Annotated in this window: 41 protein-coding genes; 17 read left to right on the forward strand and 24 right to left on the reverse strand. The window is 58.6% G+C overall.

Annotation, left to right across the window (positions count from 1 at the left end):
• Positions 1-49: 49 nt before the first annotated feature.
• The gene (locus P0652_RS18390; RefSeq protein ID WP_284180358.1) at positions 50-340 is read right to left on the reverse strand and encodes a recombinase family protein; all 291 of its coding nucleotides are present in this window, start codon (positions 338-340) and stop codon (positions 50-52) included.
• A gap of 777 nt (positions 341-1,117) precedes the next feature.
• Here P0652_RS18390 and P0652_RS18395 point away from each other — a divergent pair.
• Positions 1,118-3,472 (forward strand): coiled-coil domain-containing protein, encoded by a 2,355-nt coding sequence (locus P0652_RS18395; RefSeq protein WP_284180359.1) that lies wholly within the window; start codon positions 1,118-1,120, stop codon positions 3,470-3,472.
• 3 nt (positions 3,473-3,475) lie between these two features.
• Here the strand turns inward: P0652_RS18395 and P0652_RS18400 are convergent, their stop codons facing one another.
• The 4 genes from P0652_RS18400 to P0652_RS18415 all read right to left on the reverse strand — a co-directional run bounded on the left by P0652_RS18400 (position 3,476) and on the right by P0652_RS18415 (position 7,443).
• Positions 3,476-4,939 carry a hypothetical protein gene (locus P0652_RS18400; RefSeq protein ID WP_284180360.1) on the reverse strand — a complete coding sequence of 488 codons (1,464 nt, stop codon included), beginning with the start codon at positions 4,937-4,939 and terminating at the stop codon, positions 3,476-3,478.
• An 80-nt stretch (positions 4,940-5,019) separates the two neighbouring features.
• On the reverse strand, positions 5,020-6,204 hold the full coding sequence (locus P0652_RS18405; RefSeq protein ID WP_284180361.1) for an AAA family ATPase: 1,185 nt from the start codon (positions 6,202-6,204) through the stop codon (positions 5,020-5,022).
• Positions 6,204-6,914 carry a hypothetical protein gene (locus P0652_RS18410; protein ID WP_284180362.1) on the reverse strand — a complete coding sequence of 237 codons (711 nt, stop codon included), beginning with the start codon at positions 6,912-6,914 and terminating at the stop codon, positions 6,204-6,206. The genes P0652_RS18405 and P0652_RS18410 overlap by 1 nt, the downstream gene beginning before the upstream one ends.
• A 97-nt stretch (positions 6,915-7,011) precedes the next feature.
• Positions 7,012-7,443, reverse strand: a complete 432-nt coding sequence (locus P0652_RS18415; RefSeq protein ID WP_284180363.1) for a hypothetical protein — start codon at positions 7,441-7,443, stop codon at positions 7,012-7,014.
• Positions 7,444-7,756: 313 nt separating this feature from the next.
• Here P0652_RS18415 and P0652_RS18420 point away from each other — a divergent pair, with 313 nt between their 5' ends.
• From P0652_RS18420 to P0652_RS18435, 4 genes are read left to right on the forward strand one after another with little or no spacing between them, the layout of a single operon-like run.
• Positions 7,757-10,792 carry a type I restriction endonuclease subunit R gene (locus P0652_RS18420; RefSeq protein ID WP_284180364.1) on the forward strand — a complete coding sequence of 1,012 codons (3,036 nt, stop codon included), beginning with the start codon at positions 7,757-7,759 and terminating at the stop codon, positions 10,790-10,792.
• The gene (locus P0652_RS18425) at positions 10,782-12,074 is read left to right on the forward strand and encodes a restriction endonuclease subunit S (RefSeq protein ID WP_284180365.1); all 1,293 of its coding nucleotides are present in this window, start codon (positions 10,782-10,784) and stop codon (positions 12,072-12,074) included. The genes P0652_RS18420 and P0652_RS18425 overlap by 11 nt, the downstream gene beginning before the upstream one ends.
• On the forward strand, positions 12,071-13,300 hold the full coding sequence (locus tag P0652_RS18430; RefSeq protein ID WP_284180366.1) for an AAA family ATPase: 1,230 nt from the start codon (positions 12,071-12,073) through the stop codon (positions 13,298-13,300). Before P0652_RS18425 ends, P0652_RS18430 begins: the two co-directional genes overlap by 4 nt.
• A complete protein-coding gene (locus P0652_RS18435; RefSeq protein WP_284180367.1) occupies positions 13,297-14,910 on the forward strand; it encodes a type I restriction-modification system subunit M in 1,614 nt (537 codons plus the stop codon). The genes P0652_RS18430 and P0652_RS18435 overlap by 4 nt, the downstream gene beginning before the upstream one ends.
• Positions 14,911-14,933: 23 nt before the next feature.
• Here the strand turns inward: P0652_RS18435 and P0652_RS18440 are convergent, their stop codons facing one another.
• Positions 14,934-15,560, reverse strand: coding sequence for a hypothetical protein (locus P0652_RS18440; protein WP_284180368.1), 627 nt, complete (start codon positions 15,558-15,560; stop codon positions 14,934-14,936).
• A 133-nt stretch (positions 15,561-15,693) separates the two neighbouring features.
• Positions 15,694-16,260, reverse strand: coding sequence for a hypothetical protein (locus tag P0652_RS18445; RefSeq protein ID WP_284180369.1), 567 nt, complete (start codon positions 16,258-16,260; stop codon positions 15,694-15,696).
• Positions 16,261-16,848: 588 nt separating this feature from the next.
• Here P0652_RS18445 and P0652_RS18450 point away from each other — a divergent pair.
• The 8 genes from P0652_RS18450 (at position 16,849) to P0652_RS18485 (ending at position 26,287) form a co-directional block, all read left to right on the forward strand.
• Positions 16,849-18,039, forward strand: coding sequence for a tyrosine-type recombinase/integrase (locus tag P0652_RS18450; protein ID WP_284180370.1), 1,191 nt, complete (start codon positions 16,849-16,851; stop codon positions 18,037-18,039).
• 42 nt (positions 18,040-18,081) lie between these two features.
• Positions 18,082-18,840, forward strand: a complete 759-nt coding sequence (locus P0652_RS18455; RefSeq protein WP_284180372.1) for a hypothetical protein — start codon at positions 18,082-18,084, stop codon at positions 18,838-18,840.
• Positions 18,841-18,951: 111 nt separating this feature from the next.
• Entirely contained in the window at positions 18,952-19,182 is a 231-nt protein-coding gene (locus P0652_RS18460) for a helix-turn-helix transcriptional regulator (RefSeq protein ID WP_284180373.1), read from the forward strand.
• A gap of 325 nt (positions 19,183-19,507) precedes the next feature.
• Positions 19,508-19,798: a helix-turn-helix transcriptional regulator gene (locus P0652_RS18465; protein ID WP_284180374.1), complete on the forward strand. Its 291-nt coding sequence runs from the start codon at positions 19,508-19,510 to the stop codon at positions 19,796-19,798.
• Complete coding sequence (locus P0652_RS18470) at positions 19,798-20,442, forward strand: MerR family transcriptional regulator (RefSeq protein WP_284180375.1); 645 nt, start codon at positions 19,798-19,800, stop codon at positions 20,440-20,442. The genes P0652_RS18465 and P0652_RS18470 overlap by 1 nt, the downstream gene beginning before the upstream one ends.
• 21 nt (positions 20,443-20,463) lie before the next feature.
• On the forward strand, positions 20,464-21,579 hold the full coding sequence (locus tag P0652_RS18475) for a tyrosine-type recombinase/integrase (RefSeq protein WP_284180376.1): 1,116 nt from the start codon (positions 20,464-20,466) through the stop codon (positions 21,577-21,579).
• Positions 21,580-22,116: 537 nt separating this feature from the next.
• Positions 22,117-22,893, forward strand: coding sequence for a Hachiman antiphage defense system protein HamA (locus P0652_RS18480; RefSeq protein WP_284180377.1), 777 nt, complete (start codon positions 22,117-22,119; stop codon positions 22,891-22,893).
• On the forward strand, positions 22,880-26,287 hold the full coding sequence (locus P0652_RS18485) for a DEAD/DEAH box helicase (RefSeq protein WP_284180378.1): 3,408 nt from the start codon (positions 22,880-22,882) through the stop codon (positions 26,285-26,287). Before P0652_RS18480 ends, P0652_RS18485 begins: the two co-directional genes overlap by 14 nt.
• Before the next feature lie 226 nt (positions 26,288-26,513).
• Here P0652_RS18485 and P0652_RS18490 read toward each other — a convergent pair whose 3' ends face one another.
• From P0652_RS18490 to P0652_RS18500, 3 genes are read right to left on the reverse strand one after another with little or no spacing between them, the layout of a single operon-like run.
• The gene (locus P0652_RS18490; RefSeq protein WP_284180379.1) at positions 26,514-27,545 is read right to left on the reverse strand and encodes an alpha/beta fold hydrolase; all 1,032 of its coding nucleotides are present in this window, start codon (positions 27,543-27,545) and stop codon (positions 26,514-26,516) included.
• Complete coding sequence (locus tag P0652_RS18495; RefSeq protein ID WP_284180380.1) at positions 27,463-28,434, reverse strand: alpha/beta fold hydrolase; 972 nt, start codon at positions 28,432-28,434, stop codon at positions 27,463-27,465. Before P0652_RS18495 ends, P0652_RS18490 begins: the two co-directional genes overlap by 83 nt.
• Positions 28,431-29,315: a pirin family protein gene (locus tag P0652_RS18500; protein ID WP_284180381.1), complete on the reverse strand. Its 885-nt coding sequence runs from the start codon at positions 29,313-29,315 to the stop codon at positions 28,431-28,433. Before P0652_RS18500 ends, P0652_RS18495 begins: the two co-directional genes overlap by 4 nt.
• A 92-nt stretch (positions 29,316-29,407) precedes the next feature.
• On the opposite strand from P0652_RS18500, the gene P0652_RS18505 reads away from it, so the two are divergent.
• A complete protein-coding gene (locus P0652_RS18505; RefSeq protein WP_284180382.1) occupies positions 29,408-30,310 on the forward strand; it encodes a LysR family transcriptional regulator in 903 nt (300 codons plus the stop codon).
• Between the two features lie 148 nt (positions 30,311-30,458).
• Here P0652_RS18505 and P0652_RS18510 read toward each other — a convergent pair whose 3' ends face one another.
• Positions 30,459-31,361: an AraC family transcriptional regulator gene (locus tag P0652_RS18510; protein ID WP_284180383.1), complete on the reverse strand. Its 903-nt coding sequence runs from the start codon at positions 31,359-31,361 to the stop codon at positions 30,459-30,461.
• On the opposite strand from P0652_RS18510, the gene P0652_RS18515 reads away from it, so the two are divergent.
• Together P0652_RS18515 and P0652_RS18520 are read left to right on the forward strand one after the other, a co-directional pair.
• The gene (locus P0652_RS18515) at positions 31,360-31,788 is read left to right on the forward strand and encodes a DUF2000 family protein (RefSeq protein ID WP_284180384.1); all 429 of its coding nucleotides are present in this window, start codon (positions 31,360-31,362) and stop codon (positions 31,786-31,788) included. The two genes, P0652_RS18510 and P0652_RS18515, sit on opposite strands and share 2 nt — an antisense overlap.
• Positions 31,789-31,795: 7 nt before the next feature.
• On the forward strand, positions 31,796-32,182 hold the full coding sequence (locus P0652_RS18520; protein ID WP_284180385.1) for a cupin domain-containing protein: 387 nt from the start codon (positions 31,796-31,798) through the stop codon (positions 32,180-32,182).
• A 267-nt stretch (positions 32,183-32,449) separates the two neighbouring features.
• Here the strand turns inward: P0652_RS18520 and P0652_RS18525 are convergent, their stop codons facing one another.
• From P0652_RS18525 to P0652_RS18550, 6 genes are all read right to left on the reverse strand, one after another.
• Entirely contained in the window at positions 32,450-32,704 is a 255-nt protein-coding gene (locus P0652_RS18525; protein WP_284180386.1) for a hypothetical protein, read from the reverse strand.
• A 150-nt stretch (positions 32,705-32,854) separates the two neighbouring features.
• Entirely contained in the window at positions 32,855-33,256 is a 402-nt protein-coding gene (locus P0652_RS18530) for a hypothetical protein (protein ID WP_284180387.1), read from the reverse strand.
• Positions 33,257-33,624: 368 nt separating this feature from the next.
• Positions 33,625-35,388: a patatin-like phospholipase family protein gene (locus P0652_RS18535; RefSeq protein WP_284180388.1), complete on the reverse strand. Its 1,764-nt coding sequence runs from the start codon at positions 35,386-35,388 to the stop codon at positions 33,625-33,627.
• A gap of 13 nt (positions 35,389-35,401) precedes the next feature.
• Positions 35,402-36,382: an HNH endonuclease family protein gene (locus P0652_RS18540; RefSeq protein ID WP_284180389.1), complete on the reverse strand. Its 981-nt coding sequence runs from the start codon at positions 36,380-36,382 to the stop codon at positions 35,402-35,404.
• On the reverse strand, positions 36,375-38,627 hold the full coding sequence (locus P0652_RS18545; protein WP_284180390.1) for an AAA family ATPase: 2,253 nt from the start codon (positions 38,625-38,627) through the stop codon (positions 36,375-36,377). The genes P0652_RS18540 and P0652_RS18545 overlap by 8 nt, the downstream gene beginning before the upstream one ends.
• 275 nt (positions 38,628-38,902) lie before the next feature.
• A complete protein-coding gene (locus P0652_RS18550; protein WP_284180394.1) occupies positions 38,903-39,718 on the reverse strand; it encodes a thermonuclease family protein in 816 nt (271 codons plus the stop codon).
• 143 nt (positions 39,719-39,861) lie between these two features.
• Between P0652_RS18550 and P0652_RS18555 the strand changes: the two genes are divergently transcribed.
• Positions 39,862-40,737, forward strand: a complete 876-nt coding sequence (locus P0652_RS18555; protein WP_284180395.1) for an HNH endonuclease — start codon at positions 39,862-39,864, stop codon at positions 40,735-40,737.
• 60 nt (positions 40,738-40,797) lie between these two features.
• Here the strand turns inward: P0652_RS18555 and P0652_RS18560 are convergent, their stop codons facing one another.
• The 7 genes from P0652_RS18560 to P0652_RS18590 form a co-directional block, all read right to left on the reverse strand.
• Positions 40,798-41,352, reverse strand: a complete 555-nt coding sequence (locus P0652_RS18560; RefSeq protein ID WP_284180396.1) for an HD domain-containing protein — start codon at positions 41,350-41,352, stop codon at positions 40,798-40,800.
• Between the two features lie 97 nt (positions 41,353-41,449).
• The gene (locus P0652_RS18565) at positions 41,450-43,549 is read right to left on the reverse strand and encodes a 3'-5' exonuclease (RefSeq protein WP_284180397.1); all 2,100 of its coding nucleotides are present in this window, start codon (positions 43,547-43,549) and stop codon (positions 41,450-41,452) included.
• A complete protein-coding gene (locus P0652_RS18570) occupies positions 43,546-44,211 on the reverse strand; it encodes a hypothetical protein (RefSeq protein WP_284180398.1) in 666 nt (221 codons plus the stop codon). The genes P0652_RS18565 and P0652_RS18570 overlap by 4 nt, the downstream gene beginning before the upstream one ends.
• The gene (locus P0652_RS18575) at positions 44,208-44,621 is read right to left on the reverse strand and encodes a hypothetical protein (RefSeq protein WP_284180399.1); all 414 of its coding nucleotides are present in this window, start codon (positions 44,619-44,621) and stop codon (positions 44,208-44,210) included. Before P0652_RS18575 ends, P0652_RS18570 begins: the two co-directional genes overlap by 4 nt.
• On the reverse strand, positions 44,621-47,542 hold the full coding sequence (locus P0652_RS18580) for a site-specific DNA-methyltransferase (protein WP_284180400.1): 2,922 nt from the start codon (positions 47,540-47,542) through the stop codon (positions 44,621-44,623). The genes P0652_RS18575 and P0652_RS18580 overlap by 1 nt, the downstream gene beginning before the upstream one ends.
• On the reverse strand, positions 47,539-48,459 hold the full coding sequence (locus P0652_RS18585; protein WP_284180401.1) for a hypothetical protein: 921 nt from the start codon (positions 48,457-48,459) through the stop codon (positions 47,539-47,541). The genes P0652_RS18580 and P0652_RS18585 overlap by 4 nt, the downstream gene beginning before the upstream one ends.
• Complete coding sequence (locus P0652_RS18590) at positions 48,459-51,503, reverse strand: BPTD_3080 family restriction endonuclease (protein ID WP_502947553.1); 3,045 nt, start codon at positions 51,501-51,503, stop codon at positions 48,459-48,461. Before P0652_RS18590 ends, P0652_RS18585 begins: the two co-directional genes overlap by 1 nt.
• Positions 51,504-51,620 lie beyond the last annotated feature (117 nt).

The raw sequence follows: 51,620 nt of genomic DNA on the forward strand, positions 1-51,620 counted from the left end.
CCACAAGGCGTAAAACCCGCCGAGGCTCTAATCGCCGCTGGATGACAACTCAGTGGCAGGTCACCATCATCATGGTTATCCGGTTGACTGGATCAAAGATGTATTGAACCATCAACTCAAAGTTGGGCCGCTTGGTCGAACTCCCGCTAAAGCCAGCATCGACGAATACCTCAGCGAGTTCCCAGCCTTCGGCCTGACAGCGACATTCGATGTCACGAATTTGCTGATCGATGGAAAGCCGGTTCTCGGCCTGCTCTTCGGTCGAAACCCGGGCATAGCCGACAACGCGAATGCTCGCGTGGCTCTGCAAGACAGGGGGGTGGGATTTCCGGCGGGGCATGGGACCTCCTGGCGACTAGCGAGTGGAATCACGAAGGCGTCGTGCAGGCAAGGCCTTCGAATGCGAGGGGGCCTTTTGCGTTGCCATGCTTCGTGCTAGAATTTTTTCGATTTCGTCGTGCATTAGACGCTCGATTGCATCGATCTCAGCTGCGGAGAACACTCCGGCGTCGATGTTTTCGACCGAGACAGATAGGTGGTCCGGGATCGCTCGATCCTTTCGGGATGATCGTTTCGGATTGGTCGGTGCAGTTCGAACGCGTGACATGAGATGCGCCTCGTTTGTGAGGCTTCCCAATCTTCACATTTCGAAGCGCCGCTCACCGAATCGAATTGGCAAGGCTGGTCCGTCGGGGATTGAGACCCAGTAATTCAGTGTCCTCCCAACTCTGGAGGACACGCGCATGCCTTGCACGGCACCCGAGACGAGTGGCTTCGGCCGCGACTGCAAATGCACCCCTTATCGGTCCCATCGCGGATGCGATCGCCGCGCTAATCGGATCGGGCGCATGCCCGGGTCGGGGGTACTTATCTTGCCAGACGGCCTGTCTGGCCCCGCCGGCTGGCGGGCATTCTGCCGTGCCCATGGCCCGGCCAGCGTCGCAGACCGAACGGAGTTAAGCGGAGCGGTTTTCGGCACGAAAATAACTCCCAGTGAGTTCCTTGGCGTTTGCGCCAAGGAACTCACTGGGTTCGCCCGCGGATCCCGCGGGGGAAATCTCAGAGCCGAGACGCATGTCGAGGCAGGGTTGGCCTGGAAGGTGTCCGGAGGTACGCGATGAGCACCCCCGGGAAGCCGATGTATGCCTTCGCGCGCGTCGACAAACTGAAGACGTTCGCGGATCTGGTTGACGCACAGCTTCATGCCGATCGCGATCCATCGGCAAGGTTCGAAATCCGAGCGGGCACCGATCCAGTAAAGGATCAGATCCGATGGACACGTGGTGCGGGCGACGGCGTCTTTAACCTTGTTGAGGGCTGGCGCCAGGCCAAGGGCTCCGCAAGGGAACGCGCCCGAGCGCCCATATGCATGCATCTCATCCTCGGTGTATCAGCTAGTTGGGTACAGATCGCGGGTGGGCTTCACGAGCGCGATAACCCACGCAACCGCGCGCTGCTCAACGCCGCCAAGGATTTCGTCGAGGGCCAGATCGGCCCGGTCGCAGCGGTCCGGCTCGACCTTGACGAGATGGGCGGCGCGGTCGTCGACGTGTTCGCAGTGCCCGTCTACGAGCGACAAAGACGCTTGTGCAAGGATGGTAGTCGCTCCGATGACGGCGTGTTGGAAATCTCGTGCAACAAAGCGTTCGAGGGCCTACGTTCCAGCACCAAGGAGCGCGGCGACTATTCGGCGCTCCAGACTGGCTGGGCGAACTATGCTCAGACGCATCTCGACAAAGCGCTGGTGCGTGGCCAGCGCAAATACATGACAGACCGTCGCCATCTGGAAACTCCGGAATACCGGGCTCAGCAGCAGGCGCTTGATGTCTTAAAAAAGGAAGCTGAAGCCGCTCAGGTGGTTCTTGATGAGCTGACGGTCGAGAAGAAGGCAATAGACGACGCCAAACGGTCACTTGAATGGCGCGAAGCTGGAATCGATCGCCTCGAGCGGGAATACCGAAGCGAAATCGACCGCGAGGTGAAGACGCTTGCAGCAGCTTGGACGCGGCTTGCAGATGGGGAGGAGCTCACCGACGCCGATCGGGCGTCGATGTCTGCTCCTATGGCGATTAAGGCCAGCGCTGCGCTGGAGGCTGCGATTGCCGCAGTCGAAGCGGAGAAAGCGACACAGGATAAGCGCGCTGCTGACAACCTGCGCGAGGAAGAACGCGTGGCAGGACTGCGCTTCGACGTGAAGGAACGGGCGCACGAACTCGATAAGCGGGAGGAAAAGGTTGGAAACGACGAGCAGGCGATCCGGACGCGCGATGCCGGATCTCGCGCGCGCGCCGCCGAGCTCGAGAAAAAAGAGTCCCGGCTCCGCGTGGCCGAACAGGAGGCGCAGGCGGCGACCGAGCGCGCGAGCCGCCTCGTGGAGGAAGCCCAAACCTTGGTGAACCGCATTATGGCGGCCGTTCACGGCGTGATCCGGCAGTGGCGTCCTGGGTCAAAGGAAGGAGACGCAGAACTCTTGCTCCGCGCTGACGTGGCCAGCCTGAAAGAACCCGTAAACCTCGTCCTGGAAGAGATCGATCAGCGGCGACGCGGTCTCGAACAGATGGAGCAGACAGTTGCAATAGAAATCGAGAAAATGCACGCGCTGAGTGCGGAACGCAGCAAACAATGGGCCGCGTTACAGGATTTGAAGACCGATCTGGACAAGAAAGACAAAGAAATCACTCAAAAAGCATCCGAACTTGAGGCCAAGGATGCCAGGCTTACTGAGCGGGAAACGATGCTGAACGATGCCGTTGTAAAGCACGATGGGCGCGTTGCGGCCGACAAGGAACGCGTAAGGCGCTTTGGGCCGGCACTGCGGCGGCATTTGATCGGCGCCCCCTTGGCTGAGGATCAGGCGATCCTCGATGACCCTATGTTTGACGGCATTCGCGTGCAGGTTGATGCGACACGGAAGGCGCTAGTCGTCGATATTGCCGCGAAGCGCGAAACCCGTGACAAGCTGGCCAACGAAAGCACGGTGCTCGATCGCCAATCGGCCAAGATCAAAGCCATCGGCCCTGCCCTCGCGGCATGGCTCGCGGGCGAGCGGAGTGATGAGCTGAAGGCCAAACTGGGCCAACCGGAAGCCAAGCCCTTCGTCGATGCCATTAACGGCCTGCTGCACGAGCTGGCCGAGCGACGTAAGAATGAGATTGCAGAGACGGACCTGGAAATCAAAGCAAGGATCGAGGAAGCAAGAAAAGAGGAGGAAAAAGCAGCCGATCGGCTAGCCGAGACAGAAAAGCGCGCTTCCGATCTCGCGAATTCGATTGAGGCCAACGAGGAAAAAGCAAGGGAAATCAAGAAAAAGCTCAATCGATACGGTCAATTCATTGACAAACTGGCGGATCATGAGCGCCATATGCCGACCAGTTCGCAAATCGAGCAGACAATTGCCGACGCCGATCGTCAGGCGCAGACAGCGCAACAGCTGCGCAAACCACAAGTCAAGAGAGGGTTTGAGCGTGACTAGCGGTCAACAAGCGTTGGCTTCAAGTGCTACTGGAAATGCAAGGGGCACGCCTGCTCGAACAGATGCGAGGGCAACCAGGTCGAGACAATCAGCCATCTCCGCGTGGCCGCGAACAGCCAATCGCCAAATCGCGTCAAGCGGCCCATTCCGGCCTTTCGCTGACCGGGCGCGATATTGAAGGTAACTTACCGCGGTTCCAAGATCGATCTTGGGACCGCGGTTTCGCCTCGCCTCGTTCAGAATGAACCCGACTTCGAGCATCGGCCGCGTGAATATCCAATCAGCGTAATAGTCGCTCGCGTAGACGCCGGTCTCTTTGGCTACAGCCATTGCATCGATGAGGCCGAGGATGGGTAGCTGTTCCGGCATAGGTTCAAATTTGGACTGAGCACTCCGATCAAACATCACCCGGTCATAGGGTTCCGGCTCGACGGTTGCGCCACGTTCCGCATCTCGTTTCAACGCGTTGAAATCTGCATCAAACTCTTTAATTCGGCGGCGCAAAACCCCGAGATCGCGAAGCAAAAGAACCATTCCAATCAACGGGCCGCTGGTCCGTGCCCCGGGAAGGTTTTCGATGACCATTGCTTCAGGTTTGTCTGCCAAACAGACATCGTCATGTTCTGCATTCTGCACCAATTTATAGAGCTTCCGAACATGTGGCATGTTGACGGTCATGGGGAATTGTTCTGATGCTTTGGCAGAGGTACGGATGCGGCCCTGTTCCAGCGCCTCAACTATTTGTTCAATCGAAAAGACTTGCCCCGAGGCCTGAAGTGTCTTCCGGATTGCAACAATGACGCGCCCCATCCCGCGTTCTAGAGCACGAATTTCTGGAATACTCTTCCGGCCGGCCTTTCCTTCTTTTTTCGTGATCCTTGAATGGGCGCGGACGAGAGCATAAGGTCGGCCGGTGCCGTTACCATCCAGATTGCCCGCACCAAAGGCTGGCTCCATCTTCAGGTCAAGTTCGCAGCTCCAGGGACGCGCTTCAACACGACTTTTGGTGACACTGTTGGCCAACATAGCCAACCGATAGGCCGCCTTCTCAGCTTTTGTGAATTCTTCGCCCTTCTGGAATTCAGGGGTGATCCTGCCGATGCGACGGACATCGTCCTCGGCCAGTTGGAGGGCAGGAAAGTCATCACGCCCCAATTTCTGCGCGCAGTCGATGCGCTTGCGACCATCGAGGCCGAACCACTCCCCACTTTTTGTTTTCACGATAATAACTGGGTGGGGCAGACCGAGGCGCTCTAGCTTAAAGTTCATTGATGGCGGGGTGCGCGCGAAGAACTCTGCAAGCTTGTCGATCGGAGCGATTTCGGTGGCGACCTTCCCGTGGGTACACCAGTAGAGAGCAACTTTTTCTAGAGATATCGCCGTCCCATCTGGGAATAGACCGAGCTCACCCGGCTGGCACTGAGGCCAAGTTATGATTAACTTCAGATCTTCGTCGCTTAACAGCATCGATGCACGTGTTTCAAGAGAATGGTCAACCTACCATAAGCAGCAGAGGTGATGATCCACTTATCAAGACTGCCCAGATTTTATAGAAACCCGATTTTTCTCTTCGTGGTCAGCCCGATCGTGATCACTCGCGCGCGCTCGACGTCCTCGGGTAGAACGGCGCGACGCCCAGCGGCAACGGCAAATCCCACCGCGAGATCGATAATCCGCCTTGCCGCGCGGGGATGGATCACACGCAACGCGGCGAGCGTGGCGGCATCAACGTCAATTTTGGCGGGGAACCAGTCTCCCCAGCGCTTCATGGCGGCCTGGATCATGGCCTCTAGGATAACACCCATTTCATGGCGATTTGGCTGGTCAATCTGAATCACCAGCATGCGGTCGAGGATCGGCGCCGGGATCGCGTCAATGTCATTCGCGGTCGCCAGCCACAGTAAAGCATCGGACGCGAGTGGCATTTTCAAATACTCGTCCTCAAACTCCCTCGCGGTGTCCACTTCAAGCAAGTCGTGAAGCGGATCCAGGAGCTGTCCATATTCTGATCTAGGGCATGATTTGTCGATTTCGTCGATGATAACAATCGGGCTTGCAGTCTTCGTGGCCAGCAAGGCCTTGGCGACGGCACCCATACTTGGTGTGCGCCAGGTCCAGTCAAGGCCAGACAAGACCCCTGCCCCGGTTTGCAGAGTCACCGGCACCTTCTCGACGCTAGTTCCAAGCGCGCCCGCGATCGCGTAAGCCGCGCGCGTTTTTCCGGCACCCGGCGGGCCGACGAGCAGAATCGGTGGGAGTCGTAAAGGCATAGCGGCGTGCCGTGACGCCCGCGCCGCGGCGAGAACTATGTCGAACAGCCGCCGAAAGTTCGGCGCAGTGGCCGCAAGCGCGTCCAGATCACCAATCATCGCGTCGGTGGCCATGATCATCGGACGCCAGCCCAGCATCGGGTCGTCCGCCATCTGCCGGAGTGCCTTGGTGCGCGCCACGAGCTTGTCTTGCCCGGGGCCCTCGAAATCATCACTCGCGAGCTCCGCCGCTGCCGGAGCGGGATCATAGATGCGCTTCAGCCAGCGCCGGTTCCCGTTCGCTTCAGGATGAAGCAATTCTGCCCCGATCGGTCGGTCGGGAGGAGGCTTTACGCCTCCCCCCTGCTTCTGCGCTGATTTTTCGGCGTAGACATTGATATTTTCGGGGTTTTCATCGTCGTCGAAAGGGGTCCTCTCATCGTTGTTGGCCCTGAACGTAGCGAGGGATTTGCGCTCCGCCATCACGCTGCCTCCGCTGACTTTGTCGCGGCGGGCATCAGTGGGGCGAGAACCCGGGCAAGGATGGTGACCAGTCGGCGGAACTCAACCTGCGGTCGATACAAGTAAATTTCCTTGACCCTGGAGATGCGAACCGTCTCGTACATCAAGGTGTAGGGAGTCAAAAGCATGCCCTCCGGGTCGCGGCCGGTCGCCTTTAGCCTCGCCTTCCCGTCGGCCGTCACCAGAAAGTCATCCAAAGATCGAGGAGCCATCATGGCATGGACCGCTTGATCCACAGCCTCGACTGGCACGTCGAGCCGGACCTCGATTTCAAGAACGCCATTCCGCAAGTAATAGCCGGCTGGCAAGTCAAGGCTTTCCCCCAGAGGATCGACAACCCAGGGCACCAGCGCCCATTCGTCCGCCTGTGGAAGGGTCTGAAGCTCTTCAATCGGCTGGTCCATCCGGCCGAAGAGCGAGCCATAGTGCTTGCGCCTCAAATCGACGATCCGCCTTTGCGCATCACCGGCGCTGGTGACGCCCAGTTTGTAGGCGGTCAGCCCCAGTGTTCTGGAAAAGGAGGCCAGTCCGCGACTTCCAGCGGCGTAAACAACGACACGGTGAGTGCCGCTCGCCGCATCGACCAAGCGGTTGGAAAGGACCGCCTGGGGTGGCGGCCCGAAGGTGGTCAGATCGGATGTTTTCGGGGCTTTACGATTGTTCTTGGGCATGGGTTTTCGACCGGCAACGCCGGTTCCTTCTAGGGGTGATTGCTGGGGCTGGGTGTGCTTTCCGGGAATTGAGGGTCCCAAAGAAGCAAAAGATCCGTCAGTTGAGAGAACCGGGACTCGATGGCGGTTCAGCCTGGATTTCCAAGCGCACGCCTTGGAACTGGCCGTCAGCCATCATTGCGGCAATCACAGCGTTGGCGAGCAAGGCAGCATTAACCGGTGGCAGAAACTCTCGCGACATCGGACCTATAACCGTCACCTTGCGGGCCAGGTCCGTTTTGGTGGCTGATGGCAGAACCGAGACCGCAAGCGCTGCCTCAACATACCGCCAAATGAGTTCCGCCGCAGTTTCGGCAGGGAGCGCCTCTCGTTCCCGGAGCGCTGCCCGAATTGCGATCAGGCGGTCACATCGGGTCGAAAAGTCGAGCTGAAAGGCAGAATGCTGCTGGAGTTTCGTCAGCAACGCCTTGGCGGCAAGCGTCTTCAGCCCCGCGGCTCTCGCCGAGGGGCTATCGTCGTTCGTATTCATGGGCATTCTTTCGTAACTTAAGCGCCCCCGTCAGCGCGGTTTACTCCTCTACGTCTTAAGGGTTGGGAGACAGTTTCCGGGGATTTGAGAGAAAAAACTGCATTGATTAGAGAAATACTTTCGAATAATATACATCTCGAGACGGCGGAGATGCAGCCGCACTGGCTCAGTCACTTGCAGCCGTCTGGTCAGCGGCAGCCTCAGACTCCTGTAGGTTTATCAGGCTCGCCTTTCTTCGGAGTTGAAGCTACAAAATTGAATCCGTGATAGGTGCCCAGAAAGTCCAGCTGAGCCAAAAATTGCCGGTTTTCATATGAACACAGCTGAACGGGGTCTCGAAGAAGCTTTGATCACCAAGCTCCAGGACCTCAAGTACCACTATCGCCCGGACATCCGCGACCGCGCCACGCTGGAGCAAAATTTCCGCGAGAAATTCGAGTTGCTTAATCGTGTCACGCTGACCGACGGCGAATTTCAGCGGCTAATGGACGAGATCGTTACGCCTGATGTTTTCACCGCAGCTCGAACGCTGCGGGAGCGCAACAGCTTCATTCGTGATGACGGCACGCCGCTAAATTATACACTCGTCAACATCAAAGACTGGTGCAAGAATTCTTTCGAGGTGGTCAACCAGCTCCGCATCAATACCGACAACAGCCACCACCGCTATGACGTCGTTCTCCTGATCAACGGTGTACCTGTCGTTCAGATTGAACTGAAAACCCTCGGAATAAGCCCACGGCGCGCCATGGAGCAGATCGTCGAATACAAGAACGATCCAGGGAACGGCTATACCAAAACCATCCTGTGCTTCCTTCAGCTGTTCATCGTCAGCAACCGCGACCAAACTTTCTACTTCGCGAACAATAACGCGCGCCATTTCGCATTCAACGCCGAAGAGCGCTTTCTGCCGGTCTATGAATTCGCGGACGTCAATAACAAAAAGATCGTCCATCTCGACAGTTTCGCCGAGACCTTCCTTGTCAAATGCACGCTCGGCCAGACGATCAGCCGCTACATGGTTCTGGTCGCAAGCGAGCAGAAGCTCCTGATGATGCGACCCTATCAGGTCTACGCGGTGAAGGCGATCGTCGACTCGATCGCGCAAGACTGCGGCAACGGCTACGTCTGGCATACGACGGGCAGCGGCAAGACGCTGACTTCCTTCAAGGCGTCAACGCTGCTGAAGGACAATCCCGACATCGAGAAGTGCCTCTTCGTCGTGGACCGAAAGGACCTTGATCGGCAGACGCGCGAGGAGTTCAACAAGTTCCAGGAAGGCTGTGTCGAGGAGAACACGAACACGGCGTCCCTCGTTCGGCGCCTCTTGTCGGACGACCACGCCGACAAGGTCATCGTCTGCACGATACAGAAGCTCGGCCTCGCGCTGGACGAAAACAGCAAGCGCAACAAACAGCAGAAGAAGGACGGCAAGAAGAGCTTCAAGGAACAGCTCGAACCCCTTCGCGACAAGCGTATCGCCTTCATCTTCGACGAATGCCACCGCTCGCAGTTCGGCGAGAACCACAAGGCCATCAAGGAATTCTTCCCGCGCGCCCAGCTCTTCGGCTTCACGGGAACCCCCATCTTCGATCAGAACGCGGCCCAACAGAAGATCGAGGACACGCAGGCCAGTATGAAGACGACGGAAGACCTCTTCCAGCAGCGTCTTCACACCTACACGATCACGCATGCCATCGAGGACGGCAACGTCCTTCGGTTCCACGTCGACTATTACAAACCGCAGGGCAAGACTGTGCCCAAACCGGGTGAACCACTGGCGAAGCGGGCGGTGATCGAGGCGATTCTCGCCAAGCACGACGCGGCCACCGGGCAGCGCCGGTTCAACGCCCTGCTTGCCACGTCGTCGATCAATGATGCCATCGAGTATCATTCCCTTTTCAAGACCATGCAGGTCGAGAAACTGGCCGCCGATCCCGGCTTCCGGCCGCTGAACATCGCCTGCGTCTTCTCCCCGCCCGCCGAGGGCGATCCTGACGTAAAGCAGATCCAGGAAGACCTGCCGCAGGAGAAGGAAGACAACGCGGTTGAGCCTGAAAAAAAGAAGGAGGCGCTGAAAGCAATCCTTGCCGACTACAACGCCCAATACGGCACCAATCACAAGATCGGTGAATTTGATCTCTATTATCAGGACGTGCAGAAGCGCATCAAAGATCAGCAATGGCCGGATGCCGATCTCAAGAAGGCTTACCCCAACCAACCGCACCACAAGATCAACATTACGATCGTCGTCGACATGCTGCTGACGGGCTTTGACTCAAAGTTCCTGAACACCCTCTACGTCGACAAGAACCTGAAGCATCACGGCCTGATCCAGGCCTTCTCGCGCACGAACCGCGTGCTGAACGCCACCAAGCCCTATGGCAACATCCTCGACTTCCGCCAGCAGCAAGCGGCCGTCGATTCTGCCATCGCTCTCTTCTCCGGTGAGGCCGCTGCCGAGAAGGCCCGTGAAATCTGGCTGGTCGATAAGGCTCCGGTGGTCATCCAGAAGCTGGAAACTGCTGTCCAGAAACTCGACACCTTCATGAAGTCGCAGGGCCTCGAATGCGCCCCCGACGCAGTGCCCAACCTCAAGGGCGACGCGGCCCGCGCCGCCTTCATTGAGCATTTCAAGGAGGTCCAACGCCTCAAGACTCAGCTTGACCAGTACACCGACCTGACGGACGAGAACCGCACTGCCATCGAACAGGTCCTTCCGCGTGACAACCTGCTTGGCTTCCGCGGCGCCTATCTGGAAACCGCCCAACGCCTTCGGGCGCAGCAGGGCAAGGGCCAAGATCAGGGTGATGGCAAGCCCAGCCAGGACGCCGACCAGCTTGATTTCGAGTTCGTCCTCTTCGCCTCGGCCGTCATCGACTATGACTACATCATGGGTCTGATCGCCCGTTATTCCGAGGCGACGCCCGGCAAACAAAAGATGAGCCGCGCAGAGCTGATCGGCCTAATCCAGTCCGATGCCAAATTGATGGACGAGCGCGAGGATATCGCCGCCTACATCAACACCCTGAAGGCTGGCGAGGGCTTGAGCGAAAAGGCCATCCGCGATGGCTACAGCCGCTTCAAGACCGAGAAGAACGCGGCGGAACTGGCGGGCATCGCTGGCAAGCACGGGCTGGCGGCCGAGGCGCTGCAAGGCTTTGTCGACACCATCCTGCAACGCATGATCTTTGATGGCGAGGCGCTGACCGACCTGATGGAACCCCTTGGCCTGAACTGGAAGGCGCGGCGGGTCAAGGAACTGGACTTGATGGCCGACCTGATGCCGCTGCTGCTCAAGCGCGCCGGTGGCCGCGAGATTTCGGGGCTGAGCGCTTATGAGCAGTAAAGTGAAATCGTCTGCCGCGACGGGCGGTGAGTTTTTGTTGCCGAAACTGCGCTTTCCGGAGTTTCAGGACGCAAGCGGCTGGCGCATCACAAAGCTCAACTCTCTCTTGTTCGAGGCGAAGCACCGCAACAGGTCACTTAAGCTTGGCCCCGCTGACGTCCTGTCCGTGTCTGGTGAGTATGGTTGTGTCAACCAGATTGAATTCATGGGACGTTCTTATGCTGGCGTGACTGTCAAGGACTATCATGTGGTCGAACACGGCGACATTGTTTACACAAAGAGCCCCCTCAAGAAAAATCCTTATGGGATCATCAAGGAAAACAAAGGGAAGCGCGGGATCGTTTCAACTCTGTATGCAGTCTATCGGCCCTTTCCTGAATGCAGCGCAACCTATTTGGATCACTTCTTTTCCGTCGATTTCCACCTGAATGCTTACTTGCAGCCCATTGTGAGAAAGGGCGCAAAGAATGACATGAAGGTCAACAACGCCGACGTCCTCAAGGGAGATATTTGTGTTCCGACCCTTCCCGAACAACAAAAGATCGCTGACTGTCTGGACTCGGCGGACGCGCTGATTGCCGCGCAGGGGCGGAAGGTCGAGGCGCTGAGGGCCTACAAGAAGGGCCTGATGCAGCAGCTTTTCCCCCAGGAAGGCGAAACCCAACCCCGCCTCCGCTTTCGCGAGTTCGAGGGAACGGGTGAGTGGAAGGAGGTTCGCCTCAACACGCTGGGCGACCTTGTTTCTGGGCTAACCTACAGCCCTGATGACGTCCAGGAGGAGGGCCTTTTGGTCCTGCGTTCGTCAAACATCCAGAGCGGGAAAATCGATCTGAAGGATTGTGTCTACGTTGACCCGAACATAAAGGGAGCGAACCTTTCTAGACCGAATGACATTCTGGTTTGTGTACGAAATGGTTCAACATCCCTAATCGGTAAGACGGCGCTAATTCCAGAAGGAATGCCGCTCTGCACCCATGGCGCATTCATGACCGTTTTCCGCTCAAAGGCGCCGAAGTTCGCCTTTCAGCTTTTCCAGACTTCAAGATATCAGAAGCAGGTCGCCGGTGATCTTGGGGCTACCATCAACTCGATAAATGGCTCGCAGTTCCTGCGGTATAAATTCTTTGTTCCAAAGCCGCCGGAACAACAGCGCATCGCGGACTGCCTCACCTCTCTCGACGACCTCATCGCCGCCGAGGCTCGAAAGCTCGACACCCTCAAGACCCACAAGAAGGGGCTGATGCAGCTGCTCTTCCCATCCGTTGGGGAGGCTGACGTATGAGCAAATACAAGAACCTGCGGTCGCTGGTGGCCCGGCTTCGTGACGATCTCAACAACCCCACGAAGCCGATCTCGCTGCTATTGATTTTCGCCTACAACCGCACCGGCAAGACGCGCCTCTCGATGGAGTTCAAGGACGCGGGCAAGCGCAAGACGAAGAAGAACCCGAGCGCGACTCCTGACACCCTCTATTTCAACGCCTTCACCGAGGATCTGTTCGTCTGGGAAAACGACCTCGACGGCGACAGCGTGCGCCGCCTGCAACTGAACGAGAAGTCGTCCTTCTTCAACGCGATGACGGAACTCGCGCTGGATGAAGCGATCGCAGGCTACCTTTCCAGATACGCCGACTTCGATTTCGACTTCACCTACAAGGAGGTTCCGCAGGGGAAGGAAACCGTTTCCAAGCCGGACTATGTGAGCTTCAGCAAAGGTACAGAGACCAACATCAAGGTGTCGCGCGGCGAGCAGAACATCTTCATCTGGTGCGTATTCATGGCGATCTGCGAACGCATGCTGGATGGCCATCAATCCTATCAGGGCAAGAAATATCTCTATATCGACGATCCCATCTCGTCGCTGGATGACAACAACGCGATCTCCGTCGCCTGCGACCTCGCCAAGCTTCTTCGCCGGGCGGCGACGCGGAAAGATGGCGCGGGTGCGCCTGCGCCGATCAAGGTGATCTTCTCGTCGCACCATTCGCTGTTCTTCAACGTGATGTGCAACGAAGTCGGCAGGCGGGTCGATGGCGAATCGAAAGTCACCCACAAGCGATATTTCCTGCATCGCCCAGGCGGCGACGGCGCATACACGCTACAGGCCACCGACGACACGCCCTTCTTCCACCACGTCGCTACTTTGGCTGAATTGCAGCGCGCCGCCGATCCCGCAGAGGGCAAGCTCTATACCTTTCACTTCAACGCCCTGCGCAGCGTCATGGAGAAGACGGCTTCCTTCTTCGGGCATCCGAGCATGGCCTTCTGCCTGAAGGCGCTCGATAACGAGGAAGATCGCGCGCTGTTCAACCGCGCCCTAAATCTGCTCAGCCACGGCGCTTATGCGATCCACGAACCCACTGAAATGGGCGAGGACAACAAGGCACTTTTCCGCCGCATCCTCCGCGAATTCATCGCGCGGTTTGACTTCGCCCTGCCGGGAGTTGTCGCCGCCCAACCCGTAATTCCGGCGCCCGCGCCCGCCGCAGAGGAAGCACCCGCACAATGAACGACCACAACCAAAAGCAGCTGGGCAAGACGCTCTGGAACATCGCCGACACGCTGCGCGGGGCGATGAACGCGGACGATTTCCGCGACTACATGCTGTCCTTCCTGTTCCTTCGCTACCTCTCTGACAATTACGAGATGGCCGCGAAGAAGGAGCTCGGGCGCGACTACCCTGACCCGAAGGCGATCGGCAATGGCGGGCGCTCGCCCCTATCTGTTTGGTACGCGGAGAACCCCGATGATGTTGCTGCTTTTGAAAAGCAGATGCGCCTCAAGGCGCACTACGTCATCAAGCCGGAACACCTCTGGACCAGCATCGCCCATATGGCGCGCACCCAGAACGACGAACTGCTGAATACCCTGCAAGCGGGCTTCAAATACATCGAGAACGAGTCCTTCCAGAGCACGTTCGGCGGCCTCTTCTCAGAAATCAATCTTGGCTCAGAAAAGCTCGGCCGGTCCTACGCTGAACGGAACGCCAAACTCTGCACTATCATCACTGAGATCGCCAAAGGGCTTGCAGACTTCTCATCTGATGTGGACGCTTTGGGTGACGCCTATGAATATCTGATCGGCCAATTTGCTGCCGGATCGGGTAAGAAGGCGGGCGAATTCTATACCCCGCAGCAGGTTTCGGACATCCTTTCTGCGATCGTTACGCTCGACAGCCAGGAGCCAGCAACCGGGAAGAAAGAACGTCTCGCCAGCGTTTTCGATTTTGCTTGCGGCTCCGGCTCGTTGCTCCTGAACGTGCGCAAGCGCATGGGGCCTCATGGCATCGGCAAAATCTACGGGCAGGAAAAGAATATCACTACCTACAACCTCGCCCGCATGAACATGCTGTTGCACGGCGTGAAGGACACCGAGTTCGAAATCTACCACGGCGACACGCTCTCGAATGATTGGGACATCCTGCGCGAGTTGAATCCGGCCAAAAAGCCATCTTTCGACGCCATCGTTGCCAATCCGCCCTTCAGCCTCCGCTGGGAACCAACCGAGGCGATGGGCGACGATGTGCGGTTCAAGAACTATGGCTTAGCACCAAAGTCGGCTGCCGATTTCGCCTTCCTGCTGCACGGCTTCCACTATCTGAAAGATGAGGGTGTGATGGCCATCATTCTCCCTCACGGAGTGTTGTTCCGAGGAGGGGCGGAAGAGCGCATCCGCACCAAGCTGCTGAAGGATGGCCACATCGACACGGTGATTGGCCTCCCAGCTAACCTGTTTTACTCGACCGGCATCCCGGTCTGCATCCTCGTGCTGAAAAAGTGCAAGAAGCCCGACGACGTACTCTTCATCAACGCGGCTGAGCATTTCGCGAAAGGCAAGCGCCAGAACCAGCTCACCGATGATCATATCGGCAAGATTGTCGAGACCTACAAGTTTCGTCACGAGGAAGATCGATACTCAAAGCGTGTCGCCTTGGAGCGGATCGCCGAAGAGGGGTACAATCTCAATATTTCTCGATACATTAGTACAGCAGTCGGCGAGGAGGAGATAATTCTTAAAACCGTTCACCAGCAGCTCATTGATATAGAAAATGACATCCAAAAAACTAAAACGAAGCACAATACGTTCCTAAAAGAACTCAGGTTGAACCTTTTGCCGTAACATGCTGCTGCCATCATTCCGGATTATGGGCCAAAAAGACGTTCGAGGGACGGATTATCACGCACCTCTCGGCACATTTCTGCCGCGAGCTGTGGATTGCTATATTCATTCACGAGGTCTCTGCGCGACTTTGCAATTTGTTCTCGAAGCGCTGGAAAACTCTCCGGACTGAGGCCCATGTGCGCCATGAAAAAGCCAAATTTCTGGTTGCTGACGTTTATCTTACAGAAGCTCAATTTTGCAGTAATGACTCCGAAAAATTCTATTTTCTCTGGTTGCCTTCTATCGTCTGATCCAATGATTGTTGGAACACCGCGACGCAAGACCCTTGATATAAATGGATGTTGCATGATTTTAATGCAAAATTCTTGGTGGCTTTCAGAGTTATCGAAATCACGTCTATAAACGTGGTAATGCCGTGTTTTTGCCGCATTTAATTCTTGTATTTCTTTTCGTGTTACTCCGAACGCTCTCATACCAGCGCCCAATTCGTATTGATCGACAGATAAGGTAAGATTGCAAAACGAAATTGCAGCCAGTATGTCGCCAAAAAATTCCGTTTTTGAGAGGCCATTGGGCAGCTGGAGCGGCTGCGAAATGGAGGCATTCGTAAGCAACATCATGATGCCGACCAATATTTGCCGTTTCACAGCGTCCTCCCTCGCGGCGTCGACCTTAGCCTAATTGCCTAATTGTCTTCAATGGCGCTTATGAGGCGCCGCAAGGACGGCCTTTAAAAAGCGGGGGCCATCCCCTTCGATAGTTACATTTAACAGTAGTAGCTCACAATTTCTGTTGGTTACCGGCGTTAATCCAACGCAACAATCTTCCTCCCGTGGAATTCCAAATATTTTGGCCGAATAAAATCAAAATTAGTGTAATCAAGGAAAAAGCGTAAAGCCTTACAATTAATGGACCTATGATCGACAATTGTCTATGAAATGTTGCGCCGAGACGGTCTTCAATGCATGATCCAATAAAATTGTCTGTCTGACTAAATATGATATGATAATATTCGTTAATATATTTTTCTTTTTCAAACAATTTATTAAATACTCTATCTTCAAAATCAACCTCGGGTACTCGCGACTGAAGTAAGCCATCTTCGATACCCTGTTCTCTAATAACATCTTCTCTGTATTTTAGCTTCAAATTATTGAATTTAGCTATCTTTATCTTGGTGCAACTGTCATAAGCGTTGGCAACCAAACCACTACTATTTTTTATGTCATGTGCGATTTTTAAAAATACAGCCGTGAGCGTAGCCGAAAAAATAAATATAATACACCATAAAACAAAAAATATTCTTTTGGTCTTATTGTCTAACTTGTGATTTAGCCATTCGATCATTGCTGTACCTCTTGGATCCAATCAAATTGAAAATACAAAACAGCCACTGATGACGTCATGCTCAAAGACTTTCTATTCAAAAATGGAATTGATCCGGTACATCTGAGCCCCGCGAATATACCGATTTAAGGCACGTGATCAATGCTTGAAGATACACACTGTTTGATGATCTTATTGCTCGCGCTTTGAGCACCTGCGGAAAGCCGTTGATTTCTCGAAAGCATAGAGCCAGCCGTTGTGACTGAAATGGGGGCGCCAACCCGACAGAAAGGAATTTTCTGCTTCAACCTCGGTTTGGATCCTGAAGGGGGAATCAAACTGGCGCTGCGGCAGTATTCATAATTTTATCTCTCAATATCAATAACATAAATGTTCGCATCTTTGTTCGATACGGGGCACCACTTTCCCCTCCGCAGACGTCCGTGATTGTCCGTAAGCGTCTGAAAAATCTCGGTAAATCAACGATTTTTGGTCCGTAAACGTCCAACGGCGTCCGGTTTCGTGCGCTTGAAGCCAACCGATTTGTTGGTATCGTTGTTGGTATCGGAGCCCATACCAACAGGGCGATACCAACAGGCGGGTACCAACATGGCGCTGACGGATGTCGCGATTCGTTCTGCCAAGCCGAAAAAGGCATTGCAGAAAATCTCGGATGGCGAGGGATTACAGCTCTGGGTGCAGCCCAATGGCTCCAAGCTATGGCGGATGGCCTACCGGTTTGCAGGCAAGCAGAAGTCTCTCGCTTTCGGCACCTATCCGGATGTCAGTCTCGCCGAGGCCCGGAAGAAGCGCGATGAGGCCAAGGCGTTGCTGGCCGCCGGCACGGATCCGGGGCAACAGAAGCGCATCGACAAGCTGACGAGGGCCATCAGCAATGCCACCACCTTCCGCGCCGTGGCGGAGGAGTATCTCGACAAGCAGAAGCGTGAGGAGCGGTCTGAAACCACGATCATCAAGAACCTTTATCTGCTCGAGCAGGCGTTTCCGTTTATCGGTGAGCGCCCGGTCGCGGAAATCAAGGCACCGGAAGTTCTGGCCGTCCTCAAGCATCTGGAACGGAAGGGCACGCTGGAAACCGCGAAGCGTGTCCGGGGCACGATCGGCGCGGTCATCCGCTATGCCATAGCGACGGCACGGGCGGAAAATGATCCGACGACCGCGCTTGCCGGCGCGATCATAGCGCCCAAGGTGAAGCATCGCGCGGCTATTCTCGATCCGGCCGCCCTTGGAGCCTTCCTGCGGGCCGTCGAGAAATTTGAGGGGCAATTCACCACCAAGGCTGCGCTTCGCCTGCTGCCGCTTGTTTTCTCGCGCCCGGGTGAATTGCGGATGGCGGAATGGCGCGAATTCGATCTAGCCAATGCTCTCTGGGTCATTCCCGCGGCTCGGGCCAAGATGCGCCGTGACCATGAGGTTCCGCTGGCGCCGCAAGCCGTGGCCATCCTCTCCGAATTGCACGCCCTTACCGGGCGGGGCCGGCTGGTGTTTCCCGGCCTTCGCACGGTGGAACGCCCAATCTCCGAGAACACCCTCAACGCCTCGATGCGCCGGATGGGTTACACCAATCAGGATGTGACCGCGCACGGATTCCGGGCGACGGCGTCAACCCTGCTCAACCAATCCGGCAAGTTCTCGCCCGATGCCATCGAACGCGCGCTTGCGCATCAGGATCCTGATGCCGTCCGCCGGGCCTACAATCGCGGGGCCTACTGGAACGAGCGCGTGGAGATGGCAAAGTGGTGGGCGGATTATCTCGATCAGTTGAAGCGAGGCGGCTGATGTCGTCATAATCCGCCTCTATCCTGAATTTGAGGACGCATCATGAAGTGGCATCGGCAATTCTGGGAGGAGCCTCAAGCGCAGGCCGAGTTCGACTATTGGACCAAGGTGCCAACCTGGTCGCCCGAGGAAATCGTCGCGTTGTCGCTGAGCAAGGACCCGCGCTTCGTCAGCTCCGAGAAGTTCGTCCAGAGCACGCGCGGCACCGTATTCTCCGCCACCTATTTCGAGCGGCTGGAGATTGTCCAACGCCATCAAGCCGCGGGCGAACTGGATGATCGGACCCGTTCGACCAGGGTGATCGAGTGGGCCGAAGAGTATGATTTTCCGATGCCGAATGCACTGGTCGAGCGTGTCCAGCAGTTGGAGCAAAAGCGGATGAAAAAGCGCAATACGCAAGTCGGCACCCTTTCGGCGTCCGCTATCGAGGCAACCGCGTCAGTGCTGCAAGCCTTGCCGGATCACGTCACCGAGGCAGTAAACGCCACCTCTGAACCGGGCGATAGCCCAGGTCACTCCTTCGAGGCTCCTACGCCTCCTTCGGCGCCAACGGAACTGGAGATCCTGGATCCCAACGAACAACCGCTACATCCGAAGCAACGTAAGACCCTACTGATTCTTGTCGGAGCAATGGTGTTGAGTTCGTACCGATATAAACCCGGCTCGGATATGGGAGCCCTTACACACACCCTCGAAACCCAACTTATCAAACTCGGTGTCCCGCTGCATAAGGACACAATCCGAGGCTTTGTGAGGGCAGGGCTCGATATGCTCGCGGAAAATCAGTCCAAGAAAAAATAGGGACGAATTCGTCTGGAATTAGACGAATTCGTCTCGATCCTCACGAACTCGTCCTGCGCCGTATCGTGGCGAAATACCCCTGCTCCGTTCACAAACGGACGGAGCCAGACAATGAAAAATCCAATTGGACGACCTTTCGCTGAATTGCCGCTTACCGGCTATCTTCGGCTGCGCGACATCATCAAGCCTCATGGCCCGATCCCGGTCAGCCGGTCGACCTGGTATCAAGGCATACGGGACGGACGCTTTCCCCGGCCGGTGATGCTCGGCCCCCGGCTCCCGGCTTGGCGCGTCGCGGATATCCGCCACATGATCGAAAACGGGGTTGGCCCCAATGACTGAGCGGCCAACCACGTCAGGTCGGGAGCCGTCTGGGCCGGAGCCAGATGGCGCCCTGAAGAAAGGCAAAGGAACCGGTATCGAGCAGCCGGATCTTTTCGACTTCCGGCAAATCACGAAAGACGAAATCCCGCCATCCGCACACCCTTGCGGAGGCAGCCCCCCGTCAGACCGACAAGACATCGCAGCCCCCAATGCCGCGACAGACAGCGAAGCTCACCCGACCCCGGCACTGGATGCCGGGACCGGGTCTGACCAGCCCGGAATGGAGGCCAGCAAGGGCCTCGATCCGTTGCCGGATCCCGCTGCGTGCGAAGCCCCAGCAGAGATGCCCTCTCGCACCCTGCGGAAACGCGGCCGGCCGCCGGGCGGGCGAAAGCCCCTCCCCGCTGCCGGGCCAACGAAGGCCGCCCGGAAACCGCGCGCGGACAGCCCGCCGGCACAGGAGCGTGCCTTTCTCAGCGTAGACAGCGTCGCGCTTCGCTACGACGCGTCGGTCGCTACGATCTGGCGCTGGCCGAAAACGCGCGGGTTTCCCGAACCCCGGAAGTTCGGCCGCCTGACGCGCTGGGCTTTGGTCGATCTCGAAGCGTTCGATCAGGCAATGAGCAACACCTAATGGCCACGCCAACCGCTCCACCTGGCAGCCCAAAACGCAAGCGGCGCCCCTTCAAGCGGCGGCACACGATCCGGGCCCGCGCCGATCTGATCTACTCCCTGCCGGAGATCACGCGCCTTTGCGGCGTCTCCGAGCAGACCGTTCGCAACTGGGGCAAGGCCGGCCTCGAGCGCGTTCCCGGAACATCCCGGTTCCTGGTTTGCGGGGACAAACTGAACGCCTTCCTCGATGCGCGCCTTGCCGCGAGCCGGCAGCCGCTGGCGGCAACGGAATTCTTCTGCCTGAAATGCCATCGCCCTCGGGAGCCATCCCAGCGCAGCGTAAGGATGGCGTATCAAGGCCGGCGCAGCACCACCCTCAAGGGGCGGTGCCCGGCCTGCTCCACGAGGATTTTTCGCGCCTGCTCCCAGGAGACTGCCGAAGCCTTTCTGGCCCGGCTAAATCATGGGTCAGTCAGCACGAGCACAGCATCAGCGCCGCCCTCGAACCCGCTCAGTCTGCCGCAGGAAATGCGACGGCATGATCCGTCTTGCGATTCCCTGATTCACGGCGAGCGGCGTTTTTCCCCGAAACCCACCCAAACAACAGAGCGGCCTGCCGACACTACTGGGTTAGCGCAGCTCACTCTGCCGTTTGAGGTTTGAGCCCCGAAAAAGGAGGCCCCCATGCAAATCCGATCCAACGCCGAACTGCGACGCGACTGGCAGGTCGCTCTCGAACAGGCGCAGGGCCTGAAGCTCTCGACCGTCGTTGCGAAGCTTGCGGCCTTGCGCGATTTCGAAGATTTCACTGAAGGACGGTCATTCCTGAAGCTCCGGCGGGCCGATGTCATCCGCTTCAAGGAGCATCTCCTGACCACGCCCAGCACCGTCACGGGTGAGCGTCGCTCGTCCTCGACCATCGTCCACACCCTCGATCATTGCCGGGGCTTCTTCCGCTGGTTGGCCAACCGGAAGGAAGGACGCCCTCTCGACCGGGAGACCATCGAATACCTCACGGCGTCGCGCGCGGATAAGGAGCGCGCCCGTGCCGTGCCGCCGAAACCGGTGCCCGGCAAGGAAGAGGCGGAAGCCGCCTTCGCGGCTATGCCGGCGGAAACCCTGCTGCAGCGGCGGGACCGTGCCGTCTTCGCGATGCTGCTCCTCGCGATCGTCCGCGCCAATGCGCTCGCCTCGCTCACCCTGGGATCAGTGAATCTCGAAGAGAACTCAGTCTGGCAGGACGGCCTGATCGTCAGGACCAAGAACTCGAAGCGCTTCACCGTTTTCCTGTTTCCCTTCTTTCCGGAAGCACGGGCGGTTCTCGAAGCCTGGATCATCGAGCTGCGGGCCCTCGGCCTCGCCGAAAGCGATGCGCTCTTCCCGCGCGATACCGAGCTTGACCGGATCATGGCAGGCGAGCGCATCGGCCCAGGCGAATTTCCGGTCTGGCAGGGCTCGAGCCAGGTCCGCGCGATCATCCGGAAGGCCTTCAACGCCGCCGGGCTGCCGGCGCACAGCCCCCATGTCTTCAGGCACCTCATCACCCGGATTGGGTTTTCAAAGGCCAAGTCCATGAGCGAAGCCTTGGCTGTCAGCATCAATCTCGGGCATTCGCGCCTCGAGACGACCTTGATGCACTACGGCCGCCCGGACGATGAAACGCGCGGCCGTCTGATTGCGGGGCTAGGGGCCCATGCGGATCTGCCCGCGAATATCGACCTGGATGGACTTATCAAACGCCTATTCGAGGAAAATCCAGAGGCGGCGGCGGAAATCATGAGCGCGTTAGCGCGGCGCTAGGTTCCTCTTGGCCGACATCAACGCATCAGCTGGCCGAAGGCTACATCCTATGCTGATGCATTGTCTTCAGCGGAGCACCAGCTTTTGCCAGCGTTAAGATGCATCACAACCCGATCATAATATCCGTCCCGTCGAAAAGATCGTTCTGTTCGCCCTTGATGTTTCAAGCCAGGGTTTCCGCAAGGAGACCGGGTTCTCAGCTTGGCGGCCGATTTGGGGCCGTTCGCTGCCCGTCCGGTTCTGGCGACCGCGTGGGGATAAGCTACCGCTCAGCGGCAGACTCGTCAGGCGATGTTTGCTTGTCCGCTTGCGACACGATTGCCGTCGTTCATCGCTGTGAATGATATCCAATAAAGCCGGCAAGCAGAATTGCTGAACACTTGTCAAACCTTACTTTCTTCCACCGCGACAGCGGAGACGGCCTCTAGATCCTGAGGGTAGAAGATAGGTCGAAGAATTGACCTCGACTGGGGAGGTGCTGTTGAGGCAATTTAAGTGACCACACTAGGCAGGTCTGCAGGGGAATTGGCGAAGGCTATGTCGCTTTTCGATGAATGGTGCGAGTGCGAAGCCACCCAAAATGGTCGAAAGCGCTTGCTCAAATACACAGAGAGACAAAACGGCAGAGCCGCCATCGCCGGGCGCCTGCCCAATCTTGTGCGCTCTCACTATGACGACATGCAGCGAGTGGCCGAAGACATCGCAGCTCTAGGGTACGCGGGGGCGGCCGCATTGCTGGCAGAGCGATTGCCGCGGGCTGCCCGAGCGCGATCCGGAGAGCTTGGCGAGATACTTGCCAGTGAACTCGTCGAGCAGCATCTCGGCTACTCTGTTCCAGTCCGCAGGCTGCGCTACAAGGACGGTCGCGAAATGGCGCTGCGCGGCGATGACTTCATCGGTGTGCGCCTCGGCGCCGACGGCGAGCTCGGCCTGCTGAAGGGTGAAGCAAAAAGTCGGGCAAATCTCGCCGCCGCCGCCATCGCCGAAGCTCGCGCTGCGTTGTCCCGCGACGGCGGCAGGCCTACCGCCACGTCGCTACTCTTCGTTGCCGATCGGTTGATGGAAGTCGAGGGTCATGGAGCTCAGCTGGGCCGGACGATCCGCAATGAGGTTGCCAACCGCGCCGTACCCGCCGCGCGTATCGATCACGCGATCTTCACCCTATCGGGCAATGCCGCGCCGCGCGCCCTTGAAGTGGACCTTCAGGCCGCCGGTGCAGATCGGGGCCAGACGGTCGTTCATCTTCGCATCGAGGACCATCAGCACTTCATTCGGGTGACGTACGAGGGAGCACTCGCCATTGGAATCGGTTGAGGAGCTGACGATATTTCTGAATGCTGTGACGGCTGATGGGGCGCGTGGACGGTTGCGCGCCCGCGGAGAAGCGCGGGCAATCATCCGCCGTGAGGGCCTTTTGCCCGAAGATGCGCCGCCATTCGGCGATACCATCGATACCGATCTCGCCGAGTACGGGCTGTCGCTTTTGCGAGCGGCGATGGCGCTTCGTGAGGCAAACGGTGAGCCGGAGGTATGGCGGCGCGGCTTTGTACAGGCGGGCAATACACTCGAGGCGCTCGTTCAGAATGGATTGCCCAATGACGTTATGAGGGGATTTTACCGAATTGCGGGAGCAGCAGGGTATCATCTGGCGGGATACTCCGCTTTGGCGTTTTCCTTGATTGCGCAACGACCGGAAGATCCCAACTTTTCACCGGTCGAGGAAGCGATCGCGCTGCTGATCCTGCGAGACCTCACGACCTTGAGTGCGCGATCGCGGGGCTGGCTCCGCAATCCTGCCAACAGCGACCAACAAGTTGTCCAACTCGCTCAACAGGGCGAGATCGATCCTGACGACGTCATCCAGATTGTGCTGACCTCAACCGTTTACCGCGCGCTGGCCTTCTTCGATTTCGGACTTCAAACAGGCATGGCCGTGCTTATCGAGGAGGCGCGATCCCTGCTCCAGCGCGCCGTCTCCCTCGCCGGAAATGCCGGATCCGTTTCCATGTGGTGGATGGCGCGCATCGCGCTCAATCTGATCGATGATCTTTGGTCGAGCAGCCTCCATCAGGTTCTCCCGGTCGAAGGCCCGCCCGGATCGGAGAACTACGCAGCGCTCCGGCGGCTTTTTGTCGGCGAGCTCTACAGTCGCGCGATTGCCGAGGTCGAGCTCTGGCCTTCCCAGACGGAAGCAGCTCGCCGGGCGACAGATATGACCGACGATCTGGTCGTCGCGCTTCCTACGAGCGCGGGGAAAACCAGGATCGCAGAAATCGCTGCCCTCATGACCCTGTCGCTCGGACGTCGCGTGCTGATCGTCACACCGTTGCGTGCGCTCTCGGCGCAGACCGAACGGTCTTTCCGGAAGACGTTCGGCAGCCTCGGGTTTACGGTCTCATCTCTATACGGCGCGAGTGGCGCGGCGCTTGGTGATGAGGACGCCCTACGGTCGCGGAACATTGTCATCGCCACGCCCGAGAAGCTGGACTTCGCTTTGCGAAACGATGCGTCGATTATCGACGATATCGGGCTGGTCGTGTTGGATGAAGGCCATCTGATCGGCCCGAGCGAGCGTGAGATCAGATTCGAAAACCTTGTTCAAAGGCTGCTTCGTCGTCCCGACAATGCCGCGCGTCGGATCGTTTGTCTTTCCGCTATTCTGCCCGAAGGTGATCAGCTCAACGACCTCAATTCCTGGATCCGCAGCGACACTCCGGGTGCTCCGATCCAATCGAGTTGGCGACCCACGCGTCAGCGCTTCGGAACTCTCGCTTGGATGGGACATTCCGCTCGACTGAGCTTCGACCTCGAGGCTAGAGGTCCCTTCATTCGGCATTTTGTACAAGAAGAGCCCGCTCGGCGACCGCGTCGCACGCCCTTCCCTCGCAACACGAGGGAACTGACGCTTGCGGCTGCCTGGAAGTTCTCTGTGCAGGGGAAACGTTCGCTTGTCTTCTGCACGCAGCGCGATCATGTGGAGGGGTATGCAGAAGCGATCGTCGATCTCAACCGTCGCGGCTATCTGCCGGCTCTTCTCGATGATGAAGGCCAGGTAGAGCGCGCCATGGCCATCGGCCGGGAATGGCTGGGTGAAAACCATCCTGCTGTGCAGTGTCTGCGGCTCGGCGTGGCCATCCATCACGGCCGACTGCCCGGGCCTTTCCTGCGCGAGGTCGAAGCGCTGCTTTCGGCTGGAATATTGAGGGTGACGATCGCATCGCCGACGCTCGCACAGGGTTTGAACCTAAATGCCGCAGTGCTTCTGATTCCGAACTTGTACCGGGCCGGCATCCCGTTGTCCGGGGAGGAGTTTGCGAACGTGGCAGGTCGCGCGGGTCGCGCCTTCGTCGACCTCGAGGGGCTAATCCTTCATGTCATGTACGAGCCCGAAGAGTGGCGGCTTCAGGCATGGCGCGATCTTGTTCGGTCAGCAAAGGCGCGGGCGCTGCTGAGCGGCATCATCACCATCGTAGCGGAGGTGCTGAACCGCCTGCGGCGCGTGAACATGTTCATGCGCGCTGACGCGATGGAATACCTAGCCAACTCGCAGCCGGCGTGGTTCCCGCCGGATCAAGCGGGCGACACCGAGACGATTGAAAGCCTGATCGAGAAGCTCGATGCGACTGTGTTCGGTCTCGTCGAAGCGCTCGATGCCGAGAGCGTCGACCTTCCCCGCCTTCTCGACGAAGCTTTGACCGGTTCGTTGTGGTCGCGTCAAATCGCGCGACTGGCGCCGCAGCTGCGGAACGACGAACTTTGGCTCCTACAAGCACGGGCGCGGCTGATCTGGAACAAGTCGACACCGGCGCAGAGGCGAGCGACGTTCGCTATGGGGATTGGTCTTGAGTCCGGGCTTGCTATCGACGCCGTCGCGGACGAGTTGACGGCACTTCTCGACCAAGCGGACGGCGCCGCGCTTGGCGGGAACCTAGATGTGTTGAGCGCGTCCTTGGCAGCCATGGGGCGGCATCTCTTCGCGATACGTCCGTTCCGACCTGACGAGGACCTCCCAGCCAATTGGGAAGATCTGCTTCGCTCCTGGCTTGGCGGCGTAGACGTCGTAGCCTTTGGCGTGGACAAAATGCGCGTCGTTGAGGACGCGTTCGTCTACCGCCTGGTGTGGGCGATCGAAGCCATCCGAATGCGGCGGCGCGCCAATGGCGGTGAGTCCGAGATGATTGAGGGAAGCGCGGCCGCGACACTTGAGACAGGCGTTCCGCAGGCGATGATGGCGATGTTGATCAGGAATGGCCTACCGTCACGCGTCGCCGCCATGACCGCTATACGCGACACTAGGCCCGCATTTGTCACGGTGGCGGAAATGAACCAATGGCTTGCAAGCAACCAGATCGCAGCTTTGACCGATCAGCCAGATTGGCCGACGCTGATGACCGCCTCAGTTTGGAAGAAGTTCCGAGAAGATGCTCTCATTGGCGGAACAGTAAAGTGGGAGGCGCAGGACTGGCACCTCAACGGTCCGATACCGACCTTGGTCGATCCTGATTTTCCAGGACGGATAGAGATTGACGCTAACAGCGGCGCGGTTTCCGTTGCAACACCGGACTATCGCCACATCACCTCGATCCGACACAGGCTTCGACAGCATACGCCGAGCCTGATGCATGTCAGTTTTTCCGCTGATCGACAGACAACACAGATATTCCGTATTGGCCGCGGCGAGGCCGCTTGGCAGGAGCCAAACGCGTAGTATTTCGACCGCACGCGCGTTCAACGCCTACAGCGCGCCCCAAGCGCGGAAACTTCCCTGCCCGTCAGTTTAAGCAAGCTAAAGGCGCACCGTTCGAACGTCTGTAACGAGGCAGCGACGCGGTCGTGTCCGTTGTCGAGCCGCAAAGTCTGCTTTCAAGCGCAGGCAAAGTTTGCCTGAACGGCGGGAATGGGGGCGCGAAGCGGCCAGGGACACCGAAGTCCAGCTACCGAGATTCAGCGTCCTCGAAAAAAACTTCAAACTCGGTCGCCAGGCGTTCCGGAACTTCTTCCGGCAGGAGATGGCCAGCGCGCGGGATGATTCCACCCCGGACCCGCCCCGAGATCGCCGTGAATTGCGCATGCGTGATGGGTACACCAAACTCGCCGCCCCAGGCCATGACAGGGATCGCGAACCCGGCTTCACCAATGGCACGCATCTGCCGGGCCGTTTCAAATGTGGCGCGATACCAGCCGACCGATCCGCTGATGCCGTTCGGACTACACAGGCTGTCAGCATAGACGCGACGATCATCGGCCGTGACGGCATCGGGGTTCGGCGCGTGCATCAATGGGATGATCCAGTCAACGAACGCTTGTTCCTTGCCGGAAATCAAAAGTTCGGCGAGGCCAGGCGCCGTGTTGAACCCGAAATGCCAATAGCCGCCATAGGTTTCTTCGCGATAGGTGGTGAACTGGTCGAGATTGAAGCCCACCAAAGGCTCGTCGAGATACGTCATGCTGAGAGTTGCGTCTGCTTGCGTCCCCGCGAAGACGAAGGCCACGAGCGCGCCCATGTCGTGCCCGACGATATGCGCTTTCCTGATCCCGAAATGCTGCATCACCCCGCGGATATCGGCCGAAAGTGTTGCCGCATCATAGCCAGAATCGGGTTTGTCCGAACCGCCATAGCCGCGCATGTCAGGAACGATCACGAAGCGCTCTTTCGATAACAGCGGCGCGAGCTTCCGCCAGGTATGCGACGTCCCCATCCAGCCATGCATCAGCACGAGAGCAGGCGCGCCCGGCTCTCCCCAGGTCTGTACCTTGTAGGTCAACCCGTTGGTGGGCACGAAAGACGTGTTTGGCAAAGGCTCGGAAGGCAGCGGGCTGTTCATGGTCTGGCTCGGCTCCAGGTGATAGTCGTGGCGAAATTGCGATCGAGTTGGAATGGTGTCAGCGGTGATCCGTTGCGGCCGCAGATGGACCAGTTCCGAAGAAGTCGGAAAGAACCTTCGCCAAAGCCTCGGGATTCTCATCGCCCAGCCAATGTCCGGCTTCGGGGATCACCGCGCCCGTGACATGGGTCGCCACCGGGCGGAAAAGCTGTTCGATATAGGGCCCGCCGCTCATCGCCCCGCCGATTCCAAGGACCGGGATGTCGAGGGGCACAGCTGCAAGCCGTGCATTGTCGGCGGCGTCCTGCCAGACATTGGCGTAGTACATGATCCCTGCGCGTAGGGCACCCGGGCGCTGGATTGCGCGGAGATAGGCCTCGAAGTGCTCTGGGCTGACCGCTTCGCCGTCATGGGCGATGTGCCAGAAGAACCAGCTGAGAAGCTCGCGTTCCCGGCCCTGGAACGCCATGATGGCCACGTCGGGGACGGTGAACAGACCAAGATGCCAGTTTGACCCGTTGTTCCACTCCGGCGTCGGCACCATGAACGACTCATAGCCGAAGCCTGCAAGGCCGAATTCCATCACAGCCAGCCTTGCCACCCTGTCGCGATGGCCCGCAGCGAGCGCATATGCGACGCCAGCACCGAGATCATAGCCCGCGACATTCGCTGTGCGGATCTCGAGTGCATCCATGACCGCCGCGATGTCGGCGGCCATTGTTACCTTGTCATAGCCATCGGCAGGAATTGACGAATTCCCAGCACCGCGCAGATCAGGAACGATCACCCGGAAATGCTTGGCCAGTGCAGGCGCAACCTTGTGCCACATCAGCCCATGCTGCGGCCATCCATGGAGCAGGATGAGCGCTTCTCCCTCACCTGCCTCGCGCACAAACAGGTTGATGCCTGGCGCAGTCTGAATCCGGTGGGTGCTGAAAGTGGCAAAGCCGCTGGGTTTCGCAGCACAATCGAAGCCGGTAGGCGAAGCCAACGGTTCGGATGCAGCCGGGATAGGGCCGAAGGACGTCATGAACCTATACCTTTCGTGATGCGTGCCTGATCGAATTTGCGATCGAGTTCGGTTTGATCGAAGGCGGTCAAGCGACCCATGTCACCGGCCATGAAGCGGGCCTGAAACGCGCGGGCCTGCGCTTCGCTGGAGGCGACAAAAGGGCCGGCCGGAACAACGGAATGGCGCAGGGGCGGACCGCCAAAGAGGGTCAATCGAGCATGACCGCGCGCGGTCAGGCGAAGGACGGTGCTGTTGGTGAAGAAGGTGCTGGCGGGTCCTGCGGTGCCGGCGGTTGTTTCAACTTCGCCCGCACGGATCACGGCAAAGGCCGTTTCACCTTCCGGAATTCGCTCTTCCAGAACTGCACCGTCCTGCAACTCCACGTCCACAATCCGCGCAGAAAGCGGTGCGTTGATTGGCGATATCAGCCCGGCGGATGGCCCCAGCAGGACGCGGCGCAGAACACCATGCGATGCGATCGTTGGCACGCTAGCGGCCGGCAGATGTAACGCGGCAGGTGTAACCTCGCGATCGTTGGCGGCGTGGTCGATCCAGATCTGCAAGCCAAGCGCTGACCGTCCGCTGCGGGTGACCGTCTCCTCATGCATCACGCCTGCGCCAGCAACCGTCAGGTGGAGCGCGCCCGGCGGGATTTGGTTCCTGTTGCCCAGCGCGTCCTGATTCCAGAAGCCGATCTCGCTTTCGGGAAAGATGTAGGTCGCAACGGAAAAACCGGCATGCGGATGCGGCGGAAAAAGGGGGCCGCGCATCTCGAAGAGCGAGACCACGAGGAATGGATCGATCCGCCCGCCGAGGCTACTGGCCATCAGGTCGCGTGTGACCAGTTCCGGGCGGTTGATACCCTTCGGCATCTTGAAGAGAGAGACCTCTGGCGGCATCGCGGCGTCCTTTCGCGGGTCGGAAAAGGACTAGATGATCCGGCCTGCGGGATGTTAGAGTTAAATATTGGAGATACTATCCGGATTTTCGAATGGTCTATCGAAACCTCAACCATCTCGTGACGTTTGCCGCGCTGGCGGAGGTCGGCAGTTTTGCAGGTGCTGCCAGACGGCTGCGGCTACCCACCTCAACGGTCAGCGAGCACGTCGCCGCTCTGGAAAAGAACCTCGGCGTGCAGCTGGTGATCCGGACGACCCGTCAGAACCGTTTGACCGAGGCAGGCCAGCTGCTTGCCCGAGGGGCCGCGCGGATGGTCCAGGAGGTTTCTGAAACACTGGCAAACGTTGAGGCGCATGTCGCCCAACCCACCGGAATACTGCGCCTGAGCCTGCCTTTTGCCTTCGCGGCGGATATTGTGGGGCCGGCTGTCGGTCGTTTTGCGGCGCTCTATCCGGGCATTCGGCTTGAAATCGCAGTATCAAACCAGATCGAGGATTTGATCGCCGGAGGGTTCGATCTCGCTGTGCGAATTGGACTGCTGGAGGATAGCAGCCTCATCCGCCGCAGCCTCGGAACCATGTCGCAGGATATTGTGGCTAGCCCTGCCTATCTTAGTGCACGCGGCAGGCCCCAGACTATTGCAGCGCTCGCCGGGCATTGCATCGCCGGATTCAAGCCGGAAATGAACCTCTCCTTGCGTGGACCTGATGGCCCAGTTGGCGTGACGCTTGCCGCGCAGGTGGCGGTCAATGATCCGAAGACCCTCGTCGCTGTCATTCACGGGGGCGGAGGAATTGGGGTGATCCCGCGCTTCCTTTCTCAGGAGAGCTTGGATGAGGGGACCCTTGAAATCGTGTTGCCCGAATATCGTCCCGCGCCTGCGGAAATGTCGATTGTTCATTACGGTGCGGCAGGGGCGAACTCACGGGCTGACCTGTTCGCGACCTTTCTGCAAGCCGAGGTACAAAGGCGATGGAGCGGAATGAGAAGCTGAAACCGCAGATTTTCTAGATAGCTCCGATGATCGCTCCTCGGCCGAATAGCGGCTTTTGGCCGAATGTCGCTTTGGAATGATCGGCAGCTTTGAGAGCGCTGATCTGTCGAGCGGTATGCCTTGGGAAGATCCAAAGAAGCAACCGGATTTACGACTTGTTCTCGCCGGTTGTCTGTCCACGGCTTTGCAACGTCCTCCAAGCTCCCGGCGACAGCCCATAGGCCTTGCGGAACTGACGCGTCATATGGCTCTGGTCGGCGAAGCCAGCCTCGCCGGCGGCCTCGGCGAGACTAGTGCCGCGCCTGATCGCCCGGCGAACATGATCCAGCCGGCGCATGGTGAGATACCGATAAGGGCTTGTTCCGAATACCGCACGGAAGTGGCGGGATAGGGTGAAACGATCAAGCCCCGTCTCGCCTTCCAGTGCCTCTGAATGCACCGTCTCCCCGGCCATCTCATCCAGCAGCGCGCGTGCCCGCTCCACTGATCGAAGGCAGGGCTTGGCCCGCCGTTGCACCGGCTGCGACGGGTCTCGGCCGGCAAGCGCATCCGCGAGATCGGCCAGGAATTGGTGTTCCTGGAGATCTTCCATGGTGGTGTCGAGGTCGTCGAGCGCGAGGCAAAGCGCCCGCATCAGCCAGGGATCCGCCATCACCGCGTCTGTGGCGAAGGGCAAAGGCGCCGTCGGGTCGGCCATTGCGGCTCGCAGGAGGGCGGGTTCGATGTAAGCCATGCGATAGCGGAAGCCGCTGGTATCGCCTGCGCGCCCATCATGCAGTTCATCCGGATGGATCACGATTGTGTCGCCGGTCAGGCTTGTGGCTGGCTGCCCGCGATAATCGAAGCGCTGCACGCCATTGAGGGTAAAGCCCACAGCGTAGGTGTCATGCCGATGCGGATCATAGGCGTGACCGCTGAAATACGCCTCGATCCGCTCGATCCGACCAGGCGCACCATTCCGGATCCATCCACCGGGCGGCAGCCCCTCGCGGTCGGACGTGCACGATCGTTCAAGACCCGAACCGCTTACCCGATGCATATCCTTCGTCATGCAGAACGATATCCCGACTACCTTCACCACGCGAATCGCGATCATCCTGCGGGAAGACCTTGCGACTTGGCAGAAACTAAACGTCACCGCCTTCCTCGCAGGTGGCCTCGGTGGTTCCGACCCCGCGCTGATGGGCGATGCCTATCTCGATGCCGACGGAACACGTTACGGTGCGCTGATCGTGCAGCCGGTCCTGATTTTTGCAAGCGACGGCGACGAGATCAAGCGTGCGCATGCAACCGCATTGGAGCGTGGTGCGACGCTTTTCGTTTACACCAGAGAGATGTTCTCGACCGGGCATGATGCTGCGAACCGGGCCGCAGTCGCGGCGGTGCCTCGCGCTGACCTCGATCTCGTCGGCATCGCACTGCGCGATTCCAAGGCAACGGTCACGAAAGTCACCAAAGGCCTGAAACTCCATCCCTGAGGATGCCATGTCCGATCTGCTGAATCTCGATGCTGCTTTCGTCGAAATTACCGAGTATTGGTCGCCCCGCGTCGTCGCCGTCGCGAACGGCCAATATCTCAAGATCGCTCGCGTCAAGGGCGAGCTTGTCTGGCATGCTCATGCCGACGAGGACGAGTTGTTCATGGTGCATCGCGGCACCTTTGGGCTGAAATTCCGGGATGGCCGCGACATCCGGCTCCGGCCCGGCGATGTCTTTGTCGTGCCACGCGGCGTGGAGCATTTTCCCTATGCGGAAGAAGAAACAGAGGTGATCTTCTTCGAGCCCGCTTCCACCAAGCACACGGGAGATGTGATCAGCGAGAAAACCCGCTCGATCGAGGAGCAAGTGCGGCACTTCTCGCGCCCAAGTTGAACACTGCCAACGACTGCTTGCGGCTTGCGTTCGAGCAAGCACGACCGACCGGAATGGGGGCGCAGAGCAGACGAGCCGCCCATGCATATATCACGACTTGTGAAACACGAACCCGATCTAAAGACCCCCACCTCGGGGGGGGAGCATCGCAGTAGCTGCTCAGATAAGCATCGTAGCCTGAGAAACATCCTGCCACGCCCCGCATCACCTCCCCGGGGTGGTAGGTGGAGATCGGAATAGGCGACGGGCAATGGCCCTCTTCGCCGATCAACCGGGTCCACGACGCCTGCGGACCCCACGAAACAACGTGACGAGAAAAAAGCCGAGCGCGCCACCAGGGATCAGCAGGAGAAAGATACTCGCCAGCCCCATCTCGAAGCCGCCAGAACCACCCGATCCACGCTGAACGCCAAAAAACTCGAATAAAGTCCCTGCTACCATCAGGAGGAATATGCCCAATAGCGGGAGTATAAGGGATCCAGCCAGCCCCCACAGAAGAGATTGCAGGATAAGCTTGTGCATACCATTTGCTCCGCGTTGTATTCTTGGTTGAGTATTTGGTGGTTTCTGCCGTCATTGACCTTAACGCGCTGCACTGAGATCAAAGATGTTGGCGGTTTGGGCATCCACGAGTTCGCGGAGTCGCAAAGGCTGACTCAACCAAGCGAAAGATCAGCGCCAATCAATTGGATGGGTCTCGAGATAAATCCAAAAGCCGTAAGCCATGAGCGTCGGCACAGCTCCGGCAATCAGCAAAGCTATCGCGGTGCGCTTCTTGTGGCGGTGTGCGAGCGCGATACCGCCTCCCGTGAATAAAGCGAGGACGGTGAAGAGCGTTGCGCATATCGAAAGCTCCACAAACATGACGCCATCATAGACAAGCATGACCAAGGCGAACCAACCGAGGCCGAATAAGCCGCTGATGTTGATCGCGGCGAGGCTTGCAATGACCATGTCCATGGCTTTGCTCGCTTTGTAATCGATGCAGTCCCGCCGTTTGCGTGCTGCGAAAACCAGCAAGCACATGAGTGCCAGAGCGCCAGCACCGAAAACAAAGAGAAACGACGTTTTCAAGCCTCTGGCTCCAGCATGGAATACGAATACTGGGATGCACTTCAGACAATCAAGCGTTTGTTAAAGCGCTATGGAGACCCTAATCGTACCTGATTTTAACGGCGTAGCGGCATTGAAAACGCGCTGTTTGATCAGCTGCCCCTTGATGGAATGTCCGTTTCCGGTACCTCGCCAAGGCGCTCTGAACGACCGCCATGGGGGCGCGAAGCTGCCGACAAAATCGGAGCGCTTCCCCGCAACGGCCTTTGCCTTCCGCTGATGTGGAGAGAGCCTCTATGGTTTATTCTCTCGAGTCGGTCCTTCGACGCCATTGCCCCATCTAAATAACGCCTTCGGCTAACTGGCCGGACCCTGCTAGCAACACGCGACTACACCTTGTTCCCAGGCCCAGCCCGATGCTCCATATCCGGGCGGTTTTGCAGCCGGGCGCGCTGTTTCGGCAGCCGGTTCGCCAGGGCGGGTGGGAGCGGCTCGACATTGATGGTCCGACCGAGATCGGCGAGCCTTTCAGCGCGATCGAGCAGCGTCTTGAGCTGGGGCTTGGTGAAAGTCGCGTAGGCCTTGCGCTGGTTGCCGGACTTCACGAGGTCGGGATAGTCGAGCGTGTCGGGTGCAATCGTCTTCGCATCCCAGCCCTTGGAGAAGGCGGCAAGAGCCCGCTCAAGGGCCGGTAACTCGGTCAGGAAGCGGCGCCAGCGATGCTCGTCGAGGTCGAAATCGGCGTTCAGGCGTTCGCCGGCAATCCGGCCATAATTGACAAGCGCTTCGATCTGCTCCGGGGGCATATCGAGGTTGAGCCCGCCCTCGTCATCGCGGAGGCTGACCGTGACGATGCGCTCACGGTAGCCGACGAGGATCGATTGCAGGGAATCCTGCCAATCTTTCGCGCTGGCGAAGAGGCCACCCATGAATCCGCCGAGCCCCTTTACGCGATAGGTCGGCAACAATCCGCCGTCGGCGGGATCGAGCGGCAATTCCACTCTTTCTTCGGGCGACCCTGTCTTGCCTTCGCGTTCGGGATCCCAGCTGCCGAGCGAGATCCCGAATGTCGGTGTGGTCGGCAGAAACTGGTCAAAGAAATGGACCGGGAAATTGGAGGATACGCCGCCATCGGAGAACAGGCAGCGTTGCAGTCGTGGAACCTTGCTGTCCTCATCGATCGTGAAGTCCCGGCGGTAGAGCGGAACGATGGTGAAAAGCAGCGGGAAGCTCAGGCTCATGCGCGCCAGCACAACGACCGGCAGGTCTTCCGTCCTGAACAGGCGCAGATCGCCGCGTTCGCTGCCCCAATCCTCGCCCACCTCTTTCGTATGGGCGACCATGAAATCGACAATGCGATCCGGGAAGATCTCGCGGAATTCGCGGGGAGAATACGCGAAGATATTCTCGTCCATAGGCAGGGTGTAGGGCCGACGGCTGGAGACATCCGTTGTCACGGTCTGCAGCCGGATGCCCTTCTTCCAGAGCATACCGATGGTCAGCGGCCCCGAGCCTTCGGGAAGCCCGGCGACCTTGTCGATGGTATCGGCCATCCAGTCGCACAGGCCGGGCTCGGCGATGTCGGGTTGGGTGCGCCCCGGGCAAAGGCCGAAATCCCGGGCCGGCAGTTTTTCGGCGAGGTCCTTGTAGAGCGCATAAGACGGAAGCGCGAAGAGACCCGCGATGCCAACTCCGGTGGACACCAGAGTGGAGAACATACTGAAGCCGGACATCACATGGGCGAACAGGCCGGTACCCAACGCGCCTCCGGCAAGGCCGAGAATAGCCTTTGCGGGATAGGCCCGGATCAGTGCGGCCAACACGGCCGATTTCTTCTTCGTCATCCCGGCGAGTATGACCTCGAAGAGCGGGCGGAACTCGGGGCGAGGCTGGAACAGCGACAGCAGATGTTTCGAAAGGTAATCGGGAAGTTGCTTGATCTTGTCGAAGCCGCCTTCTGCACGGCCAAATTCTGCAGCAGCCGTGATGACGGCCGCGATGGCGCCAGCGGAAGTGCCGCCGATATTCTCGAACCGGTAGCGCTGGGCCAGCTCGACCACGGCCATCGGATAGACGACGCCGGAGGTGATCCCGCCCTTCATGACGAGATCGCAGCGGTTGAGCGGCATCGATGACCCTTGGGGCTCGGTCATGGCAAATCCTTCCTCAGGGCGGGGTGAGCGTGGCAAGCCAATGCTTGATCCATTGCCGGACCATCGCCGAATAGGGCTGGTCCGGCGCAGCCATGGACCGGATCTGGAGAACCGTCTGGTCGATCAGCCGTTCGATGGCTTTGACCGCCCTCCTGGCGCGCGGATCGTCAAGGGTAGCAAGGTCTTTCGCGACAATATCGAGTTCGACGATGATAAGCCGCAGGAAGGTCAGGTGCTGGATCACCCGGGTGCGCGCCTGGAGGAGGCCGAGACGGTTCAATCCGTAGATCCCAATGGAAGACGCTGCCCGTTGGGCCACGATATCCATCGTTCCGTTGGCGGCAATCGCGCCGCGCGGCACGACAAGACCGTAGGGCGTTGGCGCATCGACAATGAACCGGAGGAAGAGGTCCGGATCGTCCCGGCAGGGGTCCAGCAAGAGCGGCCGTTCGTTTGCAAGGGTTTCCGCCGGCTCCTTCACGCGGGTTGGTCCGTCAACCGGGAAGGAATTCGCCTTTCCGGACGTCCTGAGCACGTGGTTCGCAATTGGCATGTCCTGTGCCGGCGTCATCACGGCCGCGGCAGCTCCTGCCCGGGCCTGATCAATGACCTGCTCGCGCTTGCGATTGCAATCGAGGCACGAGGGAAGCAGGTTTTCCCAATTGGCTGCCAGCCACCAATAACCGGGATGCGTCTTGTCTTCGGTGATCTCGGCCTTCGGTCGGTAATGCTCGATATCGACCGGCGCCTGCGAATGATAGTCGCTCTCGCAATAGGCGCATTTCCCGTGGAACAACTGATGCAGCGCGCTTCGGATCGAATCGTGCTTGTAGGCGGTAAACTCGTAGGCCTTGCCAAACTTCCCGGTCGTCCTGAAGGCTTCGGCGCGCTCGGCGGCCCGGACTTTGGCTTGCTGGAACTCCTTCGCCGCCGGCGAATTGGGACCGATGAAAGCTTTTGGTAGGTCAACGTCAGCCCGCGCGACCTTACGCATCGAAGGCTCCCTGCAGGATGGACACGATCCTTTTTCGCGTTTCCTCGCGGATTTCCTGCCTTTTGGTATCCGGCAGTTCAGGACGTTGCCGGATGTAGTGCGCAACGGCGTCATGGACCAGGCGGGACACCTCGCTCCGCCCCAGCATCGGGGGTAATGCGGCATTGATCTCCGACATGAAGGTCTTTCGCAGGCGATCCGCCTCGGCCCCCGGCGCACCGGCAAGGGCGGCGGCGAGCTCGGCGATACTTGCGCCGGATCGCGGATCGTCGGTATCGAACAGGGCGAAGAATTCCGATTTCAGCAATTGTTCAATCGTCAACTGGCTGACATTGGGCAATTCGGCGAGGCGTTCGACCTTGACCGGCAGGTCCGTATCGGCCTGTTCGCCCGGCATCCGCCGTAGCACCATGACTTCGCCGTCGCGCATGCCGCGCAGACAGAGCGGATCATGGCTCGTGACGATGAAGGTTGCGGCCGGCAAGGCTTTCCGCAAGCCGTCCATGATCTGCACCTTCCATCGGGGATGCAGATGCGCCTCGACTTCATCGATAAGGATCAGGGCGCGGGCATTATTGAGATCGCTCGGGCCCCAACCGGACTTGCGGTCCTTCATCAGCCACCGGATCGTGTCGCAGGCCAGGGCGAGGACGGTCCTAAACCCCGAGGAGACCGCATTCAGCGGTGTTGCGGTCGCCGAACTTGATGGGGAAGGGCTCGTTTCGGTACCGGTGGACGAAACAACGACGCAATAGGTCTCTGATGGTCGGCCGGGCTTGGGCCGTCGCTCAATGTAGGAAAAGCCGCCGCTCGGCCCGAAAATGTGCCTCAAGGCGGCAATTACCGCATTGAAGGCCTGGTCATCCAGCCCGATGAGCCATTGCTCGGGGTTGGAAAGCAGATGATCACTCTGGAACAGGCTGATGACCGATCGTTCTGCTCCTCCCTCATGATAGGCCTTCTTGAAGTGGCGATAAGCGCCATAGGCAAAGACAGGCGGAATGCCCTCGGTCGGACCTTCGGATTTGAAGCCGTCCGGCCGGATCTCAAGGATGCTCTTCGCTTCCTGCCCTTCCGCTGTTGCAAATTCGAGTTCGACCAAGCCCGAGTGCTTCTGTGGCTGCTCAATGCCCATCTGCGCCGGATCGAGCAGGATGCTGCCCGGCTCTTCCTTGAGCGCCTTGCGCGCCTTGTCATCCACCAACGAGAGCGCCATGGCTTCGAGAATGGAGGATTTGCCCGCGGCATTCTCGCCAAGGATCAGCAGGCAGGGCGTCGGATCATCCGCCTTCTGGCGCTGCGGCATATCGAAATGCAGGTTTTCATGCGCCTTGTAGTTCTTCAGGCTCACCGACTTCAGGGCATAAACCGGCGGGGCTAGAGTCTCATCGAGAGCCAGCGAGATTGGAACCATCTCGGCTGAGGCCATGCTGGAACGGGTGTTCTCCTCCTCGACCAGGGTCGAAACGACAATCAGGAAGAACCCGATAAAGGCTTCGATCTTCTCTCCGTAGAAATTGAAGAAGTGCTTTTCGACGAGACTGTAACTTGGTCGGGCGGGAAGCGCTGCCGACATGATGTTGTCGACGATGTGTCGATACATCTCGATTTGGCGAAGCCTCTCGCCCACAAGCATGGAGCGGTTCAGGTTGAATTGCCGGATCGTGAATTCCCCATTCTCGGTCCGCGGATAGAGCACGCCGTCAAACGTCGAATGAAAATGGATCGAGAGGTCCTTTTCCTTGCAAGGATCGATCAGCAGGGCGTGTTCCTTGAGCGGCGAGGTCCATCGCCCATCATTCCGTGCAACGTAATCCCTGTATCGGCTGGTCGTGGGCAACGGGCTGCGGTCGCCGTTGACAGGAAACAAATTGGGTTGCTTTGGCCAGCAATCATCGCAGATCGGGTAGAGATTCTGCCAGGCATCCGCGAGCCAGCCATAAGCGAGGTGGTCATCCTCGCCTTTGGTCGGCTCGGCATAGCTGGTAGGCCGGAACCGGTACGGCGAAAGATCACCTCGGCTTTCGCAGAAGGCACAGCGATGTCCGAAGACCTTGCCGAGCTCTTCAGCCAGCGGGCCGTTCTTGCCCGCCAGCCGAGACGGCAGATGCCGGTCTGGCGGCCGTGTCTGGGCGCGTTCCCGTGGATCGAGTTCAAGGAACGCCAGATACTCCCGGCGCATCTGCACGAATTCGCTGCTCGCCAGAAGTTTCGGTGGCGATGCCGGGCGTTTTACATAGCGCATGGCTGGAACCCGCAGGATTGGACGTCACAACTGTGAAACCTCGTCCTTCCGCGCGTCTGTGGCAATATCCACAATGGCTTGCTGGGGTGCGCAACAGGTTCGTGCGTTGGTAAGTGTAAACTTGTGCTGGACCGCCCTACTGGAGCGGCGACTGCCGAACGCTATCCCGTTTTTCGCCAGCTCTGGGGTCGAGACCCTGAATCCATCGACCTGCCAGGTCAACAATTCGATTTGGGCCGCTCTGTGCAGACGTCTCTCAACACCGGCCCTGGCCTCTATCTCGCCGATTTCCGCCATCCCGCGCCAATGGCATCTGCTTCATTGCAGAACCAGCGTTTGCCGGTTTTGGGATCCATCACCACGCGGCCATAGTGACGCATTCCGGGGAGATGATAGATTTTCTCGCCCTTGTTGTTGACGTTGCCTTTGATGCTGCAACCCGGCGCTTCAGCAAGGAGCCCGGATTGCCAGCCCGGCGGCCGATCCGGCGAGCGTTCAGGGAGACCAGGAAGGCGGGCAATTCCGGCAATCGTAGTCGACGCTGGGCGCTTGTCGGGATCTTCCGGTGGGTGTTCCGCATCGAGTGTGGCGGGAGAGCCGTGGCGCCAATCCCAAGGCGCAGCAAATCGTCCTTGCCAGAGACCGCGGCGCTTAGACCGGGCGATGGCTTCATCAGGCAAGAATTCGACGGAGTAGCGTCGGAAGGCCAGTGCAAAGCCCTGCCGTACTAATTCTCGATTGAGATTGGTTCTTCCTGCGCGGCAAATTGCCAGCACACGCCCATAGGCGTCGCGCTTGTCACCACGGCATTCGACAGTTTCGCCCTCGACCAGCGATCTCAATTCACCGGCGGCCAACTTGCCGCAAGGCCAGCTCGTGCCATCGAGCAACTCGCAGTCCTGGCCGATCTCTGGCGCATCGATGCCTTGTAGACGGAACTCGATGCCTTGTATCACCAAACCGTCACCGTCCTTGACCGTCGCAGGCCCAACTACCGTTTGGGCGAAGGGGGTCCCGACAGACGCAAAACCCACCATGATTGCCAGCAGCATGGCATTCTGGTTGGAAGCGCTAAATCCGAATATCATCATGTTGCGATGTTCGGGTGCCCGGCCCTAACCGTCAAGCATGACGAGATACTGGCCTAGTATCGGGTTATGCCTGGTCATTCGAAAGCAACAGCAATCGCGAATGGACCCTGGCGATCCAAATGAGCCTCGGCTAGCTTCCGCCCATGGCCTATTGCGTCTTCATGCACAAACCGGATTCGATTTACGACGACAGTCCGGCGGTCCAATACCAGTTCCCGAAGCGGTACCTTGGCCGCGCGGAACCCAGCATCGGTGACTGGATCGTCTATCTCGAGCCCACCAAGGTGCGCGGCAGCCGCGGATATTTTGCTATTGCCCGGGTGCAGCAGATCATCCCTGACCCGAAGGCAGCGGGGATGTTTCTCGCGCTGATCGAACCGAATTCGTATCTCGACTTCGCCAATGCGGTGCCGTTCAGCGATACTGGCGGCCCGATCGAGCGTGGCCTCCTGAATGCCGAGGGCAAGCTCTCTGGAAGAGCCCAATCAGCGGTTCGGCCGATTTCCAATGCGGATTTCAACCGTATTCTTGATCGCGGTCTCGAAGATCGCGAGCCCCTTCTCCCGCGTGACGGCCAGTCTGCACAGGAACCGCTTGTTTTCGAGCAACAACGCGACCGCGTCCTGCAGCTGACCTCCCGTACCGTCCGGGATCGCGTCTTTCGCCGGATCGTCCTCCGCGCCTATGGCGAACGCTGTGCAGTGACAGGCCTCAAGCTGATCAATGGAGGTGGCCGGGCCGAGGTAAATGCGGCGCATATCCGGCCGGTCGAGGCCAACGGGCCTGACACAGTCCATAATGGCCTCGCGCTTTCCGGAACCGCGCATTGGATGTTTGATCGCGGCTTGATCAGCCTCGGCGATGATCTTCAGATCCTGATCTCGCGGCACGCGAATGACCCGGACGGCGTTCGGGCCTTCATCAATCGCTCAGGCTTCGCAAGCCCGCCAATCAACGGGAAAGACAGGCCGTACCCGCAGTTTCTGGCGTGGCACCGGGAGAATTGCTTCAAGTGTTAACGGCCCGAGCAGGCCTTCGGACAGCGCCCCCGCCCGCGTCGAATGGCGGCAAGCGGATGTTCAAACTGAAAACTGTGCCACCGCGCGCTCGAGCCGGTCCGAAAGGCGGCCCGGCATCACATCCCGATAGATTGAGGCCAGCGACTGGTAATACCAACGCGTTCCCTGGGCGCCGCCATTAAATCGATCCCAGAGCCCGTCGCCCTGAGCCCGATAGTCGAACAGGATGGCCTCGGCATTGTGGGTTTTGTCGGCCAGCGAGACGAGCAGGCTTTGGGGAGCTTTCTGGGGCAGCTTGGCGAGGTAGAGCTCCTTGCGACGACGCCAGGCCGGCTTCGGCTCATCCCAAGAGTCGGTGCAATCATAGACAATGTCGGCGACGGCTGTACCAAAACGCCGCCGGATTTCATCCAGCGTGTCCTGACCGCCCTGATCCTCTGCGGCATCATGCAAGAGTGCCCCGATGGCCTGGTCTTCGGTTCCGCCATGCTCGATCACGAGCGATGCGACGCTCATCAGATGCGAGATGTAGGGAATGCTCGTCCCTTTGCGCAGCTGAAGCCGATGCAGGTCATGCGCATAGCGAAAGGCATCGTCGTAGCGGGTTGTGAGCAAGGAAAGACCTCCGAATGTTCAAAATGATTGTCAGAATCCTATCGAGATTTCGGTCTGCTGCCCGTCAAGGCACGAAAGTGTCTTTTGCCTAATGAAGTCACGTTCTCAGGAAGTCATCGAAGAACTCGGATACAGGGTTTACGCCTGAAATGATCAAATGGTCGCGCGCCCTTGTGCACGCGACATAGAGCAGGTGCCGCTCGGTGTTATAGACCTCGTCTAGGTCAGCATCATCAGCAACATTTTGAATACGGGACTGCAGCGGCAGAACTTCATCATCGCAAGCCATTACAGCCACCGACCGAAACTCCAGCCCTTTCGCATAATGCATTGTGCTGACAGCAACGGTGCCGTTCTCAAGTTCGATTTTGTCGTTGATCTCGGTTGGCCTCAGACCAGTAGCCCTGACTGCAGAGCGGGCACGATCCAGCTCGTTTTCTGAGCGGACAAACACACCAATCTCATGCGGCTCGGCCCCCTCAGTCAGCCTTTCCTTAATCCATATAGCAATCGCCTCCGCCTCCAGTTCGGGCGTTTCGAATGCATGGACGCTTGGGGAAGGGCCATCGAACATCGAGACCGTTCCCGATCGGCTTTCAAGGTTGCCATCCACATCGGAAACAGACCCGGGCAGCAGTCGGTCAGCATGGAGCCGGATCTGGTGAGAGGTGCGGTAGTTGATTCGCAGGGTGGACGAGCGCCCGCGAACATCCAGTCCCAGCGCCTTCCATGAAAAGGGTTGTTGGAAGATGCGCTGCCCGAGATCCCCGGCGAAAAACAGCCCGTCCGGGCGATCAGCGGCCAAGACACCGAGAAAGCGAGCTTCCGCCACCCCAAGATCCTGACATTCATCGATGACGGCATGGTCGTAGACCCGGCCCGAGGAATCGGCCATCGCCGTAGTCACCTTGTCAAAGACCTCTGACCACGTGACAACCTTGCGGTCCATCAGACCGCCGCGAACCCGCTCGAAGATCTCCCAAAGAATCTCGCGCTGTTTGCCGCCAATACGGGTTTTTCTGCCCAGACGCGAGACATCGCGATACTCTTCCCAGGACTTGAGCTGCCACGCATCGACAACCTCGGACCATTCTCCAAGCAGGAATTGCAGGGAAAATCTGTGTCCACCGACATCGCTCGCTGCTTTGGCGATCAACGCCCTGATCTGCGCCGCCGCAGCAATCTGCGGCTGCCCGTAGCGCTCCGCATAGAGATCATAGCCAACAGCGGTAATTGGCTTGACGGTGATCCGCGATGCTATCTCAGGTTCGCCGGAAACGAGGCTCGCCATTTTCGATCGGAGGGAATTCGAAAGCGGTTTGGAGAAGGTCATCAGGAGCACGCGCGCCTTCGGATTGCTGCGCGCCAGATGGACAGCGCGGTGCAGCGCGACAATTGTCTTTCCGGTTCCGGCTGAGCCCGAGACCCTGGCCGGACCGGAAAAGCCTCGCTCGACCAACGCCTGCTGAGCCGGGTGCAAAAATACGGCCCATTTGTCCCAAGGATAGTCCAACGCTTGCCGCAACTCATCGACATTCGTGAGGACGCGGAAACGGCGCTTGGCGTCGGGATGACTGAAGGGATCGGCCTCGACCGGGGCCGGCTTCGGCGGTTCGGGCTGCTCGCCCACGGCGAGTTTCAGAAGTGCTTCCTGCGCTTCCTGCGGCAAATGCGTGATGATATCGAAGAGCGTGTCCTCGGTCGCCTTGCGAACGTCATCAACCCATTCTTCGGGCACGCCGAAGGCCATCAGTTCGTATTTCCGAAGATTGTCGAACAGGCTAACCTGTGGCCTTGCAGCAGGATCAGGCGCCGTTGGGCCTCCAACCTCCTTGGTCTTGAAGATCTCGATCTCTTCGACCCGCTCGCGCACCTCGACGAGCTGCATGGCTCCGGTCGTCGGATGGCGCTCGATCTTGCGCCGTTCGGCCCATCGATAGGCGTCGTCGTGGTGATCGACATAGGCGAGAAGGATCCCGCCCTGCGAGCGGTGAACGATGATGCGGATGTCGGCATTCACACGCAGGGACCAGAAATTCGCGTCCTTGGCCCGGTCCAACTTGTGGAATGAGAGCCCGGGTGCGGACGGGTCCATTTGCAAATCGAAAGCTGTGGTTTTAACAGCCTTCTGCTCTTGGGACGTCAGTCGTCCGAGACTGTCGGTGAACGTGTCCGCGATCCGAAATTCCAAGTTCATGGTGTCCAATGCTTGAATTCGATTTCAAAGATCCCGGGACTTTGAGAATAGTTTAGGCCCCTTGCGTCTGTGAATGCCAACCAGTACAACGATGCTGGATTAGATTTCATCCGCCGTTTGTTTATTCCACCAAATTTTAATTCTAATTTACATTCAGATTCTTGGAAAAATGAAATTTCTCTTCGAACTCCTAATACTTGACGGATTATTGATTTTTTAAAAACCGTATGTGCTTTGCACTCTACACCTAAGAATAGCTGTTCATGCGTCGGTTGCTGTCCGTCAGGCACATTGTGATCTATTAAAACGAGGTCGATCTCGTGATAACCACTCTTGTCACCAGTACCACCGGACAAAGCTGACCCCAGCGTCTGGATTTCGATGTCCGTGTGCAGCTCAAGCATGCGCCCGAGGCCCGCAATCTCAAAATATGACTTTGAGCGATCTATGTTTCCCGGACTAGCCTTGAAATCGACAGTGCTCCCCTTGAACCTGATGGTCACCGGGTAGGCGGACTTAAGCCAGTCGAGGGTTCGGACCAAGCAATAGAGTTCATAGATCTTTCCGTCGGTAGCAGAAGCCACCGCTCTTTTTGCGGAGACCCGGTGATTGATAAAGAATTTTCGTATCTCGGTCTTTGCCTTTGCCTTGTCCCAAGTCACTCGAGGTCACCTCTATCGCGGATCTCAACAAGTTGGCCAATAAGCTTTTCTAGATCTTCGAGAGCATGCGAAGCGCCCTCACTTCCCTCAAGACGCTCTTGGGGCTCACGCCCCTCAACAAGGGCGCGCTCTGGGTCAAACCAAACGATCGCCTCCTTCGGGCGTACTCCCTCGTCGATAAGCTCTTCTAATCTTTCAAATGACTGTCGAAGCGTACTAGGCGACCGAACGGAAATGTCGCGACGAAGAGCTTCAAGCATTTCATTTACGAGGTACTTTGGCGGTAGGAGAAAACGTTCGGATCCTTTCCTCTGTTCATAGTTGCTCAGATCGGCGATCTCGTCGTGGCCAATGTTGCGCAATTCAACCTGAATCAGTTGGACAATTTCTCGCCAGTCTTCTTCGTTCATCACCCCACCCCAAACACCTTCATCACCTCATCCCCAAGGTGGTTGATCACCTTCACGGCGATGCGTCCGCTCTTCGGTTTCGGGAACGGCCGCGACGTATCCGAATGCAGGCTGGCCCAGGCCTCCTCGTCGATCTCCGCCTTCAACGTTGTTTTCAGCGCCTTGTAGGGGTCGTTCGCGCCGAGGAAATAGGCGTGGCGGACGAAGAAGCTCTCTTCGTTGTAATCGGTGTCGAGCATCCAGAGCGCGATGCCGTCAGTGCCTTCGGAGATCACCTCGCCGGTCTGCGGTTTGAACACATCGACGCCGAACACCTTGACGCGGATCATATCATCTTCGGCATCCTCGATCTGGATATCGGGCTCGCCGAAGATCACGAACAGATTGCCCGCGCCGGTCGCCTTGAGGTCGGCACCCATGTGCAGATCGGGGTTCATGCGGGCTTTCAGCACCGGCAACCGGCCGAGCTTGTCAAACTCGGCGGAATGGGCGTCGTAATTGAAGGCGCAGGCGATCAGCACATCGAAGCCTGCATCGCCGGCTTCGCGCGCGGCGGCGACGAGATCGGGGCGAGAGACGGTGCCGAATTCCGGGCCAATGAAGATGCCGGCACGTTTCTGCTTCTCGCCCTCCCTGAAGGCGCCTTCTGCGCAGATAAAGCGCCCCGGCCAGCCAGTGAGCGCGGTGAAGGTGATCCGATCCTCCTTGTGCGCCTGCTGCACCCCGGCGGCCTTGAGGTTCTCGAGGATCATATGGGCGAAGTCGGTCACGCTCTCGTCGCGCTCGGCCGCCTTGCGCTTGCCCTCGGCGGCTTCGAGCACATCGATCAGCTCGTCGTTCCAGTCGACAGCCAGCGTGCGGTGGGGCGAGAGGCTCTCGACCGTAAAGGGCCCTGCGACGCGGATGCGATCCTTGTCCGTGTAGGGCTTGTCGTAGAGATATTCATTGTCAGCCTTGGCGGCGATCGAGGCGTCGATCTCCTTCTGCCGAGCGATGCGCGCTTCCCAGAAGCGGGCGAGCGCTGTTTTTGCGGCGGCTGGCCAAGCCTCCGGCGCTTCGCGTGGGATCTCCCATTCCATGAAGCCATTGGCCGGCGCCATTTCGCCAGAGGGCAGTTTCACCTCGCCCGAGGCGGTGAAGTCGATCTTCGAGCCCGCACGGCCGCCGATTTCCACCTTGAAGGGCACGGAATGGCCGGCGAGCACGGCGTTGAGGCTGGCGCGAGCCTCCTCGACGGCTGGCTGCCGGCTTGCCCAGATCACATCGATCTCGGTGTTGTTGGCGATGCTCTTGAGCGTGATGTGGGGCACGCGCTCATAAACGAAGCCATGGCGGATATCGCCGCGCGTTGGTGTGGTCTTGGGTGGTGTGCGTGTCACCTCGCCTTCCTTGCGCTGTCCCTCAGGGCTGTCCGCGAGGAGATAATAGGGGTAGCGAGCGCCCATCAACCGCGAGCGGGCCAGCGCGATGGCGACGCGGCTGGTGTCGATGGTGATCCAGCGTCGCCCCCATTGTTCGGCGACATAGGCGGTTGTGCCGGAGCCGCAGGTGGGATCGAGCACAAGATCGCCAGGATCTGTCGTCATCAGGATGCAGCGTTCGATGACCTTCGGTAATGTTTGGACAACGTATAGCTTTGCTAGAGTTTGGTTGTCGCCCGAACTCGCATCCGACCAGACATTGGAATGTGGGAATGCCGCAAAGTCGTCGATCCCACGAAGGTAAGTAAGCGTCTTGCCTGCTCCCCTTCCAAAAAGTCGATTCGCCTTCTTCAACACATCAAGTCCGGAAAGAGAGGTCTTCCAATGTTGGTTAGTACCACAAGGGTATATGACGCCTTCATACTGCACAGGCTTAGAGCCTTCAGGCGTCGCGCCTTGCGACCTAAGGTTGTCAAGGCGAAAGACCAAGCCGCCATCTGGCAAAGGGACTTCTGCAGATTTCTCTGCACGTTCCAGATTTCGTAATGATCCGTCTGGAAGCCTCAGTAAGGTGTATTCTGCTGACCCTTCTCCACCAATTTCTTTCCGCCGATAAGGTTGCCGGTACTTCACCTTCTCCGAATTGCGCGCGAACCAGATCAGGTAGTCTGTCACGTTGGGAAGTGTCGAAGCTGCGTGCCCGGTTGTTTTCGTGAACGTAATAAGTGAGACGAAGTTTGTGTCCCCAAACACCTCGTCCATCAGCGCCCGCACGCGGTGCACATTCTCGTCCCCGATCTGCACGAAGATGCTGCCGCTCTCATGCAGCAGGTCACGCGCCACGGTCAGCCGGTCGCGGAGGTAGGTCAGGTAGGAGTGGATGCCGTCCTTCCAGGTATCGCGGAAGGCGCGCACCTGTTCCGGCTCGCGGGTGATGTGGTCCTTCGCGCCATCCTTCACATCGCGTGACGTGGTGCTCCATTGGAAGTTGCTGTTGAACTTGATGCCATAGGGCGGGTCGAAATAGATGCACTGCACCTGCCCGCGCAGGCCTTCGCGCTCGGCAAGGCTTGCCATCACCGACAAGCTGTCGCCCGAGATCATCCGGTTCGACCAGTGCTGGTCATGCGCGTAGAACTCGGTGGCGGCTTCCTTGTCCCTCAGCCCGTTGAAATCGGCGAAAAGATCCGGCGCTGCGGGCGCGGCTTCATCGGCCCGTTTCTTGGACTCGCGCTTCAGATCATCGATGATGACCTTGGGGTGCACCTTCTCCTGAATGTAGAGCGGCGGTGCCTGGACGATGAGATCGGACCAATCCTGCTCATCCTTGCCGCGCCAGACGAGCTGCGGATCGAGATCGCGGTTACGTCGCTCGTAAGCAAGCTGAACCGGTGTCTTGTCCTCCTCGCGCATCACGCTTTCATATTCGGCCGTGGGGATGTTCTTCCGCGTGGCCGCATCATGCCGGAGCGCTTCAACAGAGAGGGGCTTCTTGGTCATGGGGTGGTCTCCGGCAGGATCTGCCTCAAAACATCCAGATATTGCGTGACGCTGCCATGCAGCCAATCGATCGCGTCAGGCCAGTTGGCGCGGTCCGTGAGGTCGACATTCTTCTGCCGGCCCAGAAAGGTGTTCTCGCGATCTCCCCCGAACCTTGCACCAAGCCGGGTTTCGAGCGCCTCGCGATGCGGTTCCAACAGGGCGCGGGTTTCGGTTCCGTCGGCCCCGCGGCGGCTGCGTACGAAGAGCCCGAGCATCCTTTGCCCGACCCAGACAGAGATCATGATCTCGCCGGTCGCATCCGCCTTCAGCCAATTGCTGCTGACACCCACGGCGCCCATGCCCAATGCCTCGGCTTGTGGGTGCCTTGCGAGATACTCCAGCCAGAAGGCTCGCCTGAACTCGACAACCTCCGAACTGGTTTCGGTTTTGCGCGCGGTGGCCTGCAATTGCCGCTCCCAGAGGCTGGGGCGCTCCAGCACTTCGAAAATCGGGGCGGCAGGGCTGTCTCCGATGCGCACAACGCGCAGCCGGACCGCGAAAAAGCTGAAGGCATCCGAGGTGTGTTCGTTCAGCCATTTGATGGCCGAGATGTGCGGTTCGCGGAACTCGGTCGCGATCCAGATCACGGTTTTCGCCTCCAGCCCGGCGAGATAGGTAAGGATCTGCCCGAGGTGCCGATGATCGGTTGTTTCAAGCTGGTTCTCGATCAGCACCAGGCTGTCATCGATCAAGCTGCGTGCGAGGATATCTGCCGAGAAGCTTTCGACGGCGACCTCTGTTGCCTTCAGTTCAAGGGGAAGGCCAATCACCTGTCCCAATTGGGGCAGGTTTTCTGCAAGCCATGGCGTGAAGTTCCGGGCCTCGTTCGGCCAAGCCAATCGCGCGTCAATGTTGGTGAGTTGTCCGATATCCATCAGACGTTATCCGTGCAGAACGATGCGACCAGCTTGCCGAACTCCGCCTCGATCTCATAGACGGCGGTGAATTCGGCAAAGGCCCAGCGGCCGAACTTGCCCAGGTTGTTCACCCCTGGCACCCAATAGGCGCGCATGGTGTTGGCCTTTTCTTTTGCGTCCTCGCCCCTGAAACCCTTGATCTCGACGATCAGGTTCAGTGGTTCGGCCTGACCGTCATTCACCTGCACGATGAAATCCGGGATATACTTCCGGGGCGTGGAGCCCATCAGATAGGGCACTTCGAGGCCGAGATTCTGGTTCTTCACATAGGCGCGCACCTTCGGATGCGCCTCCGCCACGCGGCAGAATTCGGCCTCCCAATCGCTGTCGCAGACAACCCAGTTGACGTGGCATTTCCGGGGATCGGTCTGCCAGCGGGTTTCCTTGGACGTTGTGAAGTTGACATAGGCGGTCGAGCCGGTCGGGTTGTAGGCATCGAGGATGGCCTTGACCGGGTTCTCGCCAACCAGGCTCAGCGTAATGGCGGCCTTGATCCGCTCGGCGGCCATATCGGCGATTTCCTTGTAGACCAGCTGTGCGGGAAACGTGCCGCCGGTGCAATTGAGGTAGCCGCCATCGAGCCATTGCCGCGTGATGCGTTTGAGCTGCCCGAAAAGATGAAGCTTCGGTTCTTCTCCAGGATCCCGGTACTTGTTGTAAAGCAGGTGCTTGGCGAGATGGAACAAGATCGTCGACGACCGCATGTCCTGAAGATGCGCGATCGTCAGATCGACACCCTCGCCGATAATGCCCTGGTTCTTCGTGACGGATGGCCCCACCAGTTCCGGCGTGAGGTTCAGCACGTGATCCGGCCCGAAGGTCGCTTCCAGCCGCTCGTCGGGCAGTTCGACGCGATAGCCTTCCACTCGGGGGAAGGTGATCTCCAGAGGATCGCGATCCGGCTTGACCGCATGAACGCGGACGGTTTCGCGTGGCTTGGCCGGCGGCGAGACAACCGGCTTGGCGGCGAAGTCGAACGGGATGCCGAGCACATCGGCATATTCCACATTGAACAGCCCCTCGTCATTCAGATCGTAGGACTGGCGGCGTAGGCCACGACCGACGACCTGCTCGCAAAGGAGCTGGGTTCCGAAGGCGCGAACACCAAGGATATGCGTAACGGTATTCGCGTCCCAGCCTTCGGTCAGCATCGAGACGGAGACGACACAGCGGATCTGCTCGCCGAGCTTGCCCTTTTTCCCGACCGTGTTCATGACCTCGCGCAGCAGCGTGGCCTCGTCGATTGTTTCCCCCGCCCGGATGTCGCCTGTCCGCTCGACCATTTCGCGGCGGAACCGCTCGATTTCATCCGCCGCCATTTCGCGGAAATCCTTGTCCAGCGCCTCTCCGGATTCGAGCTGGGCGCTGTCGATCAGGATGGTGTTCGGACGGGGTAATCGATTGCCGAAATCGTCGTAATTGCGGAACAGCGCCAGCCGTCCGTTTTCGAGCGCCGTCGAACCGTCATCGTTTTCACGATCGAAACCCGAGACGTATTTGTAGATCAGCTCGGATGTCGACGTGTTGTTGCAAACGACGATGAAGACCGGTGGGACGCCAATCCCTTCCTTTTCCCAAAGCTCGAATGTCTTTAGATAATGCCCATATAGCGCCTCGAGTGCTGTGAGGAGTTCCGCGGGCAAGCTGAGCGGATCGAGGGATTTACCGGAACCGCCTCTCCCTTTTTTCGGCAGCTTCTTGCCGATATGTTCCCACAGGTTTCTGAACTTGGGCGTATCCCCGCCGGGCACGTTATCGGCAACGGGCACGCGAGGAAGTTTCACAATGCCGCATTCGATCGCGTCCATGAGCGAGAAATCGCTCATGGTCCAGGGGAAGAGCGTGCCCTCGATGTAACCTGATCCTCGAAGGAAAAACGGTGTCGCAGAAAGATCGTACACCAAAGCAACGCCCAACTTGCGTTTGACGGCTTCAAGGCCGGAAATCCACATGCGGGCGGCCTCGTTATTCTCCTTGGCCTCTTCCTTTTCCTCGCCCTTCAGGTCGTCTTCTGTTTCGCCGGTTCCGTCCTTCACACGTTCCCGATAGCAATGATGAGCCTCGTCGTTCAGCACGACGATGTTCTTCATGCCCATCAGTTCCGGCATTACCCTCTGAAGCATCTGACCCTCGGTTTCGAGGGTCTGCATCTTCTCGCCACGCCACCCTTCAATCGCTGTTCGGGTGCCCTTTGCGAGTTCCATCCGCTCGCGCAGTTTGAAGGCGTGATAGTTCGTAATGACGATCTTCGCCCGGTCGATATCAGCAAGCATGTCGGGCGGGACGATTTCCCGGTGACGATAATAACTCTCGGGATCATTGGGGAGGAGAACCCTGAGACGATCCCGGATTGTGATCCCGGGTGCGACGATCAGGAAACCCCTCGAAAACTGCTTGCTGTTCGGGTGCCGTACGGCGTTGACCGTCTGCCATGCGATCAGCATTGCCATGACGGTTGTCTTGCCTGCACCGGTCGCCAATTTCAGCGCAAGGCGCAGCAGTTCCGGATTGGCCTGCGCGTTGGCCCCCTTGATATGCGTCCAGAACTTCGCAACCCTCGGGCCGAGTTTCGGCGCAACCTCGACGAGCCAGATGGCAGTCTCAACAGCCTCGATCTGGCAGAAGAAAGGACGAATACCCTCGAACTTGTGGTTCCGCCAGTGTTTCAACAGCCTAGCCGTTTCCGGCGTGACCAACCATTGCTCAGGGTTGGGCAGGTTGCGCCAAGCCTCAACATAGCTTCGGATCTCGTTGATGATCGGCGTGGGATTATACTCTTGGTCCTCGGTGGATATCTCGTCCTCCGAACCAAGAACCAATGAACCCTGCTTATTGCTTGCTCGCCGCTTCTTTGGTTTCGGCACCGGCGTGATCAGATCGGATCGCCGACGTGCTTCAAGAATCCGATTCGTTGGCTGACCGTCGCCATCCAGTTCCCAATGACGCCCCGGATACGCATAGGGTGAATTCAGGATAGGTTTTTCGAAGAATTGCTCAGCCATTTCCACCATCATGCAATGCGCACGCGCTTTGTGAATTGGAAGCTGGAAATACGATGACGTTGCCCCCAAGTTTTATCCAGTTCTGAGTTCGTTTCCGGGGTTGGGATTGCCCTGCTG

The sequence above is a fragment of the Rhabdaerophilum sp. SD176 genome, assembly GCF_030143245.1.
In the GTDB taxonomy this organism is placed as follows: domain Bacteria; phylum Pseudomonadota; class Alphaproteobacteria; order Rhizobiales; family Beijerinckiaceae; genus Rhabdaerophilum.

Coding starts and splice junctions, on each gene's coding strand:
- P0652_RS18390 (WP_284180358.1), bottom strand. CDS start 340: ATGCCCCGCCGGAAATCCCACCCCCCTGTCTTGCAGAGCCACGCGAGC.
- P0652_RS18395 (WP_284180359.1), top strand. CDS start 1,118: ATGAGCACCCCCGGGAAGCCGATGTATGCCTTCGCGCGCGTCGACAAA.
- P0652_RS18400 (WP_284180360.1), bottom strand. CDS start 4,939: ATGCTGTTAAGCGACGAAGATCTGAAGTTAATCATAACTTGGCCTCAG.
- P0652_RS18405 (WP_284180361.1), bottom strand. CDS start 6,204: ATGGCGGAGCGCAAATCCCTCGCTACGTTCAGGGCCAACAACGATGAG.
- P0652_RS18410 (WP_284180362.1), bottom strand. CDS start 6,914: ATGCCCAAGAACAATCGTAAAGCCCCGAAAACATCCGATCTGACCACC.
- P0652_RS18415 (WP_284180363.1), bottom strand. CDS start 7,443: ATGAATACGAACGACGATAGCCCCTCGGCGAGAGCCGCGGGGCTGAAG.
- P0652_RS18420 (WP_284180364.1), top strand. CDS start 7,757: ATGAACACAGCTGAACGGGGTCTCGAAGAAGCTTTGATCACCAAGCTC.
- P0652_RS18425 (WP_284180365.1), top strand. CDS start 10,782: ATGAGCAGTAAAGTGAAATCGTCTGCCGCGACGGGCGGTGAGTTTTTG.
- P0652_RS18430 (WP_284180366.1), top strand. CDS start 12,071: ATGAGCAAATACAAGAACCTGCGGTCGCTGGTGGCCCGGCTTCGTGAC.
- P0652_RS18435 (WP_284180367.1), top strand. CDS start 13,297: ATGAACGACCACAACCAAAAGCAGCTGGGCAAGACGCTCTGGAACATC.
- P0652_RS18445 (WP_284180369.1), bottom strand. CDS start 16,260: ATGATCGAATGGCTAAATCACAAGTTAGACAATAAGACCAAAAGAATA.
- P0652_RS18450 (WP_284180370.1), top strand. CDS start 16,849: ATGGCGCTGACGGATGTCGCGATTCGTTCTGCCAAGCCGAAAAAGGCA.
- P0652_RS18455 (WP_284180372.1), top strand. CDS start 18,082: ATGAAGTGGCATCGGCAATTCTGGGAGGAGCCTCAAGCGCAGGCCGAG.
- P0652_RS18460 (WP_284180373.1), top strand. CDS start 18,952: ATGAAAAATCCAATTGGACGACCTTTCGCTGAATTGCCGCTTACCGGC.
- P0652_RS18465 (WP_284180374.1), top strand. CDS start 19,508: ATGCCCTCTCGCACCCTGCGGAAACGCGGCCGGCCGCCGGGCGGGCGA.
- P0652_RS18470 (WP_284180375.1), top strand. CDS start 19,798: ATGGCCACGCCAACCGCTCCACCTGGCAGCCCAAAACGCAAGCGGCGC.
- P0652_RS18475 (WP_284180376.1), top strand. CDS start 20,464: ATGCAAATCCGATCCAACGCCGAACTGCGACGCGACTGGCAGGTCGCT.
- P0652_RS18480 (WP_284180377.1), top strand. CDS start 22,117: ATGTCGCTTTTCGATGAATGGTGCGAGTGCGAAGCCACCCAAAATGGT.
- P0652_RS18490 (WP_284180379.1), bottom strand. CDS start 27,545: ATGAGAATCCCGAGGCTTTGGCGAAGGTTCTTTCCGACTTCTTCGGAA.
- P0652_RS18495 (WP_284180380.1), bottom strand. CDS start 28,434: ATGACGTCCTTCGGCCCTATCCCGGCTGCATCCGAACCGTTGGCTTCG.
- P0652_RS18500 (WP_284180381.1), bottom strand. CDS start 29,315: ATGCCGCCAGAGGTCTCTCTCTTCAAGATGCCGAAGGGTATCAACCGC.
- P0652_RS18505 (WP_284180382.1), top strand. CDS start 29,408: ATGGTCTATCGAAACCTCAACCATCTCGTGACGTTTGCCGCGCTGGCG.
- P0652_RS18515 (WP_284180384.1), top strand. CDS start 31,360: ATGCAGAACGATATCCCGACTACCTTCACCACGCGAATCGCGATCATC.
- P0652_RS18510 (WP_284180383.1), bottom strand. CDS start 31,361: ATGACGAAGGATATGCATCGGGTAAGCGGTTCGGGTCTTGAACGATCG.
- P0652_RS18520 (WP_284180385.1), top strand. CDS start 31,796: ATGTCCGATCTGCTGAATCTCGATGCTGCTTTCGTCGAAATTACCGAG.
- P0652_RS18525 (WP_284180386.1), bottom strand. CDS start 32,704: ATGCACAAGCTTATCCTGCAATCTCTTCTGTGGGGGCTGGCTGGATCC.
- P0652_RS18535 (WP_284180388.1), bottom strand. CDS start 35,388: ATGACCGAGCCCCAAGGGTCATCGATGCCGCTCAACCGCTGCGATCTC.
- P0652_RS18540 (WP_284180389.1), bottom strand. CDS start 36,382: ATGCGTAAGGTCGCGCGGGCTGACGTTGACCTACCAAAAGCTTTCATC.
- P0652_RS18545 (WP_284180390.1), bottom strand. CDS start 38,627: ATGCGCTATGTAAAACGCCCGGCATCGCCACCGAAACTTCTGGCGAGC.
- P0652_RS18550 (WP_284180394.1), bottom strand. CDS start 39,718: ATGATGATATTCGGATTTAGCGCTTCCAACCAGAATGCCATGCTGCTG.
- P0652_RS18555 (WP_284180395.1), top strand. CDS start 39,862: ATGGCCTATTGCGTCTTCATGCACAAACCGGATTCGATTTACGACGAC.
- P0652_RS18565 (WP_284180397.1), bottom strand. CDS start 43,549: ATGAACTTGGAATTTCGGATCGCGGACACGTTCACCGACAGTCTCGGA.
- P0652_RS18575 (WP_284180399.1), bottom strand. CDS start 44,621: ATGAACGAAGAAGACTGGCGAGAAATTGTCCAACTGATTCAGGTTGAA.
- P0652_RS18580 (WP_284180400.1), bottom strand. CDS start 47,542: ATGACCAAGAAGCCCCTCTCTGTTGAAGCGCTCCGGCATGATGCGGCC.
- P0652_RS18585 (WP_284180401.1), bottom strand. CDS start 48,459: ATGGATATCGGACAACTCACCAACATTGACGCGCGATTGGCTTGGCCG.
- P0652_RS18590 (WP_502947553.1), bottom strand. CDS start 51,503: ATGGCTGAGCAATTCTTCGAAAAACCTATCCTGAATTCACCCTATGCG.